General features: G+C 54.7%; 55 protein-coding genes, 1 tRNA gene and 1 other RNA gene (2 of these 57 only partly in view). 30 read left to right on the top strand and 27 right to left on the bottom strand.

The features are described from left to right. Positions 1-1384: the 5' portion of an alkaline phosphatase PhoX gene (locus N5098_RS13440; protein ID WP_267638391.1), read on the bottom strand. 1010 nt of this gene lie to the left of the window's left edge; the window shows 1384 of its 2394 coding nt (coding positions 1-1384); the start codon lies at positions 1382-1384; its stop codon lies beyond the left edge, outside the window. Between the two features lie 300 nt (positions 1385-1684). Between N5098_RS13440 and N5098_RS13435 the strand changes: the two genes are divergently transcribed. Further along, the gene (locus tag N5098_RS13435; RefSeq protein ID WP_267638390.1) at positions 1685-2110 is read left to right on the top strand and encodes a hypothetical protein; all 426 of its coding nucleotides are present in this window, start codon (positions 1685-1687) and stop codon (positions 2108-2110) included. Between the two features lie 28 nt (positions 2111-2138). Here the strand turns inward: N5098_RS13435 and N5098_RS13430 are convergent, their stop codons facing one another. The 4 genes from N5098_RS13430 to N5098_RS13415 form a co-directional block, all read right to left on the bottom strand. Further along, positions 2139-3167 (bottom strand): LLM class flavin-dependent oxidoreductase, encoded by a 1029-nt coding sequence (locus N5098_RS13430; RefSeq protein ID WP_267638389.1) that lies wholly within the window; start codon positions 3165-3167, stop codon positions 2139-2141. Positions 3168-3260: 93 nt separating this feature from the next. Next, on the bottom strand, positions 3261-4571 hold the full coding sequence (locus N5098_RS13425) for a D-arabinono-1,4-lactone oxidase (protein ID WP_267638388.1): 1311 nt from the start codon (positions 4569-4571) through the stop codon (positions 3261-3263). Beyond that, positions 4568-5818 (bottom strand): alanine racemase, encoded by a 1251-nt coding sequence (locus N5098_RS13420; protein ID WP_267638387.1) that lies wholly within the window; start codon positions 5816-5818, stop codon positions 4568-4570. The genes N5098_RS13425 and N5098_RS13420 overlap by 4 nt, the downstream gene beginning before the upstream one ends. A gap of 242 nt (positions 5819-6060) precedes the next feature. Next, positions 6061-6528: a ferritin-like domain-containing protein gene (locus N5098_RS13415; RefSeq protein ID WP_267638386.1), complete on the bottom strand. Its 468-nt coding sequence runs from the start codon at positions 6526-6528 to the stop codon at positions 6061-6063. Positions 6529-6761: 233 nt separating this feature from the next. Here N5098_RS13415 and N5098_RS13410 point away from each other — a divergent pair, with 233 nt between their 5' ends. Beyond that, entirely contained in the window at positions 6762-6995 is a 234-nt protein-coding gene (locus tag N5098_RS13410) for a YgaP family membrane protein (protein WP_267638385.1), read from the top strand. Positions 6996-7202: 207 nt separating this feature from the next. Here the strand turns inward: N5098_RS13410 and N5098_RS13405 are convergent, their stop codons facing one another. Then, on the bottom strand, positions 7203-9302 hold the full coding sequence (locus tag N5098_RS13405) for a DUF7282 domain-containing protein (protein ID WP_267638384.1): 2100 nt from the start codon (positions 9300-9302) through the stop codon (positions 7203-7205). A 141-nt stretch (positions 9303-9443) separates the two neighbouring features. Continuing rightward, the gene (locus N5098_RS13400; protein ID WP_267638383.1) at positions 9444-10607 is read right to left on the bottom strand and encodes a hypothetical protein; all 1164 of its coding nucleotides are present in this window, start codon (positions 10605-10607) and stop codon (positions 9444-9446) included. A gap of 139 nt (positions 10608-10746) precedes the next feature. Between N5098_RS13400 and N5098_RS13395 the strand changes: the two genes are divergently transcribed. Then, positions 10747-11049: a DUF5785 family protein gene (locus N5098_RS13395; RefSeq protein WP_267638382.1), complete on the top strand. Its 303-nt coding sequence runs from the start codon at positions 10747-10749 to the stop codon at positions 11047-11049. A 58-nt stretch (positions 11050-11107) separates the two neighbouring features. On the opposite strand, the gene N5098_RS13390 is transcribed toward N5098_RS13395, so the two are convergent. Continuing rightward, positions 11108-11467: a DUF5798 family protein gene (locus N5098_RS13390; protein WP_267638381.1), complete on the bottom strand. Its 360-nt coding sequence runs from the start codon at positions 11465-11467 to the stop codon at positions 11108-11110. Between the two features lie 96 nt (positions 11468-11563). Between N5098_RS13390 and ffs the strand changes: the two genes are divergently transcribed. The 8 genes from ffs (at position 11564) to rnhB (ending at position 20000) form a co-directional block, all read left to right on the top strand. Then, an RNA gene (ffs, locus tag N5098_RS13385) (signal recognition particle sRNA) lies at positions 11564-11874 on the top strand. A 91-nt stretch (positions 11875-11965) separates the two neighbouring features. After that, positions 11966-13759: a PAS domain S-box protein gene (locus N5098_RS13380; protein WP_267638380.1), complete on the top strand. Its 1794-nt coding sequence runs from the start codon at positions 11966-11968 to the stop codon at positions 13757-13759. A gap of 220 nt (positions 13760-13979) precedes the next feature. After that, positions 13980-14258: an Asp-tRNA(Asn)/Glu-tRNA(Gln) amidotransferase subunit GatC gene (gatC, locus tag N5098_RS13375; protein WP_267638379.1), complete on the top strand. Its 279-nt coding sequence runs from the start codon at positions 13980-13982 to the stop codon at positions 14256-14258. Next, entirely contained in the window at positions 14255-15529 is a 1275-nt protein-coding gene (gatA, locus tag N5098_RS13370) for an Asp-tRNA(Asn)/Glu-tRNA(Gln) amidotransferase subunit GatA (protein WP_267638378.1), read from the top strand. Before gatC ends, gatA begins: the two co-directional genes overlap by 4 nt. 39 nt (positions 15530-15568) lie before the next feature. After that, entirely contained in the window at positions 15569-15988 is a 420-nt protein-coding gene (locus tag N5098_RS13365) for a CBS domain-containing protein (protein ID WP_267638377.1), read from the top strand. Positions 15989-16139: 151 nt separating this feature from the next. After that, positions 16140-18632, top strand: a complete 2493-nt coding sequence (locus N5098_RS13360) for a heavy metal translocating P-type ATPase (protein ID WP_267638376.1) — start codon at positions 16140-16142, stop codon at positions 18630-18632. A 46-nt stretch (positions 18633-18678) separates the two neighbouring features. Beyond that, positions 18679-19260: an NUDIX hydrolase gene (locus N5098_RS13355; protein ID WP_267638375.1), complete on the top strand. Its 582-nt coding sequence runs from the start codon at positions 18679-18681 to the stop codon at positions 19258-19260. A 104-nt stretch (positions 19261-19364) separates the two neighbouring features. Then, complete coding sequence (gene rnhB / locus N5098_RS13350; protein WP_267638374.1) at positions 19365-20000, top strand: ribonuclease HII; 636 nt, start codon at positions 19365-19367, stop codon at positions 19998-20000. Here rnhB and N5098_RS13345 read toward each other — a convergent pair. Then, on the bottom strand, positions 19997-20542 hold the full coding sequence (locus N5098_RS13345; RefSeq protein WP_267638373.1) for a zinc-ribbon domain-containing protein: 546 nt from the start codon (positions 20540-20542) through the stop codon (positions 19997-19999). The two genes, rnhB and N5098_RS13345, sit on opposite strands and share 4 nt — an antisense overlap. Before the next feature lie 139 nt (positions 20543-20681). Here N5098_RS13345 and N5098_RS13340 point away from each other — a divergent pair, with 139 nt between their 5' ends. The 3 genes from N5098_RS13340 to N5098_RS13330 all read left to right on the top strand — a co-directional run bounded on the left by N5098_RS13340 (position 20682) and on the right by N5098_RS13330 (position 25386). Beyond that, positions 20682-23348: a heavy metal translocating P-type ATPase gene (locus N5098_RS13340; RefSeq protein WP_267638372.1), complete on the top strand. Its 2667-nt coding sequence runs from the start codon at positions 20682-20684 to the stop codon at positions 23346-23348. A gap of 116 nt (positions 23349-23464) precedes the next feature. Next, entirely contained in the window at positions 23465-24022 is a 558-nt protein-coding gene (locus tag N5098_RS13335; RefSeq protein ID WP_267638371.1) for an NUDIX hydrolase, read from the top strand. A 398-nt stretch (positions 24023-24420) separates the two neighbouring features. Beyond that, the gene (locus N5098_RS13330) at positions 24421-25386 is read left to right on the top strand and encodes a transcription initiation factor IIB (protein WP_267638370.1); all 966 of its coding nucleotides are present in this window, start codon (positions 24421-24423) and stop codon (positions 25384-25386) included. Between the two features lie 102 nt (positions 25387-25488). On the opposite strand, the gene N5098_RS13325 is transcribed toward N5098_RS13330, so the two are convergent. Beyond that, positions 25489-27663 carry a hybrid sensor histidine kinase/response regulator gene (locus N5098_RS13325; RefSeq protein ID WP_267638369.1) on the bottom strand — a complete coding sequence of 725 codons (2175 nt, stop codon included), beginning with the start codon at positions 27661-27663 and terminating at the stop codon, positions 25489-25491. Positions 27664-27895: 232 nt separating this feature from the next. Here N5098_RS13325 and N5098_RS13320 point away from each other — a divergent pair, with 232 nt between their 5' ends. Together N5098_RS13320 and N5098_RS13315 are read left to right on the top strand one after the other, a co-directional pair. Continuing rightward, positions 27896-28693, top strand: coding sequence for a class I fructose-bisphosphate aldolase (locus N5098_RS13320; RefSeq protein ID WP_267638368.1), 798 nt, complete (start codon positions 27896-27898; stop codon positions 28691-28693). A 21-nt stretch (positions 28694-28714) separates the two neighbouring features. Further along, positions 28715-29557: a class 1 fructose-bisphosphatase gene (locus tag N5098_RS13315; protein ID WP_267638367.1), complete on the top strand. Its 843-nt coding sequence runs from the start codon at positions 28715-28717 to the stop codon at positions 29555-29557. A gap of 83 nt (positions 29558-29640) precedes the next feature. On the opposite strand, the gene N5098_RS13310 is transcribed toward N5098_RS13315, so the two are convergent. The 9 genes from N5098_RS13310 to N5098_RS13275 all read right to left on the bottom strand — a co-directional run bounded on the left by N5098_RS13310 (position 29641) and on the right by N5098_RS13275 (position 37688). Continuing rightward, entirely contained in the window at positions 29641-32001 is a 2361-nt protein-coding gene (locus tag N5098_RS13310; RefSeq protein ID WP_267638366.1) for a PKD domain-containing protein, read from the bottom strand. A 92-nt stretch (positions 32002-32093) separates the two neighbouring features. Then, a complete protein-coding gene (locus N5098_RS13305) occupies positions 32094-32552 on the bottom strand; it encodes a MaoC family dehydratase (RefSeq protein ID WP_267638365.1) in 459 nt (152 codons plus the stop codon). A gap of 47 nt (positions 32553-32599) precedes the next feature. Further along, positions 32600-33424: an HD domain-containing protein gene (locus N5098_RS13300; protein WP_267638364.1), complete on the bottom strand. Its 825-nt coding sequence runs from the start codon at positions 33422-33424 to the stop codon at positions 32600-32602. Positions 33425-33528: 104 nt separating this feature from the next. Further along, a tRNA-Ser gene (locus tag N5098_RS13295) sits at positions 33529-33610 on the bottom strand. A 27-nt stretch (positions 33611-33637) separates the two neighbouring features. After that, positions 33638-33844, bottom strand: a complete 207-nt coding sequence (locus N5098_RS17810; RefSeq protein WP_465261605.1) for a DUF7981 family protein — start codon at positions 33842-33844, stop codon at positions 33638-33640. Positions 33845-33863: 19 nt separating this feature from the next. Further along, positions 33864-34244 carry a Rid family detoxifying hydrolase gene (locus N5098_RS13290; protein WP_267638363.1) on the bottom strand — a complete coding sequence of 127 codons (381 nt, stop codon included), beginning with the start codon at positions 34242-34244 and terminating at the stop codon, positions 33864-33866. An 82-nt stretch (positions 34245-34326) separates the two neighbouring features. After that, positions 34327-35061, bottom strand: a complete 735-nt coding sequence (locus tag N5098_RS13285; RefSeq protein ID WP_267638362.1) for a class I SAM-dependent methyltransferase — start codon at positions 35059-35061, stop codon at positions 34327-34329. A gap of 127 nt (positions 35062-35188) precedes the next feature. Further along, positions 35189-37048, bottom strand: coding sequence for a S9 family peptidase (locus N5098_RS13280; protein WP_267638361.1), 1860 nt, complete (start codon positions 37046-37048; stop codon positions 35189-35191). A 76-nt stretch (positions 37049-37124) separates the two neighbouring features. Further along, positions 37125-37688 (bottom strand): NUDIX domain-containing protein, encoded by a 564-nt coding sequence (locus tag N5098_RS13275; protein ID WP_267638360.1) that lies wholly within the window; start codon positions 37686-37688, stop codon positions 37125-37127. Between the two features lie 381 nt (positions 37689-38069). On the opposite strand from N5098_RS13275, the gene N5098_RS13270 reads away from it, so the two are divergent. From N5098_RS13270 to N5098_RS13260, 3 genes are all read left to right on the top strand, one after another. Next, positions 38070-39725, top strand: a complete 1656-nt coding sequence (locus tag N5098_RS13270; RefSeq protein ID WP_267638359.1) for a type II/IV secretion system ATPase subunit — start codon at positions 38070-38072, stop codon at positions 39723-39725. 114 nt (positions 39726-39839) lie between these two features. Further along, a complete protein-coding gene (locus tag N5098_RS13265; protein ID WP_267638358.1) occupies positions 39840-42329 on the top strand; it encodes a type II secretion system F family protein in 2490 nt (829 codons plus the stop codon). Between the two features lie 60 nt (positions 42330-42389). Further along, positions 42390-42665, top strand: a complete 276-nt coding sequence (locus N5098_RS13260; RefSeq protein ID WP_267638357.1) for a DUF7111 family protein — start codon at positions 42390-42392, stop codon at positions 42663-42665. 13 nt (positions 42666-42678) lie between these two features. On the opposite strand, the gene N5098_RS13255 is transcribed toward N5098_RS13260, so the two are convergent. Then, on the bottom strand, positions 42679-42849 hold the full coding sequence (locus N5098_RS13255) for a DUF4177 domain-containing protein (RefSeq protein WP_267638356.1): 171 nt from the start codon (positions 42847-42849) through the stop codon (positions 42679-42681). 109 nt (positions 42850-42958) lie between these two features. On the opposite strand from N5098_RS13255, the gene N5098_RS13250 reads away from it, so the two are divergent. Both N5098_RS13250 and N5098_RS13245 read left to right on the top strand, forming a co-directional pair. Next, the gene (locus N5098_RS13250; protein WP_267638355.1) at positions 42959-43531 is read left to right on the top strand and encodes a magnesium transporter; all 573 of its coding nucleotides are present in this window, start codon (positions 42959-42961) and stop codon (positions 43529-43531) included. A 34-nt stretch (positions 43532-43565) separates the two neighbouring features. Next, on the top strand, positions 43566-44141 hold the full coding sequence (locus tag N5098_RS13245; RefSeq protein WP_267638354.1) for a magnesium transporter: 576 nt from the start codon (positions 43566-43568) through the stop codon (positions 44139-44141). Positions 44142-44193: 52 nt separating this feature from the next. Here N5098_RS13245 and N5098_RS13240 read toward each other — a convergent pair whose 3' ends face one another. After that, on the bottom strand, positions 44194-45402 hold the full coding sequence (locus N5098_RS13240) for a potassium channel family protein (protein ID WP_267638353.1): 1209 nt from the start codon (positions 45400-45402) through the stop codon (positions 44194-44196). Between the two features lie 182 nt (positions 45403-45584). Between N5098_RS13240 and N5098_RS13235 the strand changes: the two genes are divergently transcribed. From N5098_RS13235 to N5098_RS13220, 4 genes are all read left to right on the top strand, one after another. Next, positions 45585-46589, top strand: coding sequence for a LamG domain-containing protein (locus N5098_RS13235; protein ID WP_267638352.1), 1005 nt, complete (start codon positions 45585-45587; stop codon positions 46587-46589). Between the two features lie 149 nt (positions 46590-46738). Beyond that, positions 46739-47158, top strand: coding sequence for a cobalamin B12-binding domain-containing protein (locus N5098_RS13230; protein WP_267638351.1), 420 nt, complete (start codon positions 46739-46741; stop codon positions 47156-47158). Next, complete coding sequence (gene meaB / locus N5098_RS13225) at positions 47155-48195, top strand: methylmalonyl Co-A mutase-associated GTPase MeaB (protein WP_267638350.1); 1041 nt, start codon at positions 47155-47157, stop codon at positions 48193-48195. The genes N5098_RS13230 and meaB overlap by 4 nt, the downstream gene beginning before the upstream one ends. A 230-nt stretch (positions 48196-48425) precedes the next feature. Continuing rightward, positions 48426-49358, top strand: coding sequence for an alpha/beta fold hydrolase (locus tag N5098_RS13220; protein WP_267638349.1), 933 nt, complete (start codon positions 48426-48428; stop codon positions 49356-49358). A 20-nt stretch (positions 49359-49378) separates the two neighbouring features. Here the strand turns inward: N5098_RS13220 and N5098_RS13215 are convergent, their stop codons facing one another. The 3 genes from N5098_RS13215 to N5098_RS13205 form a co-directional block, all read right to left on the bottom strand. Then, the gene (locus N5098_RS13215; protein ID WP_267638348.1) at positions 49379-49966 is read right to left on the bottom strand and encodes a response regulator; all 588 of its coding nucleotides are present in this window, start codon (positions 49964-49966) and stop codon (positions 49379-49381) included. Beyond that, positions 49963-51024, bottom strand: a complete 1062-nt coding sequence (locus N5098_RS13210) for a two-component system sensor histidine kinase NtrB (protein ID WP_267638347.1) — start codon at positions 51022-51024, stop codon at positions 49963-49965. Before N5098_RS13210 ends, N5098_RS13215 begins: the two co-directional genes overlap by 4 nt. A gap of 119 nt (positions 51025-51143) precedes the next feature. Next, on the bottom strand, positions 51144-52352 hold the full coding sequence (locus tag N5098_RS13205; protein ID WP_303651933.1) for an inorganic phosphate transporter: 1209 nt from the start codon (positions 52350-52352) through the stop codon (positions 51144-51146). 131 nt (positions 52353-52483) lie between these two features. Here N5098_RS13205 and dacZ point away from each other — a divergent pair, with 131 nt between their 5' ends. Continuing rightward, positions 52484-53296, top strand: a complete 813-nt coding sequence (gene dacZ / locus N5098_RS13200) for a diadenylate cyclase DacZ (protein ID WP_267638345.1) — start codon at positions 52484-52486, stop codon at positions 53294-53296. Then, positions 53297-54085, top strand: coding sequence for a mechanosensitive ion channel domain-containing protein (locus N5098_RS13195; protein WP_267638344.1), 789 nt, complete (start codon positions 53297-53299; stop codon positions 54083-54085). A gap of 365 nt (positions 54086-54450) precedes the next feature. Here the strand turns inward: N5098_RS13195 and N5098_RS13190 are convergent, their stop codons facing one another. Beyond that, entirely contained in the window at positions 54451-54765 is a 315-nt protein-coding gene (locus N5098_RS13190) for a Sec-independent protein translocase subunit TatA/TatB (protein WP_267638343.1), read from the bottom strand. Positions 54766-54985: 220 nt separating this feature from the next. On the opposite strand from N5098_RS13190, the gene N5098_RS13185 reads away from it, so the two are divergent. From N5098_RS13185 to N5098_RS13175, 3 genes are all read left to right on the top strand, one after another. After that, a complete protein-coding gene (locus N5098_RS13185) occupies positions 54986-55465 on the top strand; it encodes a redoxin domain-containing protein (RefSeq protein WP_267638342.1) in 480 nt (159 codons plus the stop codon). Positions 55466-55856: 391 nt separating this feature from the next. Then, entirely contained in the window at positions 55857-56336 is a 480-nt protein-coding gene (locus tag N5098_RS13180) for an RNA-binding protein (protein ID WP_267638341.1), read from the top strand. Positions 56337-56558: 222 nt separating this feature from the next. Next, positions 56559-56915 (top strand): cell division protein SepF, encoded by a 357-nt coding sequence (locus N5098_RS13175; protein ID WP_267638340.1) that lies wholly within the window; start codon positions 56559-56561, stop codon positions 56913-56915. Positions 56916-56933: 18 nt separating this feature from the next. On the opposite strand, the gene N5098_RS13170 is transcribed toward N5098_RS13175, so the two are convergent. Continuing rightward, the gene (locus tag N5098_RS13170) at positions 56934-57326 is read right to left on the bottom strand and encodes a DUF5611 family protein (RefSeq protein ID WP_267638339.1); all 393 of its coding nucleotides are present in this window, start codon (positions 57324-57326) and stop codon (positions 56934-56936) included. Between the two features lie 45 nt (positions 57327-57371). Then, positions 57372-57671 carry the 3' portion of a DUF7093 family protein gene (locus N5098_RS13165; protein WP_267638338.1) on the bottom strand. 525 nt of this gene lie beyond the right edge of the window, so 300 of the gene's 825 nt are visible here — the last part of the coding sequence; its start codon lies off the right edge, out of view — the gene reads right to left on this strand; the stop codon is at positions 57372-57374.

The raw sequence follows: 57671 nt of genomic DNA, 5'->3' as shown, positions 1-57671 counted from the left end.
ATTCGACCTCTTGGTTGCTCGCATGACCGAGCTTGATCCACTCAACTTCAAGCGGTACCTCGGCAGGAGATTTTCCAGAGGACGCTTCCTCGTTGGTGACACTGATAGCATACAGCGTTCCCGCAACATCCATCGGGTCATCATAGCTCGGGATTGGCTCGTCGGCGACAAACTTGTAGACTCCTTTGCTATCACCATCCGAACAGCCATACACTGTCTGTTCATCGGGAAGCAAATCAGGGGCCTCCCAGGCAGCTCGGCCCATCACATAATGTTTGACTGGGGTAATTTCGTCGGCAGGTGCCGCCGGGTCCTGAATTTCGACGTGGTATCCGTAGCGGTACGGGTTTGGATAGGCTTCGTTAATCGGGGTACGCGGGTTGTCATCTCCGGCTTGAACTGTCTCAGCGCCGAGGTAGTACGCAAGGTGTTCAACACCAACAAGATTCCAGTACCCTTGGACATACCAGCTGTCGACTTCATCGTAGGCGTTGACAGCGTCCTGAATGGTTACCGGGTTCGGGCGGTTCCAGAAGTGTGCTGCCGCGCTGAGTCCCGCTCCAGTGCCAGCCTCCTCGATGTCGCTGATGGTTTGTGTAAAACCCACTCTCGGATGACCGTAGTGCTCTTCTGAGGAAATCGGTGTCTCCCACGGACTCAGGTCGCCATAACAGTTGATGCGTGTGCCGCCTAACTTACGGAACTGCGTGGTATTGACCGTATTGATTGCGTTGTCGGCGTCTGCTTCCCATTTGCCGTCGTCGGTCCGTTCGACCGGTGTTCGCATGACGTTGCCCGGACTATTCTCGTCATTTGTAAAGAGAAATCCCTTCGTCTCCTCCTCATTTGTCGAAACAAAATGGTTAGCATCGGGATTATACCCGGATTCCCCATAGGTAGTGCCCGCGAAGCTATCCGCTGTAACGTCTCTCCCTTCTGGGGTCTGAGTAATGCCCCATCGCTCAGTCCCGCCATTGATTGGTTCGCCCTCTGTTATCAGGTACTCGAACTCAATGTTGGCGGCCCGGGGGTAGTCTTGTTCAGTCCCCTCTGGGGGTGAGGGTTCGGTAAAGTCCTCGTTCCCGCCATCGAAATCGAACTGAAAGTCCTTGTAGTAGCCGACACCTGCCTTGTCCCATGGGTCCGGGTTTTCCCGGCTTGGGTGTTGGACGCTGTGTAAGAGCGTGCCGTCATTGAATACAAACGGGCCGGTCATCTCTGCCCCGAACGCGGTTGTCGAGAAGCGTTTGATATCACCGACAACGGTCGGTGCCTGGGCCGTTAGCGTATCATCATCATCGGTCTCTCTGCCGCTCCGATCTTTCTGTGCCGTTGTGGCGCCAGTGGCACCCGCACCGACTGCGGCGGCCACTGAGACTTGCATCAAATTCCGTCTCGAGAGGTCCATGCGATTGAATAGAGCCAGTATCAGCTTAAAAAGGGCTTATAATAGGGCTATATCCCGGTACGCCAGTTAACTCTGAACCGTTTGGTTCTATACTGCTATATACCACCTCCGGCATGCCTACTATCTAACACTCTTTGTTGGCGATTGACTGACACGATCTAACTCTGCCTTCGCTCTATATATGTACACACACCCAACCAGAGAACTCTGTGTTGAATATGGTCTTACATAGTATTCATACACAAGTTCATATACTCGAAGAAGTCAGATGGATGTATGCCTACAGCTGAATCTGACACCGACAGTCAGGTCTTCCGGGAGTACCCCATGGACGTTTGCATTCTCGAATCTCTCGGGAGTGACGAGAAGAACTATTGGTTCGAAGCACCCAAACACGAAGGCATCAGCTTCTCGGACCCCGAAAAGGCTGAGCTGTACGTTGACATCTATTTCGATGTCAATGGCTTTGAAGAAGCGCGAACAGGCGAACGAGGGGTTCCACCGGTTATCATCCAGGCTGGCCGCGATACACTTGCTGCCTATTTTATGACGCAGCCATCTATCGACGAACAGTGGGTCGGGTCGTTCATGGGTGTCCAGCCCGGGAAAATCATCCGTTACGTCTCTCGTGTACAGAGCCGTGCTGAAAACATTCGAAGCCGGATTACCGATAAAGGCTTAGAACACGCACAGGTAGCGTGAGGACACAGACCCAACTCTGGCAGTGACCTTATCGCTCAGAGAGGCCAACACCCTCGGCCAGTAATTCGTGCGACTGGAGCGCGTCCTCGTGGTCGGCAACGACGTGTTGAATCATAACTTCGTCGACATTAACTCGGTCGGCAAGCTGTTCGAGGAGGCCAGCAACTGTTTCTGGACTTCCTGAAACCACTCGGGGCCACTCCGAATCACCAAGTTGTTCAGGTGTTGGTTCCGGCACCGAACCGAGTTCATCGATGGCCGCAGCAACCGATGACGGTGCCCCGATATCACCCCGTTGCATGCGTTTGTACGATGCCTTTGCAACCGCTCGAAGGCGCGCCGCTTTTTTATCAGTCTCTGCGCTGACCGCGTTCATTGCTATTATTCCGTTTGGTTCCTGACACCCTCCCGGAAGCGGCGACGCCTGGAATTCATCCCGGTACACCTCAAACGACCGTTCAGCAAGTTGCGGTCGGATAAAGGCAGCAAAACAGTAGCCCAATCCAAGATTGGCAGCAACTTTTGCACTCGACGGACTCGACCCAAGCACCCATGGAACAGGACGGTCGGCCCCTGAGTGGGGAACAGAAAGGTCGCTGTAAGCATGTTCCGCAGGGAACGCATCGTAAAGATGGTTGACGACAGCCTCGATTTTCTCGGCGTGGTCGTCGTCTGGGTTCTCGACCCGTCGATTCGTTCCAAGCGCACGGTCAGCCGCCGGTGAGCCGTTGGCCCGGCCAAGCCCCGCATCGATGCGGCCCGGTGCTAGCCCATCCAACGCTCCAAACTGCTCTGCGACTTTGAATGGACTGTAATGGTTCAGGAGCACTGCTCCTGTGCCAAGCCTGATGGTCGTTGTCTCGGCGGCGAGGTGACCCAACAGTACCTCCGGGGTTGTCCCCGCCAGTGTGTCGGCCATCCCGTGGTGTTCGGCAGCCCAAAACCGCGTATAACCAAGCGATTCAGCCTGCTGAGCGAGTTCGACGGTATTCGCGTACGCGTCAGCAGCAGTCCCGTCGCTTGGCACTGGTGAGAGAGCAACAGCGGAAAGTTTCATAGCTTCATTCCGGGATTCAAGCCCAAAATAGTTCGGCTCTCGTGGTTTCGGAGTAGAACCGCTCCCCGTTCAGGTCCTGGCTGTCTCTTGGTCTCATGCTGTTCCAAATATCTCGCTTAGATAAGAGTTGGTGAAGATGCCGTTGGGGTCACAGTCGTTTCGTACTGTCTGGAAGGACTCCCACTCCGGATAGCTGTTGGCAAGATACTCTGTGGTCTTTGTGTGTTCTTTGCCCCAGTGGGGACGTCCACTGTTTTCTGAGAACAGTCGCTCACAGAACTCGAAGTAGTTTGAGAGGTCCTTTTTATAATAAGCGTGGACGGCAATAAACCCAGTATCTCGACCGTAGGCAGGGCTGAGATAGGGTTCGTCGGCACCGACAAACCGACACTCAATCGGGAACTGGACTGGAAGAGTAGACTCTTCGATGTACGAACGCAACTCCCGGAACACGGTTGGTACGACAGCCGCAGGGAGACCATACTCCATCTCACGAAAACGCACTTCACGGTCGTTGGCAAGGATTTCGTGACTTGGACCGACCGCTGCTTTTTCCGATAGTGTCCGCGAAATAAGTCTGGTTCCGGTACGTGCCGTCTGGGGGAATCGGGTTCCAAGCTGACAAATCCCTTCCCATACGGCGTTCTCGACACGTGTTCCGACACTGTCGAGTGTCTCTGCAATCGCCCCGTCTGTCGAGGCAGGGCTCGTTCCGGGCGGCACCTCGTCAAATGTTTTGACAATCGCAGTGTCAGTATGTGGAAACCAGAAAAACTCCCAGCTTCGGTGGTCCTCGTGGAACTGCTCGATGTTGTCGAGAACCTCCGATACCGGCAAGCGATGGCGACGCAGACAGAGGTCATAGGCCGGCTGGACGTTGATTTTGTAAGCTGTAATGACGCCCAAGGCACCGAGTGACACTTGTGCAGCACGAAAGCGTTGTTCCTCATCTGGCTGAATCCACTCGACAGTTCCATCGGCTGTTACCAAGCGAATAGCCGTAATTTGGTTTGCCAACACACCGAACTGCAATCCAGTGCCGTGTGTTCCCGTCGAGAAAGCTCCTGCAGCGGTCTGGTGATCGATGTCGCCGAGGTTTGCGAGTGCAAGCCCACGCTCTCTGAGGTCGCTGTTCAGCATTGAGAGTGTCGTTCCTGCCTTGACTGTTACCTCCATGCTATTACGGTCCACATCGACAACTCCTGTATAGCGTTCAAGTGAGAGCAACTGGTCATTGCTGGGAACGACCGGTGTAAAGGAGTGACCGCTACCAGCGACCCGGACAGTATCTCCATTCTCTGTGGCCGTTGAGACAAGGGATTGGATTGCTGGTTCTGTTTCGGGCTGGCTGAACTGTTGTGGCGTTGCCGACACTGTTCCCGACCAGTTTTGCCAGCGCTTCATAAGAAACACCGTCCGTCGCCGCGGTATGTCGGGACTGTCTTGACAATTTCTCCCTCCGAGAGTACGTGCAGAGACTCGAACTGTTCACAGAGTTCACCCGCCTTCGCATGTCTAAAAAAGACCGGGTCGCCCGGTGACAGGGTGCCGTCGTACAGCACCGGTGTCTGGACCTCACCAGCTCCCTCTGAGTTGCGTAGTTCAACTCCCTCAGGGAACCACGGTGCCGGTTGCCGTCCCACGTCTGGTGGGCCGGATGCAATATATCCACCACCACGACAGGTGTAGATTCCGGAGTCTGGGTTACGGGCAACAGCAACCGCGAACCCAGCTGCAGGCTTGTGTTCAAACCGGTCATAGTAATCAAACAGTGCCGGGAAATAGAACCCAGAACCAACTGTTATCTCGGTTACAGTCGGGTCCTGTGTTGTAAACTCGATTGTGCCGGTTCCACCGCCGTTGACAAACTGCAGATCGTAGCCCGCGTCAACAACTGCCTCCACAATATCAACCCGACGGCGGCGGACAAGCTGGCGAGAACGACGTTTCAGCGCACGCAATACGGCGTTTTTGACTCGGCCATTCGCCGGCGACCGATCAGGAATCCCAGCAAGTTGTGCTTCATACCCCATCATCCCTGAGAGTGTGACGGAGGGAAGCGTGTCGATTGTCTCACACAAAGAGAGTGCAGCCTCAGCATCCCGGATGCCAGACCTGTAGACACCGAAATGCATTCCAAAATGTTTCGTCGATAAATCGATATCGATACAGAGTTCGAACGATGTGCCAAACGCTTCACCAAAATCAGACAGCCGTTTGACATGATCTTCTGAATCGACCATCACTGTGACGGTCGCACCTGCTTCATTTGCGTCACGAACTCCCGCAATCTCGCTCTTTTGATACACCGGATACGCTACCAGTAGGTCCTCGAAGCCGTATGCAGCCAGATACGCTGCCTCCCGCCCAGAGTAACACATTATTCCATCAAAACAGTCGCTTTCATCGAGAATTCGGTCGAGAACTGCCCGTGAACGGATTGATTTGCTAGCGATACGAACCTGTGTCCCGTCTGCACGGTCTTCGATAGAGTCGGCGTTAGATGACAGTCGATCTCTGTCAACGAATGCACACGGAAACTCTTGGTCAGCAAGTACCGACTTGTAATACTCGTAGTCTGCTGGCGTTCCTGTCTGTGTCAGCTCAGACTGTGTATTTTCTGTCTGCTCGGCTGTGTCTGTTGAGACCATGAACCAATGTCATCTGGCGATAACATAATAGTTGCTCCGGCCCCTCGAATAGAGGTGGAAAATAAGCTATGACGGGTGGATCAGTCGTGTTAAGATAAGAGTGAGGTGTCGTACTTTCCAGTGTTCTATGCCAGAATACGACCACCTCATCGAGTCTAGTGATTGGATTGATTTGGGCCTTCTCGTCAACCGCAAGCTAATCTACAGTAACCTGAACAGTGGATTCTATCTTCTGGCGAGGTTCAGTCGTTCTGATATTCTTTCTTGAAGCCACGGAACTCAGTCCGGTGGGCTTCTTCATCAGAGAGAATCGTTACTGCGAGGTCTTCAGTAACCGGGTCATTTGCTGCTTCGGCGGCGTCAACCAACCCGTTGTATGTCGCAACTGCATCTTCTTCGGCATCCAAGACGCCATTAATCACGGCGAGGACATCGGTTGAATCTTCTGGTGGCTGAAGCGAATCTTGGCGGGCGGTGAACTCCGATGACGCCGGTGGACGTGCGCCGAGTTGCTTGAGTCGCTGTCCGAGTTGTTCAGCGTGTGTCAACTCTTCTTGAATATCTTGTTGCAGACTTTCCTTGATTTCCTCGGCCCGAACGCCATCAAGCACGATAGCGTTCGTCTGATAATTCATTACGGTCTCCATCTCGTCAGCGTATGCTTCTCGAAGCAGGTCGACAACTTGCTGGGTGGAATCTGTGTCGTCCATCACGATTATTTGTACGGTCTCGATGCACAATAGCGTTGTGTTTCAACGTACATACTGGTACAAAAATAACAAAATATATTGCCAGACCAAGAGAAATATAGATGTGTGATATAGCGAATATAGCCATACAAACGCAATCATAGCTGCTTTTGTCCAATTCCTGTTTTTGAGAGATAGTCTTGTATTGTATACCCAATACAAAGGTATATATGGTCTTAGACCTAACATCACGTATGAGCCAAAACGTAGGTGCAACAGACAAACGTGTTAGAACCGGACTCGGTGCAGTTCTCGGAATCGGCGCTCTTGTGGCGCTCGCGGGAAGCTTCTCAGTTCCGATGATACTTGCTCCCATCTTCGGCATCATCTCGCTGGTTTTGCTCGTGACTGCGGCGACGGGAACGTGTGGGTTGTACTCTCTCATCGGCGTCGATACATGTTCAATGAACTCTGGCAGTCCCCGATAGCCAGCTACGGCTGTTTGTTTCTTGTCATTTAATCGATAATAGCGTTCGGTGAGGAACTCGGCTGCCGACCGTAATCGTGTGTTCGTCACGCGACGTTGATACTACTCCGTGTCCAGTCTGCCAGACGCGGTCTCAACAAACGATGTCTCCTTTTAGAACCCTCGTTAGAACGTATCGGGTAAATTCACACGATGTGGTCTTTAGATACTATGACTCGTCGTCAGCCTCGATGCCGAACCGCCGGTAGACGTAAGCGGCGACACCGCCGATTCCAGCGACACCGCCCACAGCGCCAAAGCCAGCCCCATCGTCATCTGAGCTTTCTGTATCGTCGCTCACCTCCCCATCCATGCCGTCATCGTCCATTCCACCATTGCTCATTCCATCGTCATCCATGCTGCCTGAGACCGTAACCGACGCATCATCGATGACGGCGTTGCCATCATCACCGAGGTACGGCCCATCTGCACCGCTCTCACTTTCGACAAAGTCGTACATCTTGTTCCCGTTTGTATCGCGGTGTGGCATCGCAATGAGCGTATCGTCGGCTGTCATCTCTTCGTCAAGGGGAATTTCGAGACTCTCGTAGCTTCCCGGTTCGAGATACTCCGAGACGCCAACCACACTCCCAACTGCATCACCATCAAGTAGGCTGCTGTCGTGGATAGTGACGAATCCACCATCTTCTAACTCTGTAGAGTCTACTATCACAGTCATTCCGTCAGTCTCTTGATCCGACAGAGAGACAGTTGCGCCTCCACGAACTGTCACCTCTGCCGAGTCGACGACTGCGTCTCCATCTGAAATATATGGCCCATCAGCACTGCCCTCAGTTTCGACGAAATCGTACATTTCGTTTCCGTTCGTATCACGGTGGGGCATTGCGATGAGCGTCTCGTCTTCGGTCACTGCCTCCTCAAGTGAAATTTCGAGAGCCTCATAGCTGCCTGGGTCCAGATACGCCGAAACACCGACCACGCTTCCGAGTGCGTCGCCATCGAGCAGTGTACTGTCGTGAACCGTGACGAATCCGCCATCCTCCAGGGTTGTAGACTCAACGACGACGGTGGTCCCGTCGGTTTGCTGGTCGGAGATAGTTACAGTGGCAGTCCCCTTGACCGTTACTGGGGCTGTGTCGGTGACGGCTCCCCCGCCGAACACGTACGGTCCATCGGCCCCTCCCTCAGTTTCGACGAAATCGTATGTTTCGGTTCCGTTCGTGTCACGGTGGGGCATTGCGATGAGCGTGTCATTCTCGGTCAACTCTTCGTCGAGCGAGACTTCGAGCGTTTCGTAGGACCCGCCATCGAGATAGGCAGAGACGCCGACAACGCTTCCGAGCGCGTCACCATCGAGCAAACTGCTGTCGTGAATGGTAACGAACCCGCCATCGTTGAGCCGCGCGAAGTCGACGACGACGGATCCACCCATCGTCATCTGGTCTGTCATCTGTACTGCGGCAGCACTCTCGACTTGGATAGCTGCATCGTCAGTGACTGCGCTGCCGTCTGTAGTGTAGGGACTGTCTGTCTCTCCGTTGCTCTCGACGAAGGTGTACGCCTCGTCCCCATCGGTGTCACGGTGAGCCATTGCGATGAGTGTCTCGTTCTCGACGAGTGGATCATCAAGCGGGACTGTTAGGTCCTCGTGAGACCCGGGGCCGAGATAGCTGGAGACGCCAACAACGCTGCCCAGAGCGTCCCCATCGAGCAGGCTGCTATCGTGGATGGTAACGAACCCGCCATCCGCAAGCTCAGTAGAATCAACACCGACAGCAGTTCCCGTTGTTGACTGGTCGGAAAAGCTGACTGTCGCTGTTGGCTCGCCTTCAGCTTGTGTTGTCTCGATACTGCCTGCCATCGAGCCATGGACCGTACAAGCATAGCTCGCCAGTTCAGCGGCGAGCTCGTTAGTGAGCGTGAACGAGACAGTTCCACCGTCGTCGACCCAGTCTGTCTCCGAGCGACCTTCGAACGACCCGTCCTCGCTCTGACTCAACAACGCGTCCCCCTCGCTGTCTCTGAATACAAGCGGGTGGGAACTGCCCCCGTTGTTGACGAACGTGTAACGGACTCCTTCACGGAGGGTCAACTCTGGGTTTTCCGTGCCGACAGCCCCCACAGTCTCGTCGCCTTCGACCCCAGTAATCTCCCAGGCAGTCACACTGACGTTGTCCAGTGTTATCTGAACACCTGCCTGCTGTTTCGATGCTGTGACGGTTCCGATACCGACTCCAACAGCGAGGCTTGTCCCAACTCCAGCGAGAAACCGTCTTCGAGGCGAGCTGTCAACTGGCAGATTTGACATACGAAGTATATGCCGTCCGGCTACTACTACACAGTACCTTCCTTGTTAGGGATTCGTGATAGTGTCGTGTTGGGTCCAGCTAATCGTACAAACTACATCTCGGAAGGTTCCGATAAAAAGTACACTCAGTCGAGAAAGCGGCTACGCAGTTGCATTCGCGGTAACCGATGTGCTTTGGATAGAAGCTCCTGTGCCGGTAAACAGACCTTCGAAGAGGCGTGACTCATCAAATGCTTCTACTGCGGTGGTGAGCTCTTCAGGGCCTGAACGAAACGCGATCGAGACACGGTTATCGTTTGATTCGACCGAGATCGTGTTGATGAGCCAAGCGGTAGGCTGCTCTTTAGGTGTCGGGTCCTCAACACCAGACTGCTTGCTCGTGTAGGTATCCGCAAGTTTGGTAAACGACTCGGCTTTTTCCGACGAATTCAACACCATATCAACTTCCATGTTCATCTCGTCATTTTTTGTGTGGTAACTCGACGTCACTGCTTTGAGTTCCGGGACCAACATTCCACCGAGTCCACCTTGTCCGGCAGCGATATCGCCGACCATGTTGGCCTGCTCGTCAGTTAGAGTGGCGGCGCTTTTGATGTAGCCATCGGTGACGCCCTCGAACGTACTCCGAAGTTCGTCGTTGATGCCGGGTGCATCACCTTGACGGGTATCGATTACGTCTTTGACGACGTTCTGTGTGCCAACTGCGAACGTCCCGTCTCCGAAGTCAGCTATCCACGAGGTGGTCTCGACATCGTCGGTCTCGCTGCTGTACACGGTCACACCGTTGTAGCTCTCTTCTTGAAGATCTTCGAAGTCGGCTTCGTCTTCCGAGACGGCTTCTGCTTCCTCAGCTGCCGAACGAATCTCGTCCCAGCTGAGATCACTTTTGACGATGACGCCACTGTAATCATCTGCCATCTCACCGCTCTGGGCGCCGGCGAACATCGTCATGCTGTGTACGTCTTCTACAGCAACACCAGTCTCGTTTTCGACCTCAGAGAGCATAGCGTCCCATGACTGGGGATCTTCAAACTCGTCATCTACTGTTGTTTCTGCCGTTGATAGCTCATCTACGAGTGACTCTGTCACTGAGTCAGTCAACACCGCAGTCTGCATATGCGAAACGCTGGTAGCCTGCTCAGGGATGCTGTCAAGCGGTGCTGAATCATCGGCAGCATCGCTGTCACCACCAACAAATCCGCTACAACCGGCAGTCAAAACAACGACTGCAAGCAACAACACTGCTACCCGTTGACGCGATAATTCAACGGCCGCAAAACTGTCGGGAAGTACCCTACGACTCATATATTGTGGGTACCGCAAAGAGAGGGAAATATTTTGTGTCTTGTTACATCTTATTGGTCGACACACATATCTTCAGTTCCAACGTGTGCTGTCAGCATGAGAGGGAATCATTTTTGTATGCTTCTCCAAATGTCCCAGTATGGACTGGCCACACGACCCGGATGGCGACAAAGGTAGCGAGGGTCGACGCAAATACGGGCACGCAGTACTGGCGAAAAAAGTTGACGAAGAAGAAGACTTCCCGTTTACTGCGAGCGAATACGTCGAACAGTACGGCGACCACCCGGTCCGAATCGATTACGACCGTGTCGTCAGCGTTGAAGATATCTTCGACGAGATTGACGAGAGTACTGAGTTTGAGGACTTCCCAGACTTCCATCGCGTGCTCGGCAGTGCCCTCAGAGACAAAGATTACTGGCCCTACCGACTTGAAAGCGCCTGAACGACAGGCAGCTTTTCTGGAGAACGTTACACGTCGGGTAAATTCGTCGGTTTCAGCGTTACTCGTCGCTTGCTGACGGTTTGCTTGTCGCCTTTTTTGCGAGATCGTCGGCCGGTTCGTCAGCTTCAGTGTCCGCTTCTGACTCTTGGGGCGGCTCTGGAAGGTCAGCCGACGCCAGCACTTCCTCGACATCGACCCCCTGCTGTTCAGCGAGTGATTCGAGGAGCACCCGCTGTTCAGCCAGTTCGTACTCAATGTCGCCGACTTGCTCTGTCGTCGTCTCCATATCGGACTGGAGCTGTTTCATCTGCTTCATCATCTCCTGCATCTGTTCCATTATCGCCTGCATCTTCTTGTACGACTCTTCGGCGATTTTTGTCACGCGCTGAACCTTCTTTGCGGTACCGCCAATATCCATACACTGTGGTATACGGGCTGTCTTGTTGGGTGTTACGGAGGCTTCCCGGAAGCGAACCAGTCCGAAAGCCCCTTATGGGGGACACGAATTAGGATAATATGGACTAGGTCGGGCGGTTAGGCCCCGCTCGTATCCCACAAGTGGCCTTAAGTGGGGACCGAATTCCGGGTGCGTGCGGTAGACGGCCGTGGGCCCCGCAAGCCAACGTCGAAGCCTCGTCCTTCGGGGATGGAGGTCCACACGACTGTACCTGCAGGGGTGCAGGCGCGTGGTTAACCGGGGGCAGTCCGCCAGGCGCGGAAGCGAGCAGCGGACCGCCGGACATCCGTCGCTCGACGGGTCGCGGGGTGGAGGAGGCACGCGGGATTACCTGCGGTCGAACGCCGTGCAATCTTGGGTGTCCGTTCATTCATACCGTATCACAGCATTCTGTCAGTGACAACAATCTCGTTGAATTCCTAGACCGAATGTTAATGTTCACGTATCAGTAAGCGATGCATGATGACATCCATCCCGGATGATATTGGCGACTCTCTGGTTCTTAACAGTCTCCAAGAGCCTGTCTTTGTCGTCGATGCTGACGGGAATATTGTCTTTCTTAACGAACGGCTGAGCAATGTTACCGCATACTCTCCTGAACAGCTTGAAAACATCTCACAGCTTGCAGAGTTTCTTGATGTCGGTTTTCTCTCTCTCCGTGATGGTATTCAAGAGGTTTTGGCCGGCGAAGCCACTGACCGTCGCGTCGAAATAACGATGCAAAACCTCAAATCAGCACAGGACGAGGGGACAATTCACGTCGAAGCACGAATCACACCTCTTGACGATGACGGCATGCCTGCCGGTGCCATTGTGGTGTTACGCGATATTAATACACGCAAGCAAATGGAGAAAACGCTCCGAGAACGCGAGCAGCGGTTCCGGACGATGTTTGAGTCCCACAGTGCACCGATGTTACTTATCGAACCAGATTCGGGTCAGATACTCAATGCAAACGAGGCTGCGACGGTGTTCTATGGCTACGGGGCCGAGAAGTTGACCAGCATGCGGGTCCAGGAGATAAACAGGCTTTCGGAAAAAGAAGTAGCACGCAAACGAGAACGTGCAAATAAAGAAAACCGGAATCACTTCGAATTCGAACATCTCTTGGCTTCCGGTGACGTTCGGACGGTTGAAGTATACACCACACCGATCGAAATCGACGGCAAAGAGCTGCTATTTTCTATTATCCACGACATTTCTGACCGGAAACAGTCTGAGCACGAACTCGAACTGTACAGAGAAGCCGTGTCACAGACAGGCCACTCTGTACTTATCACCGATGAGGAGGGTATCATCGAGTTCGTGAATCCGGCATTCGAGGCTGATACCGGGTATAGCCAAGAGGAGGCAATTGGCAAGACACCAGCCATCCTCAAATCGAACAAACAGAGTCAAGCATTTTATGCTGACCTTTGGAACACAATCCTTGCCGGCGATGTTTGGGAAGCTGAACTCGTCAACCGTAGCAAGTCGGGCCAACTCTACTACGTCGAGCAGACGATTGCCCCGATTACCGACGAGGACGGCAAAATAACAAACTTTGTCGCTGTCCAGTCAGACATTACTGAACGGAAACTACGTGAGAAGCGATTGTCCGACCTGAACCGTATCTTGCGACACAACCTCCGTAACGCCCTGACGGCAATCGAGGGGTACACACGGACGCTTCTCAAAGAGGTAGACGAACCTCAGCAACACAAACTCAAACGGATACTCGCTCAGGCGGAGACGCTTGCAGACACGAGTGAGAAAATAACCACCGTCCGCCAATCTCTCAACGACAGATACGACATCGACGTGACCTGCAACGTCGGCGCAGTGTTATCTGAACAGGTCGCCGAATTCGAAGACAGCTATCCAGAGGCGTCTATCGAAGTAGATGCTGAGTCAGCCGAACTTGACCTCGATGCAGCAACTCTTGGAACGCTGTTGCGTGAACTCATCGACAACGCGATTACGCACAACGACCGTGAGAACCCCTGTGTTACTGTGACTGTCGAAACGCCAACACGACCCTCAGAGCCAATCAAAGTCCATGTCGCCGATAATGGTCCGGGGGTCCCAGAGCAAGAGCGAACAGCAGTTGAGGTCGGCACAGATGACCCGTTGATACACAGCAGCGGCATCGGTTTGGCTCACGTTCACTGGCTCGTCATCAACTACGGTGGTGACGTAGAGATAAGAGACAACGAACCTCGCGGCACTATTGTCACATTGTCACTTCCGCCCGGAGAACAATCACAGTCGTGATGTCCTGAGTAGGCAGTCTGCTGTCGGAGTGTGGCTGTTTGGTATGTTGTGCTGTTCGACAGCCTCTCGAACCAGAATCGAAACCGTATGGTGATAACGATACTGAACTGTTCGGAGCCGGTGTGTTTACTCAGCCAGTGCACTGACTAAGATGGGGGCACCAGCGTCTACTCGGTGTTGCATCGAAACGCTTACCGCCCACACAACACTCCAATCAGGCATGAGCGACACCCCCGTCGATACCGACGAGGTCGAACATATCGCCCAGTTGGCGCGTATCGACCTCGACGAGGACGAACGCGAACTGTTCGCTGAGCAGTTCGGTGACATCCTTTCGTCGTTCGAAGCACTCGACGACGTGCCGGAAGTCGAGCGCGAACCCGAACTGACGAACGTGATGCGTCCGGACGAGATTGCTGAAAGCTTCGACCGCGAGGATGCATTGGCAAACGCCCCGGAGACTGAAGACGACCAGTTCAAAGGCCCAAACGTCTCATGAGCTACAACGGCTACATTACCGAAACGAGAATCGACGGCAGCGACGACGGCCCACTCGCTGGCCGAAGTATCGCTGTCAAGGATAACATCTCCACAGAAGGCGTCCCGACGACGTGTGGGTCGGCGATGCTCGAATCCTACGTTCCCCCGTTCGACGCGACTGTTGTCGAACGTCTCAAGCAAGCGGGCGCGACAATCCCCGGAAAAACCAACATGGACGAATTCGGCATGGGAACAACAACGGAAACATCTGCTTTCGGCGCGACCGAAAACCCCGTGGCCCAAGGGCACGTCCCTGGTGGCTCCTCTGGTGGGTCCGCTGCAGTCGTCGCAGCGGGTGATGCGGATATGGCTCTTGGCACCGATACTGGCGGCTCAGTCCGCTGTCCCGCGGCGTTTTGTGGCGTCGTTGGACTTAAACCAACCTACGGACTCGTCTCGCGGTACGGGCTGGTCGCGTACGCGAACAGTCTTGAGCAGATTGGCCCAATCGCCCCATCCGTCGAGGAGGCTGCCGAGTTGCTTGACGTAATTGCTGGCCCCGACGAGCGCGACGCAACGACACGAGACGCTACTGAACACGGGGAAACTGCGTACGCTGCTGCCGCTGATGGTGATGTAGACGGAATGGATATCGGCATCCCGACAGAGCTTGTCGAGGGTGCTGATAAAGCAGTCCGTGAGCAGTTCTGGCGTGCCATCGACGAACTCGAAGCGGAGGGGGCAAGCTATCACGAGGTGAGTTTGCCGAGTGTTGAACACGCTGTCGAGGCTTACTACGTGATTGCAATGAGTGAAGCATCATCGAATCTTGCGCGGTTCGATGGTGTCCGGTACGGCGTCTCCGGTGGCTACGATGGCAACTGGAACGAAACCTTCGCTACAGCTCGCGAAGAGGGGTTCGGACCGGAAGTCAAACGCCGGGTCCTGCTCGGAACGTATGCCCTTTCGGCGGGATATCACGACAAGTACTACAAGAAAGCCCAAGATGCCCGAGCGTGGGTCAAACAGGACTTCGACGAGGCACTTGAGGAGGCGGACGTGCTTGCCTCGCCGACGATGCCTGTCCCGCCGTTTGAACGCGGCGAGAGTCTCGATGACCCGCTCAAGATGTATCTCGCAGACGCGAACACGACACCAGTCAATCTCGCGAACCTGCCCGCTATCTCCGTGCCTGCCGGCGAAACCGACGACGGACTGCCAGTCGGCATGCAGTTCGTCGGCCCTGCTTTCGGCGAGACAGACATTATTCGTGCCGGAAGCGCCCTCTAAGGCCGGAACTATCACGTACCTCCGGGAATAATTCAGTGTATGCAGGTTGCGGAAATTATGTCCTCCCCACCCGTCACAGTTGGGCCTGACACAACGCTTCGAGAGGCGAGTGGCGTAATGCTCGAAGAACACGTTGGGAGTACTCTTGTTGTTGATAACGCACTCGTGGGAATCCTCACACGCTCGGACGTACTCAGGGCGACCTATGCCATGGGAGAGTCGCTTGCTGAGCTTCCTGTCGCGCGTGGAATGAGCGAAGATGTGGTGACAACTGCCCCTGAAACGTCGATACGACACGCGCTGGAACTGATGAAAGCTGAACACATAAAAAAGCTCCCGCTGATTGAGGATTTCGAACTTGTCGGTATCGTCACGGCGACAGATATCGCCGTTCACCAACCGAAACGGGTACAGGAAGTAAAGTCTGCAATAGGGCGGCAGGATAATTGGACTGACTGAGGAGGTTGGTCTTGTGAGAGTTTTTGTAGGGCTGGGGCTGTAACCGACAGGATATTTGCTGTGGATTCCATAGACCGCGCTAACGACGCCGTTTCGGACTGGCTATCAGCCTGCTACGATTGGCAGTACCACGGATAAACTCAGTTCACCCATGCCCGATTCCAACACATGCACACTCTGTGAGCTTCCGGTGGCAAGCCCTCCTGTAGAAAATGCCGCTGGTGAGCAGTTTTGTTGTCGTGGCTGTCGAGGTGTCCACGAGACGCTGGCGGAACGGGACAACATTTCCCCAGATGCTGCTCCCGAAGAAATCCGGGACTCGCTTGATGAGGACGACGACGTTCCGGAGGCGTACGAGACGACGTTTCTCCGCATTGATGGAATGCACTGTACGACCTGTGAAACCTTTATCGAGCAGCGTGCAGGCAACCGAGAGAACGTAGGCGCGGTCGATGCTAGCTACATCACGGACACAGTTCGAATTGATCATGACCCCGATGAGGTCGACGAGGGGACGCTCAGAGATGACCTCACGGGGATGGGATACAGCGCATATGCTCGTGACGACCCACTTGGGGAACGGCAAGCCAAAGACGATATCCTCATGCGACTTGTTGTCGGCGTTCTCTTTGGGATGATGGTGATGATGCAGTATCTGGCCGTTGTTTATCCCACATACTTCGATAATGGACTCTACTATCCGCCGGGCCAAGCCGAAATGTTACAGGAGATGCTTGCTGCAACTACAGCCTCCTATTTTTTCATCGTGATGGGAATCTTGACTAGTATTGTCTTCTTCTATACCGGTGGCCCCATTCTAAAAGGTGCGTATGTCAGTCTGAAGATGCGACAGCCAAACATGGACCTACTCGTCGCCTTGGCTGCCGGCGCGGCGTGGGTCTACAGTACGCTTGCGATCTTCCTTGGCGAGTCACACATCTACTACGACGTAACGGTCGGCGTTGTTGTCGTCGTCACTGCAGGCAGTTACTACGAAAACGAAATCAAAACAAAAGCGACAGAGAAGTTGGCTGACCTGACCGAAGCTCAGGTCGATGAGGCACGACGTTACAACGGCTCGGACACAACCGAGACCGTTCCGATTGATTCTCTGACGGCTGGTGAGAGGGTCCTCGTCCGTAAAGGCGAGCGGATTCCTGTCGATGGGACGGTTACAGAGGGAACAGGGACCGTCGACGAGGCGGTTGTCACCGGAGAATCCCGGCCAGTCCCAAAGCGTGAGACAGACACAGTTGTTGGTGGCTCGTTGCTGGCCGATGGGTCCCTTGTTGTCGCCGTTGATGAGGGCAGCGAAAGCAGTATCGAACGAATCACTGACATGGTGTGGGACTTACAGAGCGCGAACCACGGTATTCAGCAACTTGCTGACCGACTGGCAACTGTCTTCGTACCGACCGTCTTCACACTTGGGATTGTCACCGGTCTCGTCCACTTTTTGTTACTCGGGGCTGGTTTCTCCGAGACGATGCTTCTAGCACTTACCGTGTTTATTGTCTCCTGCCCCTGTGCGCTTGGGTTGGCGACACCGCTTGCTATCGCGACAAGTATTCGAGAGGCACTCGAACGCGGTATCGTTGTCTTCGACGAGACGATTTTCGAGCGACTCCGAGATGTTGACCTGGTTGTCTTCGACAAGACGGGAACGCTCACGACCGGCGACATGGAAGTTCTCGATGCCACAGGAGACAAGAAAACATTCGAGCGAGCCGCGCTCCTTGAAGCGCGCTCTTCACACCCAATTGCAACAGCAATTACCGATGCGTACGATATACAGCCAACTGACAGTAAGGCCAACACGGATGCTGTCGCATCGGACGGCGGTGTTGTCGACCAGTCAGGGGACGCCGTCGAGGGGTCACTGGAGAGTAAAGCCGACACTGACAGCCGTGTCTCGTCGTTCGAAAGCTACGCAACGGGGGTTGGTGGGACTGTTGACGGGCAAACAGTTCTGGTTGGCAACCCGTCGTTATTTGCAGCACAAGACTGGTCTGTACCGTCGGCGTACGAATCGACCGTAGAGCGTGCACACGATGAAGGGAATGTCCCGGTCATCGTCGGAGAAAATGGGGAGGCAACCGGCATCGTGGTTGTCGGTGATAACCCCAGAGAGGGGTGGGACGAGACAGTCGACCGCCTCAGTGCCCGGGATATTGAAGTTGCAATTCTGACCGGAGACAACGAGCGTGCCGCTTCGACGTATGGTGAGCATTCCGGGGTTGACCACGTCTTCGCTGGTGTCCCACCGGAAGCAAAAGCCGAGACAGTCCGACAGTTCGGCGCAGGTAAACAGACTGTGATGGTTGGTGACGGGACAAACGACGCACCTGCGCTCGCACAGGCCGACCTCGGCATCGCGCTTGGCAGCGGAACGGCTCTCGCTGCCGATGCCGCCGATGCAGCTATCGTCACCGACGACCTCGATTCGCTCGAAACGGTGTTTGAGCTGGCAACGGCAGCAGACAGCCGCGTGAAACAGAACATCGGCTGGGCGCTGTGTTACAACGCAGTCGCGATACCGCTGGCCGCAACCGGCCACATCAACCCACTGTTCGCCGCGGCGGCGATGGCAGCCAGCAGTCTGCTCGTCGTGACCAACTCCTCGCGGTCGCTTCTTCCCGAGTAACCAAATCGATACTTTGTTACAATCGACGGTCTTCAGTGTGAGCCCGATGGTCGAGCATATCAACAAGGGCACTGTCGAGTCTCGGTTCGAACGTCTCGACAAGAGGTACGGAATCGACTATCAGGAGGCGGAGACGGTCACTGTTGACCCGGGCGATTTCGAGGAGGAGAGACGGAAGTCACGGAACGGGTATATTGGAAGCAGTTACGTCTGGATTGTCCGGCAGCCCGAACAGGCGAATCCGCTGACAGAGTCGATGTCTGACGACGTTCACGTACAGCAGCGTGTTCTGATGATACTAGGCCGGGGCGGGACCGCTTGGGGAATCCCCGGCGGAGGTCGTAAGCAGGATGAGACCTTCGAAGAGGCTGCTCTCCGGGAAGTCCGCGAGGAAACCAGTATCGAGTGTACAATCGAGGACTGCTTTGGAACTAGACACGAGCGTCGAACGAGTCCAGACCACGACGCGGTGTTACACAACCTCCGTGTCGTCTTCGAGGGAGAGTATGCAGGGGGGTCAATCAGTGTCCAACCCGGGGAGTTGAACGGGGCGGCCTGGCGCGTACGACGCCCCCAGCTGGTCCATCCCCTCGCAAGACCAGTGGCAGCGGAGTGGTTTGAAGCGTAAAACTGCTCCCCCGGACCGTTCCAGGCTGTTCGGACTGCCAACCGTCTGACGGCTGTCAGATATTCAGGCAAGGTTTATTATCGGGTAAGTCCCCAAAGTAGTGTATGCAGATTGGCGTCGACGAGGCAGGCAAGGGACCGGTGCTCGGCTCGATGTTCGTCGCGGCCGTGCGAGCGGACCCAGAGAACATCCCGGCAGACGTCGACGACTCCAAGCGGCTTCCGCCGACTCGGCGCGAGGAACTAGCCGAACAGCTCCGCAAACAGGCCGACGCTATCTCAGTCGCCGAGATTCCGGTTGACCGCATTGACGACTCCGACACTGACATGAACGGGCTAACTGTCGCTGGACACGCGAAAGCGCTTGATGGCGTCGCAGACGGTGACTGTGACTGTTATCTCGATGCCGGCGATACCAACGCTGTTCGGTTTGAACGCCGGGTTGGAAGCCGCGTCAACCCGACTATCGATATCCGGGCTGAACACGGTGCAGACGAGGAGTATCCAATCGTCGGAGCGGCAAGTATTATCGCCAAATCAGCCAGAGAAGACCACGTTTCATCGCTCAAAGCCGAGTTTGGCTCCGTCGGCAGCGGGTACCCCGGCGACGACACAACGAGGACGTTCTTGCGGGAGTTCGTCAAAGAGCGGGGACAGCTCCCGGCCTGTGCACGAAAATCTTGGCAGACAAGCCGTGATATTCTCGGTGAAATAGACCAGGCCGCCCTCACTGATTTCTAATCGATAACGGAAATGAGCCCGTATATCCCGAAGGCAGTAAGTAACATGAGAAAGAGGCTCTGTGCTAACAAGAACCCGACGACTCCCGCCGCAACGAGTACCCAGAAATACCGCTTTTTGAGAGTTCCTCCATGATAGAAGTAGGCAGTCACTCCAGTTACTGCCACCGAGATACCGACACTGAACGAACCAGCCATCACCAACGTCTCAGAACTAATTTGCTCACCGATTCCAAAATCTTCTTGAGCCATTTCGGCGAGAGTATCAGCAAATAAGATCTGTGCACCCCCTTCGAATAGGCCGATGACTGACAGTGCGATGACGGCACCGAGTAACAGTTTGTGGTCTGCTGGACGCGGCCCAGTTTGCGTTGGCTCGTCAACTGGATACTTCCACTCCTCGCTGTCTTCGTGTGTATGATTGTTCCCGGATGAGTGGACAGTTGTCGCCTCTCTGTGCTCATCGGATACAGCAGTTCCACATTCCGGACAGAAATTCCCGTCCGCCGGAACCTCCGTCCCACAGTCCGGGCACTGTTTCATATCTACTCTATCGATTGACCGGAACTAAAATCCACTGTTAGGTTATTGAACTTTTCTTTCCAAAGTCTTGTCTCGATTTTGCTTTTGAAAGTGAGGAGAAAAGGAGATAACTATTTAGCACGTATACCTAACTAAGCCAATGGAGACACGAAAAACGACACTGGAGATATCCGGCATGTCGTGTACGACGTGTTCGGGGAACATCGAGGAGGCTGTTGGGAGCCTCGACGGTGTGATAAACGTAAGTGCGAATTTTGCGGCCGATGAGGGCCATGTCGAATACGACCCCGACAGCGTCTCGCTTAAGAGTATTTACGAGTCAGTCACGGAATCGGGGTACACACCGGAACAGGCACAACAGACGATTACGGTGCTTGGCATGTCATGTGCAACCTGCTCGGGTACCGTTGAGGATGCGCTTACCGAAGCTCCGGGGGTAATTGACGCTGACGCCAACTTCGCCAGTGACGAGGCACTCGTCAGTTACAACCCACAAGACACGTCGTTTGATGACCTTTACAAAGCAATCGAGGACGCGGGGTACGACCCCGTCGAAGAGAACGACGATGAAGATATGACCGAACAGCGCGAACGCGCTGTCGAGCGAGAACTGGGAAGGCAACGCCGGCTGGTTGTTGGCGGTGCCGTTGTGACGGTTCCGTTCATGCTCGTGATGGTGGAAATGGCCCCTGGTGTCCCCACATTCGTTCCCGAGTCACTCTTTGGGCTCTCGTTTGAATGGATTGAGTTTGTTCTGGCAACGGCGTTGATGGCAACACTTGGCAGGGAGTTCATTGAAGGAGCCTACCGGGCGCTCGTCAACAACAGACAGGCAAACATGGACACGCTTGTTGCGGTCGGCACTCTGACGGGATATCTCTACAGTACGACTGTCCTGTTCAATCTTGTTAACGGTGGTCTCTACTTCGAGGCTGTCGCGTTTATTTTGTGGTTTATTACGGTTGGCAACTGGCTCGAAGTCCGGTCGAAAGCCCGTGCAGGCGATGCACTACGCGAACTGCTCGAAATGGAAGCTGAGGAAGCGACTGTCATCAAAGACGGCAAAGAGACGACGATTCCGTTGAAAGAAGTCGCTGTCGGTGACGTGATGAAAGTCCGACCCGGCGAGAAGATTCCGACCGATGGCAGCGTTGTCGACGGGCAAAGTGCAGTCGACGAGTCGATGGTTACCGGCGAGTCCGTACCGGTCGAAAAGAGCGACGGTGACGAGGTTATCGGTTCGACAATCAACGAAAACGGTATCCTGCAGGTTGAAGCGACGAAAGTCGGCTCAGACACTGCAATCCAACAGATTGTCGAACGAGTCAAAGAAGCACAGGCCACGCAACCCGATGTTCAGCGTCTCGTCGACACGGTAGCAGCGTATTTTGTTCCGGCAATCATCATCAACGCAGTCATCTGGGCAATCGTCTGGTTTCTGTTCCCTGAAACCATGTACGACCTGTCCTCGACCGTTGGGTCGTGGATCCCAGCGCTAGAACCCGTTGGTGGCGGTCCGGAGGTTGCAGTCCCAGGGACCGCGGTTAGCGTTCCATTGACAGAGTTCTCGATGGTGGTCCTCGCCAGCGCATTGCTCGTTGCCTGTCCCTGTGCGCTGGGACTGGCAACGCCGGCCGCGACGATGGTCGGCTCAACGATTAGCGCCCGGAACGGCGTCTTATTCAAGGGGTCGGACGTGCTTGAACAATCTCGTGGCATCGACGCAGTCGTCTTCGACAAGACAGGGACACTTACTCACGGCGAGATGGAGCTAACAGATGTTGTCACACCAACAGGGTTTGACCAGCCACGCGCCGACGGTGGGGTTACCCCTGGCAACGCTGACGACACCGATTCTGCTGTGACCGACCGTGGGCCGACACTTGACGCTGAGTTCGATGACCAGGCATTGCTCGGTGCCGCCGCGAGTGCAGAGCGCGGCAGTGAGCATCCGTTGGCACAGGCAATTGTTGATGGGGCCCGTAACCGTGGTGTCGAACTCTCTACACCGGAGACGTTCGAGAATGTCCCCGGCCACGGTATCCGTGCGACCGTTGATGGGAGCGCAGTTCTCGTAGGCAACCGGAAACTACTGGCAGACGCAGACGTTGCTCCAGACCCTGCTACCGAGGTGATGGAACGCCTCGAACGCGAGGGAAAAACCGCGATGCTCGTCGCAATAGACGGTGAACTGGCGGGAGTGCTCGCAACCGCCGACAAGGTTCGCGAGAGCGCGAAAACGACGATTAAGTCGCTTCAGGACCGAGGGGTGGATACGCTGTTGCTTACTGGTGATACTGAGAGAACTGCCCGTGCTGTCGCGGGAGACCTTGGTATCGACCCAGAGAATGTTCGTGCGGGTGTGCTTCCCGACGACAAAGCAGATGCAATCGAAGCGATTCAGGCTGATGGAACCCGGGCGATGATGGTTGGTGATGGTGTTAACGACGCCCCGGCACTGATGAGCGCACATGTCGGCATCGCTATTGGCAGTGGAACTGACGTGGCAATCGAGAGTGCAGACGTGACGCTGATGCGGGACGACCCGGCAGATGTTCTCAAGGTACTCAACGTGGCAGATGCAACTATCGAAAAAGTCTATCAGAACCTCTTCTGGGCATTTATCTATAACATGACGTTAGTCCCGATTGCCTCTCTTGGACTGTTGAACCCTGCACTGGCCGGGCTAGCGATGGCGGCTTCAAGCGTCTCTGTTATGTCAAACAGTCTTGCGTTTATCAACTATAACCCACACCGACGGTATGTCTTCCTCCCGTTCCGACCTGTTGCTCGTCTCTTGCGTTGAGAGAAACAGGCCGAACGGCTTATTGATGACAGAACCAAACGAGCAGGCATGAGAGTAAGACACACGATTTTGCAGGTATCGGTTCCGTACTGTACTGACAGGCTTTCCCGAGGCAGATGACCACCGTCGACGACCTGTGGTACCTTGCCGACGAAGCGACACAGCAGGCCGAACAAACGTACCATCGGCTTGCTCAGGGAGACGACGATTATCTCGAGTTTAATACGACCAAACAGGTCTCCAGACGCCGATTTAGAACCGTTGCCACTCGTATCGAAGATAACGGTGCGCCGTACGGAGCTCATACGCTCACACAGCGGCCGAACGGAGCGCTCCTGTTGGTACGACATGATGCGATTGACCTCTGGGTACTCCCCGGCGGAGAGACAGATACAGACGAGACATTCTACGAGGCTGCAGTCCGTGAACTGCAGGAAGAAGCCGGTATCAAAGCAGAGTATGACGGGCTCGGTATGTTGGGAAAAGTCACATTCGAGTGCGACGACCACACAACATGGGGTGTGCTCCCGCTGTACGAGGCACACACAGCGCCAGTTGAGCCGACCGTTCAGGACCCGGACGGTGAGATTACCGAGGCACGGTGGTTCGACGAGTTGCCTGCCGACACTCGTGACCGCGAACAACTGTCACTCTGGCGAGAGCAAGACTCGTGACTGAGAGAGCAACTTTCGGCCGCTAACGGGCTTTCGTGTTGTCGGGTCTTCTGAGGTGGGCCTCCCGTACGGGTTGTCTGGATAACGAGGAGAGATACAGTATACAAACTAGGTTCAGGCATACAACGACAGGGTCGTTATTGGCTATCTACCGGGAACCGTATACGACACAGAGTTGAATCACAAGATTACTCGACAGTTCCGTATACTATGTCATCACTTAACACACTTAATACGATTCACCACCATCTACAATAACCGTGTCCCAGTGGTGTAACACGCCACTTTCGAAGGGTGAATGCAAAACATTTAAGTACTTTTCGCCGATACTTATATTACCGAATCAACGGGACTTTTCAGGAGGTTTCATCCTGCCCGTAGTTCCACCCCTACTACCTATGAGCAATTCAAACACACGGACGCGAACGCAAGAGTCCGAAGAGACGGAGGAACGATCGAGCAGTACAGTATCCTGTCCAGAGTGTAGCGGCAAGCTCGTACAGGACGACGAACACGGCGAGACAGTGTGTCAAGACTGTGGCCTCGTCGTCGAAGAAGGCTCGGTCGACCGCGGGCCTGAATGGCGAGCATTTGACTCTCAGGAAAAAGACGAGAAATCACGCGTCGGGGCACCAACGACGAACATGATGCACGACAAGGGGCTGTCGACGAACATTGACTGGCGTGACAAAGACGCCTACGGCAACGCCCTCGGCGCGAAACAGCGAAAGAAGATGCAGCGACTGCGCAAATGGAACGAGCGGTTCCGCACCCGCGACTCCAAAGAGCGTAATCTTAAGCAGGCACTCGGTGAGATTGATCGGATGGCGTCCGCACTTGGTCTTCCCGAGAACGTCCGCGAGACAGCAAGCGTCATCTATCGCCGCGCACTTGACGAGAATCTCCTGCCGGGTCGCTCTATCGAAGGTGTCTCGACAGCATCGGTGTACGCTGCCGCACGACAGGCAGGTGTTCCCCGCTCGCTCGATGAGATTACCGACGTGTCACGCGTCGAGAAAAGCGAGATTGCCCGTACGTATCGCTACGTCGTCCGTGAACTTGGTCTCGAAGTCCAGCCGGCTGACCCCGAAAGCTACGTCCCTCGGTTCGTCTCCTCGCTTGGCCTCTCCGAAGAGGCAGAGCGTCGTGCCCGCGAACTGCTCCAGAACGCCAAAGAGAAGGGCGTTCACTCCGGTAAGTCGCCGGTCGGCCTCGCTGCAGCAGCCGTCTACGCAGCGGCACTGCTGACCAACGAGAAGACCACACAGGCTGCCGTCAGCGAAGTGGCTGATATTTCTGAAGTCACTATCCGGAACCGATATCACGAACTGCTCGAAGCCGAGCAGGGAATCGCGCTGGCTTAGAGTCCGCCGTTTCTTACAGTCAACTCGATAGCACTGCTCGAAAAACACGTTTCTAGCACTATTTTAGTCCAGATTAGCTATCGTCTGTTGCCCGATAGCGACTTACTCCAGTATGTCGACGCCAGTAATTTCGAAACGAGCACCACCTTCATCACTTTCTATCACGTGGATTTCCCAGTCTTCGGCCAGAACGATTTGCTTGACAATATTTAACCCAAGACCAGTTCCCGAGTCGCCGGTTGAATAGCCGGCTTCAAGGCTTTGTTCGCGCTCATCTTCAGGGATTCCGACTCCATCATCTTCAACATAAAACCCGTCATCGATGTGGCCCACGGTAATAGTGACATCCTCCCCACCATGGGTGACTGCATTGGTAAAGAGATTCTCGAACAGTTGTTTGAGCCGCGTTCGTTTGGCTATCACGCTGGCGTCCGTCTCTACACGGAGTTCTGCCTCCCCTGTTGGTGTGATTTCCCAACACTCGCTTGGTAGTTCGGAAAGAGACACAGGTTCGGAATCGGAGTCAGTTTCGCCGTGGTGTGCGAGCGCGAGGAGGTCGTCAATCAACTGGTCCATCCGTGTGACTGCTCGTCGGCATCGTTCGATTTCGTCCTGGTCTTCTGTTTCGATCATATCCAGCCAAAGCGAGAGCACGCTGAGCGGGTTGCGCAGGTCATGGCTGACGACCGAGACGAACTCATCAAGGCGCTCATTCTGTCGTTGGAGCTCTTTCTCGCGTTCCTTGCGGTCGGTAATGTCCCGGAAGTAGCCTTGGATAAAATGTGTCCCCTCAATCTCGACAGTCCGTGCGCTGATTTCGACCGGTATTTCGGCACCGTTTGCGTCCTTGACGTAGATATCCGTTCCTTCGCCGAGCCGCTCTGCACGGCCAACACCCGAGGTTACGTGGTCTCTGAAAATTTCGGCGTATTCTTCGGCTCGTTCTGGAGGGTGAAGGTCTGTCTGGTGCATTCCGATAATTTCCTCGCGGGGCCGGTCAAGCAACTCCGAGGCGGCCTGGTTTGTCTGCTGAATCTCGCCCGATTCGGCATCCGCGACGAAAATGGCATCCGGCGCTGCATCGAGTAGTGTCCGATAACGCTCTTTTGCCCGTTCGAGTTCGTGCTCGCGTTGCTTTCGCTCCGTGATATCGCTAATGACACCAACATAGCGGGGCGATAACCCCTCAATGTCGACGAACTCGGCACGCGCATATATCCAGATGTCACCGTTATCGACTGACTGGATACGGTACTCTGCCTCGAATGGATCGTGTGTAGGCAGGGCCGCTTCGATTTCACCCTCGAGTATTCCGATATCTTCAGGATGCACTCGCTCAGCGAACGCCTCGTACGTTCCTTCGAACGTCCCTACTTCGAGACCGAACAGTCGCTCTGTCGATTCGTGCCAGACCACGTCGTCCGTTTCTGGATCCCACTCCCAGACCCCGGCGTTCGAGCCTTCAAGTGCGACTGTTAGTCGCTTCCGTTGTTGTTCGAGTTCGCGCTCGCGTTCCTTGCGCTCTGTAATCTCCCGTATTGTTCCCCGGACTCGTTGACAACTGCCGTCCTCGAACACGGGGTCACCAAGCGTCCGAATCCACTTTCTGGTTCCGTCGGCGGCGATAATTCTGGCCTCGATATCGTAATGCTCGCCGGCTTCGATAGCGTCTCTGAATGCAGTCCGCATTCTTTCGCGGTCGTCAGGATGATAGAACTCCGTAATATCTTCCTTTGGCGTACACTCGCGGCTGGGATCGGCACCGTATATCTCATACACTTGGTCGCTGTAATACCCGTCTTCGGTCTGTCGGTCCCATTCCCAGACACCAACATCGGCAAGTTCATGCGCTTTCGAAAAGAGATAATCGTGCCGATCTACTTTTCGCTCGGCACGATACTGGTCTACAGCTGTCTCGACTCGCTTGGCTAGCAGCTCGTACTGCTCTGAGCCGTTCTGTTTGCGGAGGTAATCGGTTACGCCCGCTGAAATCGCTTCGCTGGCAACTTCTTCGCTTCCTTTTCGGGTAAAGAGAATAAATGGCAAATCAGAATACGTGTCTCGGACCTCATTAAGGAATGTGAGTCCATCTTTTCCGGGAATTTCATAGTCAGAGATTATACACTCTATCTCGTCTGATAGCAGTGTCAGTCCCTCCTGAGCACTTGTCGCCGTCTCGATTGTAAACTGCTGGCTCTCGTGTTCAAGAAATGTCGAACTCAAATCTGCAAATTCAGACTCGTCGTCAACATATAGTATCTTAATACTCTGATTCATATCTTTGATATTATGACTGTACGATAAAGTGCTTACTTGTCTCTCCGTTGAATTGGCTGTGGTTCTAATAGTATCAGAACGTTACAAATACACACACACAATCGGTGTACTGGTCGTGTTTCTGCTAGTGTGGGGACAACTGGTTCGTTATCAATTGGCAGTTCTCATTTCTGTCGCTGGTCAGTGAGGGTCAAAAGACCTTTATTTGTACTGCGTGCATCTCACAGTAGCTATGCGACCCATCGACGACTCACCACTTTCGCGGGACGGAAAGATGCTCATCCTGGCGTACGACCATGGCCTCGAACACGGACCGGTCGACTTTGAGGACGTACCCGAAAGCGCAGACCCTGAACGCGTCTTTGAGGTGGCGACACACCCGGCTGTAACGAGCCTCGCTGTACAGAAAGGCGTCGCCGAAGCGTACTACCCATCCTACAAGGAGGAAGTCGACCTGCTGGCGAAGGTCAATGGCACGTCGAATCTCTGGATGGGCGAGTACGACTCCGCAGTCAACTGGTCGGTCGATTACGCTGAGGATGTCGGTGCCGACTCGGTTGGCTTTACGCTCTATGGCGGCTCGAACCACGAAGTCGAGATGGCCGAAGAGTTCCGCGACATTCAGGAAACTGCCCGTCAGCATGATATGCCGGTTGTGGTGTGGGCCTACCCGCGTGGACAAGGCGTCAAAAACGACACCAAAACCGATACCATCGCGTATGCGGCACGTCAAGCGATGGAACTCGGGGCCGACGTGGCGAAGGTCAAATACCCCGGTAGCAAGGAAGCGATGGAACACGTTATCGAGATGGCTGGGCCGACCAAAGTCATCATGTCCGGTGGCTCCAAACGGAGTGACCGCGAGTTCCTCGAAAGCGTCAAAGCCGTTATCGACGCAGGCGGTGCGGGGCTGGCGGTCGGTCGGAACATCTTCCAGCGCGAGAACCCCGAATACATTCTTGACGCGCTTGAAGAGGTTATCTTCGAGGAATCGTCCGTCGACACGGCACTCGCTGCTGCTGACAAGTAGTCTAACGGTTCTGTCCAGAGTATGACTGATACAATCGAGGCGGTCTTCGATACTGTTGCAGCGACCGCGGGAGACGTACGTACGGTCCTTAGCTCCCGTCGCTCTTATGAGGCAGCTGAGAACCCGAGCGGTGAACAACAACTCGCAGCTGACGTGTACGCAGACGAGCAACTCGAAGACGAGTTACTCGCACTCGCCGAGGTCGGGTCCTATGCGAGCGAGGAACGTGAGAGCGTTAGCACTGACACGGGTGCATATCACGTCGCTTGTGATCCACTCGATGGCTCATCGAATCTCAAATCGAACAACAGCATGGGGACAATTGTCGGTATCTATGACGAACCGCTCCCGGCACCCGGTGACGCACTGGTTGCAGCGGGCTACGTCCTCTATGGCCCAATTACGACGATGGTCACTGCTGTTGACGAGAGTGTCACTGAGTATCTAATCGAAGACGGTGAGCGCGAGGTCCTGAGCGAAGATGTACAGCTTCCAGATGACCCGGTTGTCTATGGATTCGGCGGCAGGGTTCCGGACTGGCCAACTGAGTTTGGGGCGTACGTCGACGATATCGAGGACGAGCGCCTGAAGCTCCGGTATGGTGGGGCGATGGTGGCCGACGTAAATCAGGTCGTCACCTATGGCGGTCTCTTTGGCTACCCGATGCTTGCCGACAGACCCAACGGAAAACTCCGCCTCCAGTTCGAAGGGCAGCCGATGGCATACATTATCGAGACCGCTGGCGGCGCGTCTTCTGATGGGACAGAGTCGCTACTCGACAAAACCCCAGATGGTCTCCACAGCCGCACGCCAGTATTCGTCGGCAACGAGTCGCTGATTGCTGGGCTCGAATCGAAGCTGTAACTCCCAGTTCGTTTCGGCTTGTGACATGCTTGCCTGTTCAGTGCTGCTTTTAGCCTCGCGATGCAGGTAACAGCATTACGACATCAGTAGCCGAGATAGAATGCAACCGATTTCAAAAGCAGATAGACAGTCACCAGCGGAATGCCGACGAACGTTACAACAGTCTGCAAAAGGCCAAGCGGTAGGATACCAAGTGGTAAGAACCCGAGTGGGAGAAAGCTGAGAGGGCCGCCGCTTTGTCCGACTTCGAGTTGTGATTGGCTCTGGTTCCCGCTGATACTGATGTTGTAGGTTCCCGTCTCGTTGAACTGCCGCGTGAATGTTACGGGAATGGCCGCCCCACCGGGCACCTGTGGAACCTCGGACGTATCGACAACTTCACCGTCAACTGCTAACTCCGCGATGAAATTCGCCGACTCCTCGCCATCGTTCCGAACGGACCCATCGACAAGGACAGTATCTCCGGGTGCGATACTGCTCTCGTTAAGCGAGACATCGATGACACTGAACAACTCCTCGCTGACCTCGAATTCATCTTCGCCTCCACTTTCGTTTCCAGTGGTGGCTTGGACAGTCACGGTACCTGCTGTGGTCCCGTTGACAGCAACTGCAACCGACCCACTCTCGTTGAGACGTGGCGAAAACGTCACTGTCTCTGTGTCACCAGCAGCAACGTCGACGGCTGTTGTGTTAGACACTGACCCGTTCAATTCGAGGCCCGCCCTAAATCTTCCAGTCTGTTCTCCGCTGTTCTCGACAGTAGCGGTCACTCGAGCGGTGTCGCCCGCCTCAATTTCGGGTGTCTCGACTCTTGCATCAGTCACCTGAATCGTCGTCGAGCCGGTGTCCGTTCCGTTGTCTGTTCCTGTCCCGTTCTCTCTGTCCGTCTCGTCTGTCGTGGGAGTTGTTGCGACAATCCCAAACCGTGAGAAGCCTGGTGTCGTCGCGTTGAACTGATACTGGCTGTCGGTCTCGTTTACTGTTGTGGTGTCTAGGTGCGTCCACTCCCCATCCACGTTTCGACGAAGTTCGATATCTTCGGGAGAGATATCTAACGTCTCCAGTCGCTCGCTGTCGATACTAAAGGTAAACTCGACACCGGCTATCTCTGCTGGTCTGAGGTCACTCAAGAGAGTAAACCCGCCAACTGCAGTCTCGTTATCGGCGGCTCCATCGAGGACTGCTCCGGCGCCGACCGCAGAGAGTGCAACCGAGAAGCTAGTGCTTACTGTTGGCAGTATCGAGAGTCTGTCCAGCGTGATAGCGTCCCGCTTGAGAAGGGGCGGTTTGCTGTGATTGACTGTTCCAATATTGAGTCGCTCGTCAGCGAGCGTTCCTGTGACACTGACGAGACTACTCTGTGACCCCCCAGCATTGTCCCGGTCGATGATAACTACCGGCCCCGTCGTTTCGTTTTCCGGTACCACCGATTCGCCGCTGTCGAGGCCGTCTGTGAGGTTAAGCTCAAGCTGGTCGACATCCGTGTTACCAAACTCATCTTCGACAGTCAGCGTTACCGTGTGTTGTTTGGGGGTAAATTCGTGGACAACACGCTCGCCGCTGTCAGTTGTCCCGTCGCCAAAGTCCCAGCGATAGGTAAGTCGCTCTCCCGATGACTGACTCCCATCGAGTGTTACGTTAACCCCAGCAGAGGCTCCGAAATCAAGGCCAATGACCGCGTTCGGACCCGAGCGGTCTGCCTCGATATTTCGTACTATAGAGAAAGTCGCATTATTTCCGGCCGTGTCGGTTGCTTGTTCCAGTGAAACGGCGTATTTCCCTGATTCGGGTGGCTCGTACTCCATTACGTATTGGTTTGCGCGGGGATTCTCGAAATCGTCGAGGTCCAGTGTGACGTTCTCTGGACCGGAAATTTCGACATCGAGTGTTTCGAGTTGCTCATCGAAGCGAAATTCGATTTTTGCAGGGCCACCGAGAGCATCGGTCACATCTGTTCCGAGGACATCCGGGGGCACACCATCCATGCCTGTCACTGTTACTGACTCGCCTTCGTCCACTGCAATCTGTGTCCCGTTTATATCTGTAATATTGCTCGCGGAACTGAGGCCTACTGTCAGTTTGTCAGCCTGTATTGGCTCTTTCAGTACGACTGTAACCGTCGCGTTTGACCCGACAGTCTTGGCACGCACATGTGATATCTTCCCGGCAGTCAACAGAAAGTCGCCTGCAGCTATCGAGTTACGCTGAATGCCAGTGTCGTCGACGAGCGTAATGTTCACTGCTGTTGTGTTAACCTTCTCGGCGCTATGGAGGCTTGGCGGCGAACTGTCGTTATTCTCTGCCTGTAGAGCCGTGTTTTCACCCGCAACTGTTCCGGACGCAGCCACTGCGAGAGCGCCGACAACACAGACGACCACGACAGTCAGAAACACCGCCCTCTCACGCCGTGTTTCAACTACGCCGGCCCAGTGTCCGCTGCTCATCTGGCGGGGATACGCGATGGGGGCGTATAAAATCGATTTCGCTATTCCCAACGATGAAAATTGGAGTGGCTGTGCTGGGATAGACGGACCGATTATTCGTCAACGAATTCGCGTTTGATTGAGAGGACAGTACGCTCGAACGAGCAGACCACATCGTCATCTTGGTTGAACACTTCGACTTCCATTGTGACGATTCCGCGTTTGCCGTCGCTGGTTTCTCGTTTGTCCCGTACTGTTGTCTCTGCACGGACCGTGTCGCCGTGATAGACCGGCTCAGGGTGTTCGATATTGTCGTAGCCGAGGTTTGCGACGACGGTGCCATCAGTCGTATCCGGAATGGTCATTCCAACGGCCAGTGCCAGTGTGTAGATTCCGTTGACAATACGCTCACCGAACTGTGTCTCGCTCGCGAACTCGTCGTCCAGATGCAGCGGCTGCTGGTTCATCGTCATGTCACAGAACCGTTGGTTATCGGATTCGCTTATCGTCCGTCGTTTGTCGTGGACAATTGTTTCGCCAACTTCGAATTCCTCGTAGGAGAGCCCTGACATGTGCGTAAGATGCACCCCCGGCCCCAACTAGTTTTCGAGGTTTGTCCTCAGAGTTCGATGCGTTCTACGATGGTATCGTCGCCGCTGTGGGTGTTGACCGCGACGATGCGCAGGTGTTCTTTGAGTCCGGAGCTTTCGATTTTCCTTTTCAAGAGGTGGTCGACCTGATAGACGCCGGCAGCGTTGGTCATCTCGATTTCGACGAGCACTGGCTTGTCGACATCCGCTTCGAGCGCGACTTGCTCGATAGCCTGGCTTGAGACGGTGTTAATACCCCGGCCACCGCTCTCATAGGGGACACGGGAGCGCCCCCGCTCCATGTCGAGTGCATCCGAAACGCGGACGACGCCTGCTTCCATCGTCAGCGGGTCTTCCGTGCTGTGGTGACAGACGATTGCGTGAAGGACTTCGCCCTTCACGCGGACTGATTCAGCGATGCCATAGAACTCCGGTAGAATTCGGTCCAAGACGTCTGATGCGAGCGGAATCGAGTAGTAGGCGTGGTCGTCGCGGTGAGCGACGTGTCCGATATCGTGCAAGAGTGCTGCGAGTGCGATAATGACTGGCTCATCAGCCTCATCAAGGCCCTGCTGGGTAGCACCGTTGAATTCGACGCCGCCGCTTTTAAGTAGGTCGTACAGGCACAGCGCCCGGTTCCACACAATCTCGATGTGTTTCGTTCCGTGGTCGTTGTAGCCAAGGCGGTCGACTGGGTTTGCATTCTGGGCTTCGAGGTACGCTACAATCTCCTCGTCATCCGTGACGTAGTCCAGTACGTCGTTGACTCGCTCGTCCGGGAACGCATGCTCTGCGTCCGGGTCATAGTATCGGCCACTACGTTCGTTATCAGTAGTCCGCACTTCATCTCTCATTAGTCGATTGTTGTGTCTCTTCGAGAAAAAGCGTCCGGATAACTGTGTTTTTTGCTGCGAACAACCGGACGAAACAACTCAGTCACACACAGTTGCCGTCAGAACGCCAGGACTGGGATTTGAACCCAGAATCCCGAAAGGGAACACGCTTTCCAGGCGTGCGCCTTGCCGTTCGGCCATCCTGGCCCATCGAACCTTAGGACGGGGCTGTGATTAAGGCCTTTCGTTCCGTGCCGAAAGTTTGGGCCACAACAGGTGGGCAGACACAGCAGTGAGGATACACACAAGGACTGCCACACCCACCATGGTACCAAATCCGACGAACTCGCCCGCTAGCAGGTGATAACCCTGCAACAAGACGAGAAAGGAGAGCATGCCGACAACTCCCCACAGTATGCTGTTTTTGAGGTGAGTCTCCATCTATCTTGTAAGCAACCCGTTATTTCGTCGCGATTGCTTCGATTTCGACTCCCACACCCTTTGGTAGTTCGTCGACCGCGATTGCGCTCCGTGCTGGCGGCGCCTCCTCATCGAAGAACGTCTCGTAGATTTCGTTCATCTGGTCGAAGTCATCGATATCATCGAGGTACACCGACACTTTCAGAATATCACTCATTTCGACTCCTGCATCTGCAAGCACAGCTTCGACGTTTTCCAATGCCTGTTCAGTCTGAATGTCGATACTTGCGCCATCCAACAAGTCTCCTTCGGGCGTCAGTGGAATCTGGCCGGCGGTGAATACCAGACTGTCCGTCTCGACACCTTGACTGTATGCGCCTACCGCTGCCGGTGCGTCTTCTGTATGAAGTATTTCCCGCATACATGACTCACCTCACGGAGTGTATATAAAAAACCCGGAGCACAGATACGGCTGGGTCGCCCCGCTTTGGCTCACTACGCCGCTACTTCGGAATCCAGACCAACGGGACGTGATTCCAGGCCCACGGTTCTTCTGGTTTCTCAGTAACCTCCCAGAAACTTCGAGGCCACGTGCCGACTGCATCCTGAATCGCGCGGTACGACAGAGTACTTCTCCCTTCAATGACCAGTTTGAACCGCTCTTGGAACCGCTCTAGGTCGAACCCTGGGTCTCGTTCAATCCGTTCTTCTGGCTCGTCAACAACATGTTGGTAATGTCGTTGCCCGTTACGGTTGATATAACTCATGATGAGATAGCCGCCCGGTTCGACAGCGTTATACAGTTGCTTAAGGGCCTGCTGTGACTCCTCGACGTACGCCATCGTTCCAAAACAAAACACTGTCTCGAACTGTCTATCTGGCTCGAAGGCGGGCAAAACGCCGTGTTCGAAGTCGACATTTTCGACCGCTTGCTCGCGTGCCCGGGTCTGGTTCTCGGTCAGAACTGACTCGGCAGCGTCGAAACCGACGGCTGTTGTCTCGGGATACGCTGTGGCAACCTCGAACGTGACTTCACCCGGGCCACAGCCGACATCTGCAAAGGATGCTGGCACTCCCTTCTCGGCAAAGAACTCATGTAACAGGTCGATTGCGTGATGGGTACTCGGTGTCGCGCCGTTTCGGTCATCTTCGTCGGCTGTGTTCCAGAAGCTGTCCCAGTCGATTGTCTCTTCGTGTGTCGTTCCGGTACTCTCTGCTGTCGATGTGTTGTCTGTCATTGGTTCTGGGTTGTCGTGTCCGAAGGGTGCTTTTGTCGTGGTTTTCGGTTCGATGACTGTCTCGCTTTTAGCTTGCGTACGTGCCCGCCGTTGCTGTGTAGCCGCCTCGATTGCAGTGACTTGGTGGCTACAGCCTGCGGTCGAGGAAATCGGCGAGCAACTCGAAACTCCGAATCTTCTGGTCGATATCTGTCGAGCCGTGGCCTTCCTCGCCGAGTTCAGTGTACTCGAAGTCGCCGTCCTCGCCCTCGGTCAGCCCTTGCTCTTCGAGTGCATCACGGAACAGTCGGGCCTGCGAGATGGGACAGCGCGGGTCGTTGACGCCGTGGATGCTGTAGATTGGGTCCTGAACGTTCTCGACGTGGTTGATAGCCGAGCGCTCGCGGTAGAACTCCTCGTTTTCCTCCGGGTCCCCGAGCATGTCTTCCAGCCCCGACTTGAACTGAGGCATCGACTCCTCGTAGAGTTGCAGGAGGTCGGTCATGCCAACGCGGGCGACGCCGGCGGCCCACGGCTCGGGGTGCATCGTCATCTGACAGTACGCCGAGTAGCCGCCGTAGGACCCGCCGACGACGGCGATACTGTCTGGGTCGACCGAATCCCGTTCGGCCAGCCACTCCGCGCCACGACGGACGTCGATTTGCTCTTTCCCACCCCAGTCCTCGCGAACGTGATTGCGGAACTCCCGTCCGCGGCCCGTCGAGCCGCGGTAGTTCGGCGCGAGGACGGTGTACCCCTCGCTGACGAGGAACTGCAGATAGAGGTTGAATCCGCGCTGAGTCTGTGCTCCCGGACCGCCGTGGACGTAGACGACAGCCGGTCCTGGCTCCTCGCGGGTTTCGTACAGCAGTGCACCGATATCTAGGTTATCTTCAGATTCGTAGGTGACAAACTCCGGGTCGACGAACAGTGACGGGTCGATTCCGTCGTACTCCGGTTCGATGACCGTCGAAACGGCGTCCTCTGTGAGCTCGTACCGCAGCAGTTTCTGGCGCTCGGTGCCGGTTTGGTTCGTCAACAGCAGGCTCTCGTCGCCGACGAAGCCGCCCGACTTGCCGCCGACACCGGTTACAACCCCTGTTGGTACGTCGAGTTCTCGACTCTTTCCTGTTTCCACGTCGTAGACGACGGGCACCGTCCCAGCCTCGCGCGTCCGGACGGCCAGAGCGCGGTCGCCGTTCTGTGAGACGGCTAACGGTCGCTCAACGCCCTCGCCTTCGCTGAGCCATCGGACGCTGTCGTCCCGAAGGTCGTAGACCCCAGTACGCTCGAGGTCGGGTGTGTCGTCGCCCACGAGCAACCGCTCACCGTCTGGGAACCAGTCCTCGACGCGTGCTGTGGCACCGATTTCTCCGATATCAAGCCGCCCTGGCTCGCCACCGTCCGTGTCGACGATATAGGCATCCACATTCTCCGGGTCGTCTGTCTCGTTAGTCGAGTAGGCCATGTGGGAACCATCCGGAGAGAGCGCACCAGAGCGATGATACACCGGTTCCTCGTGCTCGGTCAACTGTACCGATTTGTCGTCGGCGAGATCGTACCGATGGAGGTTCATCTGCCCGGCGTGGTTCGAGACGTAGACGAGGAACGTCCCGTCAGGGTCGAGCGCAGTGCCCTCGCTGGCGACGCCCATCAGGTGCGACTGTCCGTCCATCTCGACGACGGGTTCTGCCTCGCCGTCGCGCGTGATAACGTGAATATCGTTCTGTTCGTCGCCGTCCTCGTCACGATGGAAGTAGATGCACTCGCCGCCCGGTCCCCACTCGATGCCGCCCGAAAGGCTCCGTGGGACGTTCCCATCGCTCCACTGTGTCCACCCGCCGTCGTCGAGCGAGAGTGTGTACAGCTCAATTCGGCCGCTCCTGTCGTGGAAGAAGGCGAGTTCGTTTCCGTCCGGCGAGACTGTCGGCGCGTAAAACGATGGCAGGCTCGCGAGCGTTTCCGGTTCGATGTCCGCATCCTGAATTGTGTCGTGTGTCTGTGACATTATGTCGTGTGTCGTCCAGTGTTCCGCGTAATTGTTTCGTCAGGGGGTTCCGTTAGGTCAGGGAGAGATACGCGCGTCAGTCGAGAATCAATTGAAGGTCGTTGCCGGGGCCACCGGGCGGGACCTCGATATCCTCGGGGAGGCCGTCGACCCACGCTGCTCGCCAGTCGTCGCTGCCCGCTTGGGCACTCTGTTTGCAGTCTTGGATCTCACCATCGACAGGGTGGCCCGAGAAAATGATACGCTCGGTCGTTCTGTGCGGTTTACCGTCCTCACTGACGACGTGGTTTACTTCTGTGACTGCCTCGATGTTGTCGAGTGCAATCGAAATTCCTGTTACAGCCTCGATTTCTCGGCGTGCCGCGGCCGCCCAATCCTCGCCCTCCTCTACGTCGCCGTGTGGGGCTACCGCGATACCGTGTCCATCGTGTATCAACAACAAGAGCTTGTCATCATCGTTTCTGAGTTCGAGTACAGTATTGCCAGCGATGTCGCTAGCGCAGTAGTCGAACGTCTCATGTTCCTGTGTCTCGGTAGCGAAAACGACGTTCTCGCGAGAACGTACGTCCTGGGGGTCCGCGAGCGAAAGTTGCGTGTCGATGTCGCTTTCCTGTCCGCCGTAGTGGTATTTACGTGACATGATTTATGTGTGATTTATTTGATATACCGTACTATCCAGTGTTCGATTGCTATCGGTTCAGCTAACCGTATCTTACACCCAGGGCTGCTCTGCCGGGAGTAATCAGTAGCTGAGACTCCGCATTAAAACTTGTGAAAAAAGTTTACTTTACTTCCTACTTACACTTAGGTAGCCTGTGTATATAAACCTGTTGATTACTGGGGTGTCCTGGACGCGGTCAGACTATAGCAGTTGTCGGCTCGGTCGCCAATAGGGGCAGTTAGGGGCAGCGATTCTGTTCATGTAGGTCCTGTTTTGAGAAGCACCGGATAGCCGAGTGCCATTTAAGTGTGTGGGTCCTCAACAGAATATCAGCTAGCGGGCAAGACTGAGTACACAACGATGTCAGAACAGAGTGATGGCGGGCGTACCGAGTCGGGGCATCAGCATCCCGGGGTGCAAAACGGGGGCGAATCGCTATCAGGAATTCGGGGCTGGCTCTCCAGGACGGCCAGAATGTTGACGGGGTCGACAGTGACGTTGACGGACTACGACCCTGCACGCCACGACCCACTGGTCACCTTCGACGGCCTCTCAGGCTACGAAGAGGTCGACCGCTACTGGGTGAACGTGCCGTTCTCGTTTATTTCCATCAACTACGACCCTGAAGACACCAAACACTACTATTATGTCGTCGAGCCAACGCTCACGGAACTGGAGCAAGACCTGCTCGACCGGCTGTTCGAGGATGTCCGTGGACCCTTACTCTACCGTGACTCGGTTGCGGACGACCCCGAACAGGCCTTGCGCGAGGAACTCGAATCCCGAATTGAAGAGTATGGGATACAGGTCACCGACGAGATGTTCTACCGGCTGTTTTACTACCTCTATCGGTCTTTCCAGGGCTATGGCAAGCTTGACCCTCTGATGCACGACCCACACATCGAGGACATCTCATGCGACGGGCCAGACCTCCCTGTGTTTGTCTATCACGACGAGTACACCGATATTGAAACGAGCGTGCGGTATGACCCACAGGAACTAGCAAACTTCGTCATTCAACTGGCCCAGCGCTCCGGGCGGCACGTCTCGGTTTCTGACCCAGTTGTCTCGACCACACTTCCGGATGGCTCCCGTATCGAACTTGCACTCGGTGAAGAAGTCACGCCGAAGGGTTCGGCGTTTACGATTCGGAAATACGCTGACGAGCCGTTCACGCCAATCGACCTGCTTAACTACGGCACTGCTGACGCGGAGATACTTGCGTTCATGTGGTTAGCAATCGAGAGCAACAAATCAATCATTTTTGCCGGCGGAACAGCAGCTGGAAAGACCACATCGATGAACGCTGTCTCGATGTTTCTCCCACCGCGGTCGAAGGTTATCACTATCGAGGATACCAAAGAACTCTCGTTGTATCACGAGAACTGGCTTTCTTCTGTCACCCGCGAACGGATGGGTGACGCCGATATCTCTATGTACGACCTGTTGCGGTCCGCACTGCGCCATCGGCCCGAGTATATCGTCGTTGGGGAGGTTCGTGGTGAAGAGGCAATAACGCTGTTCCAGGCGATGAATACAGGCCACACGACATTTTCGACGATGCACGCCGACTCCGTCCAGACAGTCATCAACCGGCTCGAAAACGAGCCAATCAACGTTCCGCGCCCGATGGTCACGTCGCTCGATATTCTGTGGGTTCAGGTTCTCGGTCGTTCCGACGGCGAACGCGTCCGGCGGGCCACAACTGTCGCAGAGATTGAGGGTATCGACCAGCGAACCGGTGAACTCGACTACTCAAATACATACTCATGGGATTCTCACTCTGATGAGTTCAGCGAACAGGGTTCGGAACTGCTCGACGAAATTCAAGAAGAACGAGGCTGGAGTGAATCCGAACTACTTACCGAGCTCAGAAACCGTCAGCGTTTCCTTCAGTACCTCCAAGACAACGATGTGACTGACTACCGCCGGTTCACCGCCATGGTCAACAAGTACTACGCGGACTCGGCGGAAGTCATGGAACGCATCGATGCCAAAACCGATGTGGAGGACTGAGGGCATGTGTAGCAGGGGACAACAAATACGTCGCCTGCCACAGAACACAGCGCTGGTAATGGTTGTTGTCTTCGCTGTGGGGTCTATCTGCCCGCAAAACACCGGGGGTACCTGATGAACCCAGCCTGGTTTCTTCCACCGATTCTCGTTGTCCTCATCGTGGGTGTCTACATCGGTGGGAAAGTCAACAAAAAAATCAAACGGTGGACTGACCGTCTTGCAAGAGTGTTGTTCGGCGGCTTGGTTTCAGCGAGCACCGACCGTGAGCAGCGTATTTATTCGGCGTTTATCGAGACGAGTTACCGGACCTACGCAGCCAAGAGCTATTTCTTTGCGCTGTTAGGACTTATCGCTGGGAGCATCGCAGGCGCATACCTGCTTGCCGGGGTGTTGGTCGTCCTCGACAGCATCGTTCAGATGCTTGCAGGCCTTCCCCGGACGATTACCGCGCCGTTTGGCATTACCTCGGACTGGCAACACGAGTTCTCGAACAGTACACGGTGGCTCATCTACCTCGGTGGGGGCACGGTCAGCGGGATACTGACAGCGACGTTGGCATACATTTTCCGCTGGCAACTCCCTGCAAGCGACGCGGAAGTCCGCCGCCGAGGTATCGAAGAAGGACTTCCCCGTGCGACGGCGTTCATGTTTGCGTTGTCACGGGGCGGAATGGAGTTTCCTCAAATCCTAGAGGTACTGACCGATAATCAGGCGGTGTACGGTGAGCCGGCACGGGAATTTAGCGTCGCAATCCGTGAGATGACGCTGTTCGGGACCGACATGATATCTGCGATGCGCCGGATGTCGACCCGGACGCCAAGTGAGCAGTTTAAAACGTATTCGGAAAACCTTACCAGTGTGCTCCAGAGCGGACGGGAGCTCTCGGGCTTTCTGGAAGAACAGTACGAGCGGTTCCGCGAGGACGCAGAGGAACGTCAGGAAGAAGTGTTGGATGTGCTTGCGACAATTGCCGAAGGATATGTCACAGTACTTGTCGCTGGTGTTCTGTTTCTTATCACCATCCTGCTTGTCTTTGGGTTGACAACAACAGATACGCTCTGGATTCTCAAGCTAATTATTTACCTGATAATACCGCTAGCCAATGCTGGGTTCGCAGTGTTCCTCCAGCAGCGGCTCGACCAGCTTGGTATCGCTAGACGGAGCGGCGGTGAAGTGCTTGACAAGATGCGAGCTGCAACGCCGAGTGCACCAGTCACAGCGACCGACTCACACAGAGCCGATGGTGGGTTCGTCGACGAGTATGAGCATGATAGCCGGCGGATGCTCGTACTGTATGACTACAGTAGTAGAGTCAAGTCGATACTCAAGAGCCCACTTCGCGTCTTCTTTTGGGACCCAGCCAAACTGCTCTGGCTCACTGTGCCTATTGCATTGCTTGCACTTTTGATCCGTGCTCCGACTGCGCTTCGGGGAGAAAGTATCGCTATCCGTACTCTTGACGACTTGCTCATTCAGTCTGTCCTGTTCGTACTAATTTCGTATGCTCTTTTCCGCGAGGTGTACAAACGCCGTATCGACCGCATTGAGGCCGCAACTCCTGAAATGCTTGAACGGCTCGCGAGTCTCAACGAGGCTGGGATGTCCGTTATCGAAGGGTTCGACCGGATTCGAGGAAGCGACCTTGGCGTTCTCTCGCCAGAAATCGAGCGTATCTGGCGGGACATACAGTACGGTGCGAACATTGATGACGCTCTTATCAGGTTTGGTCGCCGCGTTCGGACCACCGCGATTACCCGCGTTGTGACGTTGCTGACGAACGCGATGCGCGCCAGCGGTGAGATGGGACCGGTGCTTCGAATAGCTGCCCAACAGGCCCGCGCGGAGGTCAAGCTTAGGCGACAGCGTCGCCAGCAGATGTTTACCTATCTCGTCGTCATCTACGTCTCGTTTGTTGTCTTCTTGGTTATTATCGGTGCAGTCAACGAGGTGCTAGTTCCGAGTCTCCCCGACAGTGTTGCCCTCCCGGATAGCAACGAACTGGGGCGGCTCGGGGCGAGTCCAGATGCCTTCGCTCGCTTTGGTGATGTTGACAAGGCTGCATACACGCTGGTATTTTTCCATGCTGCGCTGATTCAGGCTGTCGCTGCTGGCTTCATCGCTGGTCAGCTTGGAGCAGGGTCGCTTCGTGACGGAGCCAAACACGCGGCTATCATGCTCACAATCGCTTACATTGCGTTTGTGCTGTTGTCCTCACCCGTCGCCTCCATCTCAGCGCTTGACACGACGAGTGATGGTGAGTCAGTGTTTGTTGAGTCGGCCTCTCTCTCTGAGGGTGGATATATTGCGGTCTATGCCGCGGATACTCTTGACTCCGACCAAGCAGAACTATTGGGGCATACAGAGTATATTCCGCCTGGCTCTCACAGCAATTTCTTTGTCCCCCTACAAGACGGAACAATCAACAGCGACCGGTCTGTTCTTCTGGTTGCTCATCGAGACACCAACGGAAATAATGCCTTTGACTTCCAGCTTCAGTCTGTCGGTACTAACTCCCAGTCCGACAGTCCGTATCAAAGCCTCTCGGACCGCGGGACACCCGGTGTCACTGTTGATGTGACGTATATCGGTAACTCCGATGAGTAAGACCGTCTCTCTCTCTTTGGAACCGGTAACTTTGGGTATCCTGAGTCCTATTTCAACACGATGACCACAGAGGAGACGGCGAGTACGGACGGAGTTCGTGCCACGTATAACGAAACCGAGACCGAGCGCCTGCTGACGTTTACTGCTGGTGGGCTAGAAGCAACGGTTGCACAGAACGTAGAGGGGTACGCAATGCTCAAAGTTCGGGACGGCTCTGGCGACGAACTGGAACGGTACTACGGTTTCGACATGGCGCTGGACCACGCCGCTGAGTTGCTTGGTGTCTCAGTCCATGACCTGCCTGTTCCGGATGGAGCCGACGATATGGGGATGTAACTGGAGGGCACTGTCACAGCTCCCGCTCGAAGACCAGTCCAATAGTCGTTCCCTCGCGAGAGAGTGTTTCTGCGAGCCGCCACCCCTCGCTCGCGTGTTCGTTGATAACTGATTCGATATTAGAGATTTTCCCACTCCGTGCTTCTGTCGCGTGGGTGGTATAGACGTACTTTTGTTCTGCCATACTAGAACGGAAGGGTCTCGACAGTTAAGCCACTGGCTTTATGTCGGCTTTTTTTTGATGTCACAGCGGTGCCCGGTAGACTTAACCGTAGAGTATCCGACACCCAGATATGGAGACACGCGAGGTGTTCTGGCGCATCTATCGTGAATCTCTTCCTGTGCTGTTGATTGCGCTTGTCGGCGGACTGTTTTCGGGACTCGTGTTGGAGGAACTTGTCGCAAGCGTCGAGCGCTTCCCGGGACTGCTGGTCATGGTGCCGGTCTTCTTGGCGACCCGTGGGAACGTCTACGGGGCTCTTGGTGGCCGTATCGCCAGCGGGCTTCATCAAGGGCTGATTGACCCACAGTTCAAGTGGGATGACCGTCTCATCAATGCCGCGCTTGCCTCCTTTGTCAACGGAATCGGTGTTTCTGTGATTATCGGCGTCGTAACTTGGGCTGCGCTTCTTGTGATGGGTTGGGAACACGCACTGCTTATCGAATTTGTCCTTATCATGTTGGTCTCGGGACTGTTGACTTCGGTCGTGATGATTTTTGGCCTGCTTGGGCTCTTGTTCGCTGGCTTCAAACGTGGCTACAATCCCGACAACCTCGTTGGCCCAATCGTGACGACTCTTGGAGATATTTTCGGCATGATTTTTCTGTTCTTCTCGGTCTGGCTCGTCGACGTGGTGATTGGATGAAGACCCGTAGCTGTACAACAGAGGGCCATCCTGAATGAAGACGGAACCTAGTTCGCTCGGCTCGTGGGGCTGGAAAACGATTGTTAAGCATATGTTCCCACTGCTCGTTGTCCTGATTGTCATCGTGCTTCTCGCGGGGATTCGGTTGGAAGACGCCCGGTCGTTTCTCTCTGAGTATCCAATTTTGTCGGTGATGATTCCGACAATGGTTGCTATGGGGGGGAACCTCGGCTCTATTCTCAGTGCACGCTTGACCACGCGGTTTCATCTCGGAACGACGACACTCGACCTGCGAGACCGTGTGCTATGGGCAAATATTCTCGCGATACTCGCCCTCGCAGCGACGCTGTTTACCGCACTTGCCTTGGGTGTGGCGGTGCTTGGGCTCTTTGTCGAGTCGCAGGTTGGCGTTGGCCAACTGCTTTTTATTTCGCTTGCAAGCGGATTGTCCTTAGCGGTCATCGCTATTGTTTTCAGTTTCGTGACGACCTATCTCTCATACCGATTTGGAATCGATCCCGACGATACGACCATCCCTATTGTGACGAACGTGGTCGACGTCTTCGGGATGGTTATCTTTCTTGGGATGTCTCGTCTTGTCCTTGGGTAGCCACGGCTCGTGGTGCCAGTACAAAGACACACGTCGGCCGTTGTATCGTCGCTCAGGACCCTGCGGTAGCAACCAACTGTTCGGTCGCGTTCCACGTCCCACGGGCAATGAGCATATCTCCTTCGTTCACGGCGTCGTCGCTGTCGGGATAAAACACCCACTCGTCATCAACACGGTGGATGGCGATAACGGAGACACCGGGATTGGTCTCGCGCACAGTGGTGACTGTCTCCCCAGCAAGCGGACTCCCTGTCTCGACTGCGACGCGGCGAACACCGATTTCGCTTTCCTTGACTGACTCCGCGATGACGGGATGCGTGTCGATATCGCGGAGAATTCCCTCTGTGATTTCAAGCGCGGCATCGCTTATCAGTTCAGTACTGTTAGCGAGATGGAACAACCCACGGAGACGAACTGGGTCGGTAACCTCGCTTGCGGCACGGAGTACCCATGCCTCAAGTCTCGACTGGAGCCCGTCGACCTCTACCTCCAGTGCATGGACTTCCTCGGCAAGGGCAGTATCGTCGAGCAACACACTCGCATACGCGAGGTCGACTGAGAGCTCACTCACGTTTTTCATCAGGACAATTGTGTCGACGGCCCGCGTCAGGTCCGTAATATCGTGATCAACTGGCTCGTTCCGCTCGTACCGTTCTCCGGTGACCGTTTCATAGACCGAATCGAGACCGTGTTCGCTTCCTCGGAGCAACAACACGTCACCCTCATCCAGTGTCGTGTCGTAACCCGGAGTCAGCTCCCACTCCGTCCTGTCGTGACGGAGCGCGATAACCCTGACACCGGTTTCGGTTTCGAGGTTTATGTCGCCGAGTGTCCGGCCATTGTACGGTGAATCCGAACTGAGCGTTGCTCTTGCAAGGACTTCTGTGGCCTCTGGAAGAGCCGCACGTATCGAACCCGGCAGCTCTTCTTCGCCCAGAACCACCTGCGCGATATCCCCAGCGGCCTCGCTAATCTTCTCGGCGGCACCGATGATTCCCAGCACGGGCGCGAGTTGTCTAGCTCCGTCTGTCGTCCGCGCTGCCATCAGGGTATTCATTCGTGCCTGCATCTGTAACACGTCCATCCGAGATTCGAGTTCTAAAACCTCCTCAGCGAGTGGGTCGCTGTTGTGTAATAACGCCGAATACGCAAGATCGACAATGAGTTCGGAGGCATCCTTCATCGAGATGAGAAGCTGCTTGACACCGACAGGCTCGTACTCAACCGACTGGGACTCGTCGCCATCTTCGAACGGGGCCATAGCTTTTCTTTCTCCCTTCTGTCGTTTTACTCTATCGGCGCTTCAGGGCAGTCACGTTGGAACGTCGACACCACTCCGGAACTGTTGTGATACCGGACCGACAACTACCGTTGTCCTGTTTTATCAAAACTGATATTTTCTCCACTATTCTCTTCTGTCGCGTTTGACTATCTCTGTATAGCATGTCTGGATTCCGGACCGACAGCCGCTCTGCGTCACCCGTTATTGGCAATTTATTGCTAGTCGCAATCATTCTTGTTCTGGGGACTGTGATATTTACCGTCAGCGCTACCTTTCTCAATGGATACGGAACGCCGACTGCGGACGCAGCCTTCGAGTTCACACAGTCGCCGGCTGGGCTGGTCTTGCAGCCACAGGCACTCGGGACAGATATTGTCGTCAAGCTCGATGGCACCGAAATTGAACGGCTAGCGTCCGACGAGGTGGGCACGTCAATACTGTTACCAACCGCTCCCGGGAGCCAGATTACGGTTGTCTCACAGGATGAACAGCAGTCGGTGTTACTCCGTGAAGAAGTCGACGACCGCGACCGACTTGGCGATTTTACCGCCTACTACACATTCGAGCAAGGAGCCGACTCTGACACACTACAAGACCTCTCAGGAAATGGTAATGACGGTACACTTGTTGATGAGGGTGGTGGAAACGGGCCGGAGTGGGGAGGCTGTGGACTGCAGTTTGATGGGGTAAACGACCGCGTCGACATCACCGATATTAGTGCACCAGTCAACGTCTCAGAGTTCACAGTCGTCGTCAAATACACTCAGACCGGCAAGAAAGGGAGTATCAACCAACTCATCGAACACCAATTCTCGGGTGGAAACGAGTGGTTTTTCGAAACAAGTCCCAGTAATAACGGTGGGTATACAATTGATTACGCAGTTGAGTTCCCGGATGAGGTAGTCGCGTCTGGGGCGGTGTCGACGAATACGACCCATGTTGTTGTCGGGACATTTGACGGGAACAGTTACGACCTCTATGTCGATGGCAACCGTATCGCGAGTGGAAGCCACTCTGCTTCTGTGGGGATGGGTGATCTGCGATTGGGCCGTGATTTCGAAAGTTCGTCACAGTATTTCGACGGGGCACTCTGTGAGCTTCGGCTCTACTATACTGCATTTGATAGCAACCAAATCGAGCAGATTACCACGGTACTGGGATCGTAGCCGCGACTGTTTGCAGGGAGTGAACGCTTTTTGTAGGGTGTCCACAGCCAGTTGTGGCTGTCTTTGCCGGGAAGTCGGCCAACCTAACAGCTTGGGGACAGAAAACAGCAGCCGAAAAAGCCAAACAGTAACCGGTCAAATAGAGGGATATGAGCGCAGACCAGGAACAGCAGACGATACGGTGTCTTGTAGCCAAAGTTGGGCTGGACGGGCACGACCGTGGTGCACACGTCATTTCGCGTGCACTACGTGACGCCGGGTTCGAAGTTATCTACTCCGGACTCCACCGTGCACCGGAAGAGATTGTGCAGGCGACCGTTCAGGAGGACGTTGATGTCCTTGGTATCTCGATTCTTTCGGGTGCACACGACACACTTATTCCCGAGATTATTGACGGTCTCAAGGAGTACGACGCGTTTTCGGATACGCTGATTCTCGTCGGCGGTATCATTCCTGACGACGACGAGAAAGAGTTGAAGGAAATCGGCGTCTCAGAAGTGTTCGGTCCCGGCGCATCAATGGAGCAGATGGTCGAGTTCGTGCGAGAAAACGCCCCTGACAAAGAATGAGCGACCTCATCGACGAGTTGCTGTCGGGCAAGCACCGAGCGCTCGCCCGCGTCATCACAAAGATTGAGGACCGTCGGGCCGGCTACCGAGACCTCGTCTCACAGATCCACCAGCATACCGGCAACGCTGATGTTATCGGCGTCACCGGTTCACCGGGGTCGGGAAAATCCACGTTGGTCGACAAGATGGCAGCGACGTACCGTGACCGTGGGTTGACTGTCGGTGTCATCGCTATCGACCCCTCCTCGCCATTTACCGGCGGTGCGGTGCTTGGTGACCGTATTCGGATGGGTTCAAACATCGGTGACATGGATGTGTTCTTCCGTTCGATGTCGGCCCGTGGCTCGCTTGGTGGCCTCTCGACAGCGACCACTGATGCGGTCAAGGCACTTGATGCATTTGGCAAGGATAAGGTCATCATTGAAACAGTCGGTGCCGGGCAAAACGAGATTGATATCGTCAAGACCGCGGACACGGTGATGGTGTTGGTACCGCCGGGGAGCGGCGACGATGTCCAGATGCTCAAAGCTGGTATTCTCGAAATTGGCGACGTGTTCGTCGTCAACAAGGCCGACCTAGATGGATCGAGCCGGACAGTTCAGGAACTCCGTGAGATGCTTCAATACGGCGATGGTGATATCCCGAGCACTGGTGGTCACCACGGTGCTGGTTCGATGGACGAGACAGAGGGTCTACAACTGGAAAGCGAAGCCGAGGGCTGGGACCCTGATATCGTCGAGACAGTCGCCAAGCGTGACGAAGGCGTTGCTGATGTCCTCGACTCGCTCGAAGAGCATGCAACGTATCTCGACGAAAGCGGCGAGCGTGAGCAACAGAGCCGAACCCGCTACGCAGAAGAGATTCGCACGCTTGTCCGCGAGGACGTCAACGAACTCCTCACTGCTGAAATTAATAACCAGGGTGGGATGGAGGCGTACGTCGATGACGTTGTCGCACGCGAGACCGACCCCTACACTGTGTCTGATGACTTGGTCGGGCCACTTGCCGACTGCGTTCGCGAGCGCCGTGAAAAGTAATTTCTGGGGATTGACGCTGCCAACCAGCCGCCCATTACATGCCGTCTGATTGGGGCTGGTTGCGGTTGTTTTCTTTTATGACTCTCCCGTCTTTGCTTGCCTTGCGTCGCAGTCGCTCTCTTCGATAGGTGGGCTTTGAGTTATCGAAAATAGACCGTTCTAGCAGTTCGAGGGGTGGATGCCAGCAAGACTCACAAATTTATAAACACGCCGCGGTCGAAATTGCCTGTATGAAACTCCGGAATACACTTGCGGCGGTTGCAGGGTCGGTTGGCGCTACGGCACTCGCGAACCGACTGCTCGCATCCCGTGCCGAACAGTTCACGCCGTTTCTCGACGGCGACCACGGAACGTACCGTTGGCGCGGCTTCGATGTTGCCTACACTGAACTCGGCGACCCCGAAGACGACGATATCATTCTCTTTCACGGTATCAACGCAGCCAGCTCAAATCACGAGTTCGCCGGTGTGGCTCAAGAGCTTGCTGAGCAGTATCACGTCATCGCGCCTGACCTGCCTGGGTTTGGACAATCTGACCGGCCTCCGCTGATGTACTCGGAGTCACTGTATACGACGTTTGTCACTGATGTCCTCGAAGAGTTCGGTGACGAACCGCTCGTCGTCGCATCCGGGCTCTCAGGAAGCTATGTGGCCAAAGCAGCGCAGACGGTTGCAGTCGATGAGCTACTGCTGGCTTGCCCCACCGATACGACGATGGGCGACAGACAAGTCTGGCTACGGGGGCTCGCGCGCTCTCCTATCCTCGGACAAGGGTTATTTAACCTCATGGTCAGCAATCGAGGGCTGGAATACTTCCAGTCCGATCACGGCTACTACAATATGGAACAATATACCGACGATGTCAAGCAGTACGAGTGGCTGTCAGCCCACCAGCCCGGTGCTCGCTTTGCGCCGGCATCGTTCGTTAGTGGCTTTCTTGACCCGGACGAGGATCTTGGTGACATGCTGTCAACAGTTGACGTGCCGGTGACACTGTTCTGGGGCCGCAATAGCGATCTTCTCCCCTTGTCTCGTGGTCGCCAGCTCGCAAAAGAAGTTGACGCTGGATTCGTTGTTTTCGACCGCGCAAAACTGCTCCCACATACCGAACATCCTGAACAGTTCGTCGAAACACTCACTCAAGAACGCCACGTGACGCAGTAACTGGCTGTATCGTACGAGAGCTACTGTTTTGCCTCGAAGATATCCTCGAAGGCACTCATCTCTCGTGTTGTGACAAGTTCGCGTGTTGTTGCCTGTAGCGTTTCGCGCGCTTCCAGAAGCTCCTGATACCGCTCGTCTTCGTTCAGGCGCTGTCGGGGCTTCTTCGCTTCAAGTGTCGTAATCTTCTGGCAAACCCGGTATAGCTCGGATACCTTATCCTCGTACTCCCTGAGTTCGAGCAATTCTGTGATGATTGACTGAAGCGTGGGCTCGTCGACCGGCTTCGACACGTAGTAGTCAAACGGCATCTCGACGATATCGAAGTCAGGATCGACAGCTGTCACCATCGCAACATGGCAATCGTATCCCTGTTTGCGGATGCCTTCGAGTACATCTTCTCCGGAGAGGCCTGGCATGTGACGGTCAAGGAGAACAACATCGACCCCATCATGCATCTGGTTGAGGGCCTCTTGGCCACTCGTTGCTGTTTCCACGCTGTAATCGTCATTGAGCCATAGCTCGAACGCTTGAACAACCCGTTTTTCGTTATCGACTGCCAGCACCACTGGAGACTCTGTCTCAGTAGCATCCGACTCTTTGTCTGTCATTGGGTCTCAACCTCAAATCGTGCACCGCCATCAGCTCCTGTCATTGCGGTGAGCGACCAGCCGTGTGCTCGAACAATATCTTCGACGATACTCAATCCGAATCCAGTATTCTCTTTTTTCGTACTGTAGCCGTAATCGAACAGTGTTTCGGTTGCAGAATCCTCGAATCCGGAACCATCATCCTCGATGTAAAACCCTGCCGTGTCGCTGAGTGTGCCAACCCGGACTGTTAGATTCTCACCGCCGTGCTCGATTGCATTACGAAACAGGTTTTCAAACACGGTCCGCAGCCGTTCGGGGTCTGCGTCGACTGTCGAGAGCGTTGGGGTCGTCTCGAGGGTCGCAGCTTCAGTCCCCACGATAGACCATGAATCCTCGACGATATCCTGAAGAGCTACTTCTTGGGGTTCTCCGACAGTCTGTCCTTGCTTTGCAAGAGTCAGAACGTCCCCAATGAGTGCGTCCATCCGGTCGAAAACCTCATCAAGCTCGTCCAGCGCTTCCTCGTTACCTGCCTGTGCAACTGCAAGCGTTGCCCGTGCGGTCTGTAGTGGCTCCCGAAGGTCATGCGAGACGATGCTGGCGAACCGTTCGAGTCGTTCGTTCTGTCGTTCCAATTGGTCCGCACGCTCTACTTGTGCTGTGACATCGCGCATAATTCCCGAAAACACCTGTTGGCCATCGTAACTGTGCTCTTCGAACGTAATCGAAAGCTGGACTTCGTGCCCGTTCTTGTGCTCTCCGGGAAGCTCGATACCGTTCCAGTCAATGCTCCGTTCGCCACTTTCGAGATAGTCGTCGACACTCTTGAAATGAGCGTCGTGATATCGGTCAGGTATCAACACCGTCAACTTCTCACCAATGAGTTCTTCGGGCCTGTATCCGAATACACGCTCAACTGACTGATTCGCATAGAGAATCGAACTGTTTTGATCGATTGAAACAATCGCGTCCGAGCCGTTTTCGACCAGTGAGCGAAAAAACTCCGTACTCTGTATCGGTGTATCGAGGTCAGCAGTCGATATTTGTAACTCACTGGACGAGTCAGATGAAACCATTATCAACTCTCATATAGCCAACCACTAATATCCCTCGGGAAGATCTAGCTGTCCGTACCCTTCTGAAACTGCCACGCTGTGTCGTACGTGTACTCCTTTTGCTCGTGAAACAGTGACGCTCAAAACGAAAAGACCGGGAGGAACTGAAACGTGAGATAGGAACCAACAGTAGCGATAACCGGAACAACATTTTGCATAATGACGACACGAGCGGTTGTCGATGGGTTGAAAAGTTCGCTCGCAGTCGGTATGTCTTCTGGCTTTTCCTCGCCAATAGATGGCAACTCCTCACCACCTTCGTCACCGGCGAGGGAGCCAACCGAAACAGCAGGTGTCTGCTCTTGACGAATATCAGAGACGGTTGCTGTTCTGGTTGCTCGACCCCAGCCGAGGCCGATAATGCTCATTGTTGCGATGATGACGAAGCTGGCTGGAATGCCAATTGCAGAGAGAACAACCACAATAGTTGCACTCACACTGGCTACGACGATAGAGGCTGTCAGCGGAAGCGATGTCAAGTCGTTACCGAGTGTATCAAGCGTCCGTCGTCCGATAGTAAATGAACCGACACCGACGGCGAATGAACCAATGATAATTCCCTCATTCATGCCAATGTCGTTGCTTCCAACGAGGGGCGCAATTGCATTCGCGATATTTGAGGTTCCTGAAGAAAACGCCATAAGACAACCAATGACGATCACAGTAACAGTCCCAAGAAACTCTCGCCGTGTCGTGTTTGGCCCGGAAACGACCCGCGGTATCCGGCCAGACCTGTCAAGTTCTACCAGAGCGCCCTTTGTCTGGACGAGTGCGACACGACGGTTGAGTCGCGCATAGAAGTATCGACCGATGACGCCAGAAATCCAGAACGCGATAATCGGGGCAACAACCCACCACGTCATGATCTGCCCCATCACGCTCCATTTAAGCTCTCCAGCGGCCAGTGCTAGCCCCGCGATTGCGCCCACGGCAGTCATCGACGTCGACGCTGGGACACCAGCGTAGTTGCCAATAAACAGCGCACCGCCGATGAAAAACAAAACGACAACGTTTGCTTGAAGCGTAAATATTGCGGTCGTCTGAACGAGGTCTCCGCCCAGCGTTTCGACGACTCGACGACCGATGCTGAACGCGCCGAGGAAGAAAAATACTGCAAACAGGCCGGCAGCAAACGCTTTAGAAATCGTATTTGCACCGACAGCCGGTCCGAATGCAGGGCCAGTCGTCGAGCCACCGATATTATACCCTACAAAAAGGACAACAATAATGCCGAGTCCGAGTAACAGTTCGCTCACAGTTCTGATGACGACTGGCCGTCCATTAAGCATGTCGAGTACAGATTCTTCTAGTGACGCGTTCTATTCTCTTAGACGTTCTTGGCTGACAGGCGAAAGACAAACAGCAGACGACTGGCAGACGGTGCACAACACCTTTTAGCGTGCCATGACAGTGTTCAATAATGACTGGGCTGGGTGATCTACTGGACGAACTTGTCGCCGATATCGATGCGCTCCTCCTCTTTTCACAAGATGGGTCAGCATTCGAGACATTCAACGAGCCAGATGTCTCCACAGTTGTGGTGGCAAAAGAGAACACCGTCGACGCAGACGAGTTTGTCGAGTTACCACTCGACTTTACCGATGTCGGTGGTCGTATCAGATTCGGTATCGAGGGAGCACTCGGTCAGGAACTTATTACGGAGGATGACGAAGTCGTCTGTCTCACCCGGTCGTTCGAGGAAAACGACGTCGATACTATCATTCGTATTCGGGCCGATGAGTTCACACAGACGGGCGTCTACAGCCTGTTTACCAACTCACGACCGGACGCTGACGTTGTTCGTGATGTACTCGAAGTAGCAATCGAACTCGGCAAGAAAGGACAGAAAGGGAAACCTGTTGGTGCGCTGTTTGTTGTCGGTGACGCTGGCAAAGTAATGAACAAATCCCGGCCGCTATCGTACAACCCCTTCGAGAAATCCCACGTCCATGTCGGTGACCCGATTGTGAACGTGATGCTCAAGGAGTTCTCTCGTCTTGATGGCGCGTTCGTTATCTCTGACAGCGGGAAAATCGTCTCAGCATACCGCTATCTTGAACCGGCAGCCGAAGGGGTAGACATCCCGAAAGGTCTCGGCGCACGACATATGGCGGCTGGCGCAATCACGCGGGACACCAACGCAATCGCTGTCGTTCTCTCGGAAAGTGATGGGATGGTACGAGCGTTCAAGGCAGGCGACATCGTGCTCGAACTGGACCCGGAGGAGTATTAGATGATTGGCGACGTTGCTAACGCTATTCGGGACGTGTTCTCCAAGGAGACCGCGTTTACATTCGCTGTCGGTATTCTCCTCATTGGGCTGGTTGTTTCGTATCTTGTCTGGCGATGGACACACAGATTCTTTGAGCGGATGGATATCAATGACGCCGTCGAGGGGACATCATTCGAACGCACCGCACAGGGCATGGGAACCTCGACAGCGGGTATTATCGGCTCGATGCTCGCTGCCTTTGCGTACATACTTGCGCTTATTATTGCGTTCAACGTTGCCCAAATATCCGATACAGCGCTGTTCTGGGCGAGGGTGGCAAACTATCTCCCACGCCTGTTTATTGCGCTCGTTGCTATTATCGTCGGTTTGCTGGCCGGTGAGAAGGGCCAACTGCTCGTTCAGGAACGGCTTCAGTCGATTAAACTACCTGAAGCTGCGATAATCCCGGTCCTTGTCAAGTACAGTATCTACTATATCGCAGGTCTGATTTCGCTTGCCCAGTTGGGCGTTGCGACTGCAGCGTTACTTGTCTTGCTTGGGGCCTACGCGTTCGGGCTTGTCTTCCTTGGCGGCCTCGCGTTCAGAGACTTGCTTGCCGGTGCGGCGGCGGGTGTCTACCTCTTGTTACATGAACCTTACAGCATTGGTGACGAGGTCCGTATCGAAGAGACGCGCGGCATTGTACAAGAGGTGGATATGTTCGTCACGCACGTCGAGACGGACGGTGAGGAGTATATTATTCCAAACCAGCAAATTCTCCGTGACGGCGTTGTCAGAATTCGAGACTGAAACAAACCGACCATTGGCAATCTCACGAAAAGAGAAATATCACGCCTAAGACGGTAATCTCTCGGACTCGACCTATTCTCATGCTGTATACTATATCGTCACTCATCCACCCCAGTTCTTGGGCCGGGGTTGGTGAGGTTGGTAAAGACGCGGTCTTGTCTGACAGACAGTCGAACAGACCGGACTCTCATGTGGTCCGGAGAGTTCGATAAGAGGTTTCTGGTAACGTACGTAGCGCGATTAATTGTACGGCTACTCTGAGCTGGTTCGGGAGTAATCTGACTGTGACACGTCCTTTCGAGAAACAGCGACGCGATATTTTTCTCACGAAAAAACTCTGCCTACGCTCGCGTCAATTCGATGGATTACCCTTCGGTTTCAGTCTCGCTCTGACTACTTGTTGTCGTCGTGGTTGTCGTGTCGTCGTCATTGAGGTCCATGTATTCGTCGTCTTCATCGTCTGCAATTTCAGCTTCGGGGTCAGCGACCTCTTCAAGCTCCTGAAGTTCTTCTTCGACTTGCTGACGACCACGCTTGAACTCACCCATTGCCTGACCCGTCGACCGTGCGAGCTTTGGAATTTTGTTTGCGCCGAACAGCAGAACCGCGATTAGTAGGATGACGACCATTTCCATGCCGCCAGGAACTGGACCAAACAACGGTACGAGTGTACTTGCCATTTCTATCCATACCTTGCCAACTGCCGATTATAGTCTTTTTGCTCTATTTACTGCCCCACGACCTCACCCATCGGCCAGCTCTTGAGACAACAGAATGTATTTAGAGGGTCTGAATAGGGAGAAAAACCCAGAATTTCCGGGATATACAGGCAACTTCGGCCGCCCATACCACACGTTGCAAAGTCATAATTATCTTATTCGGGCGCGCTCAAGCAGCATTATGGTTTCTGACGGCGACGACGCACCAGATTTCACTGCACCGCTTGCCAACGGCGACGTGGAGACATTGACGCTCTCCCAGCGACTTCCGGACGACGCACCTGTCGTCCTTGCTTTCTTCCCCGGTGCATTCACAAGTGTCTGCAGTCACGAGATGAATACATTTGAGGAGCGTCTCGACGGGCTTACCGACCGGGGCGCGACGCTGTTCGGTGTCAGTATCGACACCCCCTTTTCGCTTAATGAGTTCCGCGAGGAACTGGATTTATCTTTTGGGCTTGTGAGCGATACGAACCGCGACCTCGTCCATGCCTACGATGTTGCGACTGACTTCGAGGATATAGGCGTCGAAGATATCGCCGAGCGTGCTGTCTTCGTCATCGACGATTCTGGCACGATTAGCTACGCCTGGGTAGGCGAGAACGCAGGCGTCGAACCCGATTATGACGAGGTTGTGGCCGCCGTCGAAGCAGCGGCCTAACTCAGTGCTACTGCAGGATACTCTGGCTGAATCGAGTAGCCTCCTGCTATCGCTCTTCGAGATGTGCATGCTCGATTTCAAGCGGTCCCGCTACGCTTGATTACCCGTCGGCTCAGATTGCTTTGCAAGCTCTTCGGTGATATCTATGCTGTACTCGGGAATCTCTAACTGGACAGTAATACCGCGGGAAGGCAATTCAACTGCTGGGATGCATGTTTTGTCTGCGGTTTCCCAGAGAGATAGCAGACTCTTGTTGGCCAACAGTCCTCTGCAGTCGGTGTCTCTACACAGGTCTATTTAATCACTCTCTAACTGTCCAACGTCAGCAGACCGATACTGTGCCGATAGGCGAGAACGAGGCGTTTATTTTTCATGCAGTCGAGGCCCACGTATGGAGATCAAATCACGGCATCACCTTCGCTCGGACGCAATCAGCGAGATTGAGGAGGCGCTGGCCGAAAATCTCAGTGTCGAGCTTGACGCCGAAACCGTCGAGAAAGTTGAGCTAACTAGCGACACATGGGATGTGGTCCTCGTCGATGGTGATCCACACGTGCTGTATCTCGACGAGGAACCGTTTCTGACTGTCGACGGTGCAAACGCCTACAACCCGACAAAACACATTGTAACCGTCGATTCAGGTGCAATTCAGTTTGTCTCCGATGGGGCTGACGTGATGCGTCCTGGTATTGTCGAGGCAGGTGACCGAATCGAATCGGGTGATTTTGTCGTTATAAACGAAGAGAATCACGGCAAGTTCCTCGCTGTCGGGAAAGCACTCGTCGACGGTGATGAGATGGCGGGTCAAGAGGGCCGAGTTGTCGACTCAATCCATCACGTCGGCGACGAACTCTACGAATTTTCGGCCTGAGTTGCCGACGCTATTTTACCGCTGGTTACTGTTCGTCGGTGTCTGAGCGATCACAAGCATTTGGTTTACAACCTCAGACAGCGATATCAAGTAGCAGCTTATCGACGAGTATATCCAGCAACTCGAAACGTTCACCCAGAGCCGTGAGTCATCCCGGGATACTGGGTAGGCCAACCCGTGTCTGACGTAAAGCCTAAGAATGCGGGGATACGCTCACTTTACATGGGTCTCATGAGCAAGATCTTCGGGGAAGGTACCGCACGGCAGACCGGTGACTACGTCGAGCTTTCGGCCGACGGGCTGGCTGTCGAGGATGTGTCTCCGAGCACCGAGATTTGTATCGCAAACATTGGCGAGAAGACTGATGTCATTGATATCAAAGATGAAGTGTACGACGGAAATGTGGTTCTCGCGGATATCACACGACACAGTACGAAAGACCGGACAATGGAACACATTACCGACGAGCTCAAACAGGTTGCGAGAGAAGTCGGCGGTGATATCGTCCAGAAAGACGACGACCAGCTTATCATTACTCCGTCCGGAGTCCGCATCAGCCGCGAACGGATCGGCCACTAATAAAGAATAACGGCGTCGTCAGGCAACGTTATCTGGCGTCTCGTCGTCCTCGACATCGCGTTTCATTGACTCGCGCCGTGCTTTGGCGTCACGCCCAGTGGCCGCTTCAAGGAAGTTGTTTTTGACTGCGACTGCGTCTTCTGCGGCATCAAAGTGCCCCTCTTCGATAACTTCCTCTGCTGGCCGCTCTTCGATGTCGAGCGCAATTTTGTCTTTCTTGCTGCCGTATTCGACAGTGCCTGCAGTGACACGTTTGAACACGGGATTTTTGGGGTCCTCGACGACCTGCAAATCGGTGTCGTTGTACGATTCTGTATCGGTAACTGGACCGAAGTATTCGTGAATGAACTCTTCCATATCCTCTACTCGCTCTTCGAGGTACTCTCCCCGTCGCATTTTGTATTCGCGCATGGAAGGAGTATTACTGGGCGATGTTTTTACCTCTATCGGAGCGAGTTAATCCCGCTCGTGTCCGAGTGTGCCTTTGTGACACTCTGGACAGAAGTCACCGGCACGCAGCGACGAGGACTCGACTGACGTCGTGAACTCACACTCGGAACAGAAGAACTCTCCTTCGGGGATTGTGAGTGTTTCGCTACCTGACCCACGGGTCGGACCTTCCGTCTCGGGGTGTGGCTCGATATCTGTTGGTAACTCCCAATCCGGGTCGCCACTTCCTGTCGATTCTTCGGGCCAATCTATGTCTTCTTCGTCACCGTTGTCGTCTTCTGTCGACTCTTCGGGCCAATCTGTGTC

It is taken from the genome of Halovenus rubra (genome assembly GCF_026586665.1).
GTDB classification, from domain to species: domain Archaea; phylum Halobacteriota; class Halobacteria; order Halobacteriales; family Haloarculaceae; genus Halovenus; species Halovenus rubra.
This window is presented reverse-complemented; position numbering and strand designations above follow the sequence as displayed.

Bases quoted from the DNA above. Each gene is read 5' to 3' on its own strand.
- N5098_RS13435 (WP_267638390.1), top strand. From the start codon at position 1,685: ATGCCTACAGCTGAATCTGACACCGACAGTCAGGTCTTCCGGGAGTAC.
- N5098_RS13430 (WP_267638389.1), bottom strand. From the start codon at position 3,167: ATGAAACTTTCCGCTGTTGCTCTCTCACCAGTGCCAAGCGACGGGACT.
- N5098_RS13425 (WP_267638388.1), bottom strand. From the start codon at position 4,571: ATGAAGCGCTGGCAAAACTGGTCGGGAACAGTGTCGGCAACGCCACAA.
- N5098_RS13420 (WP_267638387.1), bottom strand. From the start codon at position 5,818: ATGGTCTCAACAGACACAGCCGAGCAGACAGAAAATACACAGTCTGAG.
- N5098_RS13415 (WP_267638386.1), bottom strand. From the start codon at position 6,528: ATGGACGACACAGATTCCACCCAGCAAGTTGTCGACCTGCTTCGAGAA.
- N5098_RS13410 (WP_267638385.1), top strand. From the start codon at position 6,762: ATGAGCCAAAACGTAGGTGCAACAGACAAACGTGTTAGAACCGGACTC.
- N5098_RS13405 (WP_267638384.1), bottom strand. From the start codon at position 9,302: ATGTCAAATCTGCCAGTTGACAGCTCGCCTCGAAGACGGTTTCTCGCT.
- N5098_RS13400 (WP_267638383.1), bottom strand. From the start codon at position 10,607: ATGAGTCGTAGGGTACTTCCCGACAGTTTTGCGGCCGTTGAATTATCG.
- N5098_RS13395 (WP_267638382.1), top strand. From the start codon at position 10,747: ATGGACTGGCCACACGACCCGGATGGCGACAAAGGTAGCGAGGGTCGA.
- N5098_RS13390 (WP_267638381.1), bottom strand. From the start codon at position 11,467: ATGGATATTGGCGGTACCGCAAAGAAGGTTCAGCGCGTGACAAAAATC.
- N5098_RS13380 (WP_267638380.1), top strand. From the start codon at position 11,966: ATGATGACATCCATCCCGGATGATATTGGCGACTCTCTGGTTCTTAAC.
- gatC (WP_267638379.1), top strand. From the start codon at position 13,980: ATGAGCGACACCCCCGTCGATACCGACGAGGTCGAACATATCGCCCAG.
- gatA (WP_267638378.1), top strand. From the start codon at position 14,255: ATGAGCTACAACGGCTACATTACCGAAACGAGAATCGACGGCAGCGAC.
- N5098_RS13365 (WP_267638377.1), top strand. From the start codon at position 15,569: ATGCAGGTTGCGGAAATTATGTCCTCCCCACCCGTCACAGTTGGGCCT.
- N5098_RS13360 (WP_267638376.1), top strand. From the start codon at position 16,140: ATGCCCGATTCCAACACATGCACACTCTGTGAGCTTCCGGTGGCAAGC.
- N5098_RS13355 (WP_267638375.1), top strand. From the start codon at position 18,679: ATGGTCGAGCATATCAACAAGGGCACTGTCGAGTCTCGGTTCGAACGT.
- rnhB (WP_267638374.1), top strand. From the start codon at position 19,365: ATGCAGATTGGCGTCGACGAGGCAGGCAAGGGACCGGTGCTCGGCTCG.
- N5098_RS13345 (WP_267638373.1), bottom strand. From the start codon at position 20,542: ATGAAACAGTGCCCGGACTGTGGGACGGAGGTTCCGGCGGACGGGAAT.
- N5098_RS13340 (WP_267638372.1), top strand. From the start codon at position 20,682: ATGGAGACACGAAAAACGACACTGGAGATATCCGGCATGTCGTGTACG.
- N5098_RS13335 (WP_267638371.1), top strand. From the start codon at position 23,465: ATGACCACCGTCGACGACCTGTGGTACCTTGCCGACGAAGCGACACAG.
- N5098_RS13330 (WP_267638370.1), top strand. From the start codon at position 24,421: ATGAGCAATTCAAACACACGGACGCGAACGCAAGAGTCCGAAGAGACG.
- N5098_RS13325 (WP_267638369.1), bottom strand. From the start codon at position 27,663: ATGAATCAGAGTATTAAGATACTATATGTTGACGACGAGTCTGAATTT.
- N5098_RS13320 (WP_267638368.1), top strand. From the start codon at position 27,896: ATGCGACCCATCGACGACTCACCACTTTCGCGGGACGGAAAGATGCTC.
- N5098_RS13315 (WP_267638367.1), top strand. From the start codon at position 28,715: ATGACTGATACAATCGAGGCGGTCTTCGATACTGTTGCAGCGACCGCG.
- N5098_RS13310 (WP_267638366.1), bottom strand. From the start codon at position 32,001: ATGAGCAGCGGACACTGGGCCGGCGTAGTTGAAACACGGCGTGAGAGG.
- N5098_RS13305 (WP_267638365.1), bottom strand. From the start codon at position 32,552: ATGTCAGGGCTCTCCTACGAGGAATTCGAAGTTGGCGAAACAATTGTC.
- N5098_RS13300 (WP_267638364.1), bottom strand. From the start codon at position 33,424: ATGAGAGATGAAGTGCGGACTACTGATAACGAACGTAGTGGCCGATAC.
- N5098_RS17810 (WP_465261605.1), bottom strand. From the start codon at position 33,844: ATGGAGACTCACCTCAAAAACAGCATACTGTGGGGAGTTGTCGGCATG.
- N5098_RS13290 (WP_267638363.1), bottom strand. From the start codon at position 34,244: ATGCGGGAAATACTTCATACAGAAGACGCACCGGCAGCGGTAGGCGCA.
- N5098_RS13285 (WP_267638362.1), bottom strand. From the start codon at position 35,061: ATGACAGACAACACATCGACAGCAGAGAGTACCGGAACGACACACGAA.
- N5098_RS13280 (WP_267638361.1), bottom strand. From the start codon at position 37,048: ATGTCACAGACACACGACACAATTCAGGATGCGGACATCGAACCGGAA.
- N5098_RS13275 (WP_267638360.1), bottom strand. From the start codon at position 37,688: ATGTCACGTAAATACCACTACGGCGGACAGGAAAGCGACATCGACACG.
- N5098_RS13270 (WP_267638359.1), top strand. From the start codon at position 38,070: ATGTCAGAACAGAGTGATGGCGGGCGTACCGAGTCGGGGCATCAGCAT.
- N5098_RS13265 (WP_267638358.1), top strand. From the start codon at position 39,840: ATGAACCCAGCCTGGTTTCTTCCACCGATTCTCGTTGTCCTCATCGTG.
- N5098_RS13260 (WP_267638357.1), top strand. From the start codon at position 42,390: ATGACCACAGAGGAGACGGCGAGTACGGACGGAGTTCGTGCCACGTAT.
- N5098_RS13255 (WP_267638356.1), bottom strand. From the start codon at position 42,849: ATGGCAGAACAAAAGTACGTCTATACCACCCACGCGACAGAAGCACGG.
- N5098_RS13250 (WP_267638355.1), top strand. From the start codon at position 42,959: ATGGAGACACGCGAGGTGTTCTGGCGCATCTATCGTGAATCTCTTCCT.
- N5098_RS13245 (WP_267638354.1), top strand. From the start codon at position 43,566: ATGAAGACGGAACCTAGTTCGCTCGGCTCGTGGGGCTGGAAAACGATT.
- N5098_RS13240 (WP_267638353.1), bottom strand. From the start codon at position 45,402: ATGGCCCCGTTCGAAGATGGCGACGAGTCCCAGTCGGTTGAGTACGAG.
- N5098_RS13235 (WP_267638352.1), top strand. From the start codon at position 45,585: ATGTCTGGATTCCGGACCGACAGCCGCTCTGCGTCACCCGTTATTGGC.
- N5098_RS13230 (WP_267638351.1), top strand. From the start codon at position 46,739: ATGAGCGCAGACCAGGAACAGCAGACGATACGGTGTCTTGTAGCCAAA.
- meaB (WP_267638350.1), top strand. From the start codon at position 47,155: ATGAGCGACCTCATCGACGAGTTGCTGTCGGGCAAGCACCGAGCGCTC.
- N5098_RS13220 (WP_267638349.1), top strand. From the start codon at position 48,426: ATGAAACTCCGGAATACACTTGCGGCGGTTGCAGGGTCGGTTGGCGCT.
- N5098_RS13215 (WP_267638348.1), bottom strand. From the start codon at position 49,966: ATGACAGACAAAGAGTCGGATGCTACTGAGACAGAGTCTCCAGTGGTG.
- N5098_RS13210 (WP_267638347.1), bottom strand. From the start codon at position 51,024: ATGGTTTCATCTGACTCGTCCAGTGAGTTACAAATATCGACTGCTGAC.
- N5098_RS13205 (WP_303651933.1), bottom strand. From the start codon at position 52,352: ATGCTTAATGGACGGCCAGTCGTCATCAGAACTGTGAGCGAACTGTTA.
- dacZ (WP_267638345.1), top strand. From the start codon at position 52,484: ATGACTGGGCTGGGTGATCTACTGGACGAACTTGTCGCCGATATCGAT.
- N5098_RS13195 (WP_267638344.1), top strand. From the start codon at position 53,297: ATGATTGGCGACGTTGCTAACGCTATTCGGGACGTGTTCTCCAAGGAG.
- N5098_RS13190 (WP_267638343.1), bottom strand. From the start codon at position 54,765: ATGGCAAGTACACTCGTACCGTTGTTTGGTCCAGTTCCTGGCGGCATG.
- N5098_RS13185 (WP_267638342.1), top strand. From the start codon at position 54,986: ATGGTTTCTGACGGCGACGACGCACCAGATTTCACTGCACCGCTTGCC.
- N5098_RS13180 (WP_267638341.1), top strand. From the start codon at position 55,857: ATGGAGATCAAATCACGGCATCACCTTCGCTCGGACGCAATCAGCGAG.
- N5098_RS13175 (WP_267638340.1), top strand. From the start codon at position 56,559: ATGGGTCTCATGAGCAAGATCTTCGGGGAAGGTACCGCACGGCAGACC.
- N5098_RS13170 (WP_267638339.1), bottom strand. From the start codon at position 57,326: ATGCGCGAATACAAAATGCGACGGGGAGAGTACCTCGAAGAGCGAGTA.